Consider the following 55,151-nt stretch of genomic DNA (forward strand, 5'->3'; position numbering starts at 1 on the left):
AGCGAACCGCCGTATACGGACCCGTACGTACGGTGGTGTGGGAGGGGAGGAGCTGCGAGGCTCCCCCCTATCCCGATTCGTGACATCAGCGAGTTAACCATCGTCTTCGAAGCGCACTTGGAAATTCCACCGCCCGGCTTGACTCCCGGAACATAAATAGAACATTGTTCTCTCTATGTTCTGGTGAGGGAGCAAGGCCATGTTCAGGATCTTCGTGGAAGAAGCGGCGGCGCTGGCATCGATCACGCTGTTCGTCGGGATGATCGCGATCTGGGCGCAGGTGATTCCGCAACTGTAGGGATCCGCGTTGAGACTCCCCTTGGGGAAAAGCCGGATGGCGTGGCGAATGAGCGTGTCGGCCGTGGACTCCGGCAGGGCAGGGCTTCACCATCAGTGAGCCGAGTCGGCCGCAGGGCACGCGCATGCCCGTTCCGCCGGCCGTTCCACCCCTGATGCGAGAGGCCTTCGAGCGACCATGGCGAGCGCCGGATTTGTCCATCTTCACGTTCACTCGGCTTATTCGCTGCTCAAGGGCTCGATCAAGATTGCCAAGCTCGCCGAGCTCGCCAAGAAGGACCACCAGCCGGCGCTGGCGCTGACCGACACCGACAATCTGTTCGGCGCGCTGGAGTTCTCCGACAAGATGGCGGGCTCCGGCATCCAGCCGATCGTCGGCTGCGAGCTTGCGATCGACTTCGGCGATCAGGATCCGAACGCGCGCAACGCGATGGGGCCGTCGCGCGTCGTGCTGCTGGCGGCGCAGGAGCGCGGCTATCGCAGCCTGATGCGGCTCAACTCGCGGGCGTTCCTCGAATCGCCTGACAGCCATGCCCCGTTCATCAAATTCGATTGGCTCGACGGCGAGACCGAGGGCCTGATCGCGCTCACCGGCGGGCCGGACGGACCCGTGTCGCTCGCGCTCCAGATCGGCAATGCCGAGCTCGCCGCCGCGCGCTGCGAGCGGCTGGCCGGCCTGTTCGGCGACCGCCTCTACATCGAGTTGCAGCGCCACGGCATCGACAAGGAGCGGCGCGTCGAGTCAGGGCTGATCGACATCGCCTATGCCAAGGGCCTGCCGCTGGTTGCGACCAACGAGCCTTATTTCGCCGCCACCGACGATTACGAGGCGCACGACGCGCTGCTCTGCATCGCCGGTGGCCGGCTGATCGCCGAAACCGATCGCGTGCAGCTCACGCCGGATCACCGCTTCAAGACGCGCGCGGAGATGGCGGTGCTGTTCGCCGACATTCCGGAGGCGCTGGCCTCGACGGTCGAGATCGCCGAGCGCTGCTCATACCGCCCGATGACGCGCAAGCCGATCTTGCCGTTCTTCACCGTCGGCGCCGCGTCGAGCTCGGATGCGGCGGCCGAGGAGGCCGCCGAATTGAAGCGGCAGGCCGAGGAGGGGCTCGCCAACCGCCTGCGGGTGCACGGCCTCTCGCCGGGCATGACGGAGGAGGACTACAGCAAGCGCCTCGCCTTCGAGCTCGACGTCATCATGCGCATGAAGTACGCGGGCTACTTCCTGATCGTGTCCGACTTCATCAAATGGGCGAAGGCGCACGGCATTCCCGTCGGCCCGGGCCGCGGCTCCGGCGCAGGCTCGCTGGTCGCCTGGGCGCTGACCATCACCGATCTCGATCCGATCCGCTTTGGTCTCCTGTTCGAGCGCTTCCTCAATCCCGAGCGCGTCTCGATGCCGGACTTCGACATCGACTTCTGCCAGGACCGCCGCGGCGAAGTGATCCAATATGTGCAGCAGCGCTACGGCCGCGACCAGGTCGCCCAGATCATCACCTTCGGCACGCTGCAGGCGCGCGGCGTGCTGCGCGACGTCGGCCGCGTGCTGCAGATGCCCTATGGTCAGGTCGACAAGCTGACGAAACTCGTGCCGCAGAATCCGGCCGCGCCCGTGACGCTCGCCGCCGCGATCGAGAGCGAGCCAAAGCTGCAGGCGTTCCGCGATGAAGACCCGGTGGTGGCGCGCGCCTTCGACATCGCGCAGCGCCTCGAAGGCCTGACACGGCACGCCTCGACCCACGCCGCCGGCATCGTGATCGGCGATCGCCCCCTGAGCGAGCTGGTGCCGCTCTACCGCGATCCCAAGTCCGACATGCCGGTGACCCAGTTCAACATGAAATGGGTGGAGCCGGCCGGCCTCGTCAAATTCGACTTCCTCGGCCTGAAGACGCTCACCGTGCTCGACGTCGCGGTCAAACTGTTGAAGCCGCGCGGCATCGAGGTCGATCTCGCCACGCTGCCGATCAACGATCCCGACAGCTACCAGATGCTGGCGCGCGGCGACGTGGTCGGCGTGTTCCAGGTTGAAAGCCAGGGCATGCGGCGTGCGCTGATCGACATGCGGCCCGACCGCTTCGAGGACATCATCGCGCTCGTTGCGCTCTACCGCCCGGGTCCGATGGCGAACATCCCGACCTATTGCGCGCGCAAGCACGGCGACGAGGAGCCGGAATATCTGCACCCGATCCTCGAGCCGATCCTGAAAGAGACCTTCGGCGTCATCATCTACCAGGAACAGGTGATGCAGATCGCGCAAGCGATGGCCGGCTATTCGCTCGGCGATGCCGACCTGCTCCGCCGCGCGATGGGCAAGAAGATCCGCGCCGAGATGGACAAGCAGCGCGACATCTTCGTTGCGGGCGCCGTCAAGAACGGCGTGCCGAAGGCGCAGGCCGAGACGATCTTCGAGCTGCTCGCAAAGTTCGCCGACTACGGCTTCAACAAGAGCCACGCGGCGGCCTATGCGCTGGTGTCGTTCCACACCGCCTACATGAAGGCGCATTACCCGGTCGAGTTCATCGCGGCGTCGATGACGCTCGATCTCAACAATACCGACAAGCTGTCCGAATTCCGCTCCGAGGCGCAGCGCCTCGGCATCAAGGTCGAGCCGCCCAACATCAACCGCTCGGGCGCGACCTTCGAGGTCGGCGACAACACGATCTATTACGCGCTGGCGGCGCTCAAGGGCGTCGGCATCCAGGCCGTCGAGCAGATCATCGAGGAGCGCACCAGGAAGGGCGCCTTCACCTCGCTTGCCGATTTCGCGGCCCGCGTCAGCCCGCGCGCCATCAACAAGCGCATCATCGAAAGCCTCGCCGCCGCGGGCGCCTTCGACACGCTCGAGCCCAACCGGGCCAGGGTCTTCGCCGGCGCGGATGCGATCCTCGCGGCCTGCCAGCGCGCCAATGAGGCGGCGACCATCGGCCAGAACGACATGTTCGGCAACGCTGCCGATGCGCCCACCATCATGCTGCCGCAGGTCGAGCCGTGGCTGCCGGCGGAGCGGCTGCGGCGCGAATATGACGCGATCGGCTTCTTCCTGTCGGGCCATCCGCTCGACGACTACGCGACCGTCTTGAAGCGGCTGCGCGTGCAGTCCTGGGCTGAGTTTTCGCGCGCCGTCAAAACCGGCGCGACGGCGGGGAAGGTGGCGGCGACCGTGGTCTCGCGCATGGAGCGGCGCACCAAGACCGGCAACAAGATGGGCATCATGGGACTGTCCGATCCGACCGGGCATTTCGAGGCGGTGCTGTTTTCCGAAGGACTTGCGCAATATCGCGACGTGCTCGAGCCGGGCGCGGCCGTGCTGCTCCAACTCGGCGCGGAGTTGCAGGGCGAGGACGTGCGCGCGCGCGTGCTGCATGCCGAGCCGCTCGACGATGCCGCCGCCAAGACGCAAAAGGGTCTGCGCATCTTCCTGCGCGACACCAAGCCGCTGGAGTCGATCGCACGGCGACTGGCGGGGCCAGAGGGGGCGGCCTCGAACGGCGGTGCGCCAAAAGTCGGCAGCCCCGCCATCGCGCCGCGCAGCAATGGCGACGGCGAAGTCTCGCTGGTGATGATGCTCGACCTCGAAACCGAGGTGGAGATGAAGCTGCCCGGCCGGTTCAAGGTCTCGCCGCAGATCGCAGGTGCGATCAAGGCGGTGGCCGGCGTCGTCGACGTGCAGCAATTGTAGTATCTTCTGCGCGGCGCAAACCGCGCCTTAACTATCGAGCTCGTGCGTGGTTTCGCGACCTGCGAACCGCAGCTATCACTTGCGTCGTATGCGGACCACACCGCAGGCGAGCAGGAGAGGACAGAAGAAACATGTGCGACAAATGCTCCGAAAATTTGTGTCACCCGAATCTCCCCTCGCGGCGGTCCGTGATGCTGTTTGGCGCCTCGGCGCTTGGGCTGGCGCTCGGCGGGACCGCCTTCGCCAAGGAAGCGAAGGCGCCGCCCAAGCCGCAGAACGTGCTGTCGCCGGATGCCGCGCTCAAGCGATTGATGGATGGCAATACGCGCTATGTTGACGGCGTTTCGCGGCGCCACGACTTCAAACATGAGCGCGAGGCATTGGTCGGGGGCCAGAACCCGTTCGCGGCCGTCTTGAGCTGCGCGGATTCGCGGATCGCGCCCGAATATGCCTTCGATAGCGGACGTGGCGATCTCTTCGTGTGCCGCGTCGCGGGAAACTTTGCCGGCACCGAGACCATCGCCAGCATGGAATATACGGTGGCCGTGCTCGGCACGCCCTTGATCCTGGTGCTCGGTCACGACCGCTGCGGCGCCATCGACGCGACGATCAAGGCGTTGAAGGATGACAAGCCGCCGCCGGGACACATCCCCTCGCTTGTTGCAGCGATCGCACCGGCGGTAAAGACTGCGGCGCAGCAGAGCGGGGACGCGCTCGAAAATGCGATCCGGCAGAACGTGATCGACAACGTCGTCAAGCTCAAGTCGGCGGCACCGATCCTCAATGCCGCGGTGGAGCAGGGCAAGCTGAAGGTGATCGGCGGCATCTACCGGCTCGCCACGGGCACCGTCGAATTGTTGGCGCAGGGCTGAGAACCGTTCGGTTCCAGTAGGTATGATGGCGGCGGTCTGGCGCCCGGCTGCCGCCGGAGTTGAAGACGGCGGCGGCCATAATTTTTCGGCTGGATGACGCGACTGCCCGAACAAGACTCGCCGAATTGCAGCTGGTCGACTAGAGCCCGCTCTCGGCCCTTGCCGCGCCATCCCACCGCCGCATTCGGAGCGTTTTCGTTCAAACGCCGTTCATCTGGCCGCGCGCCTAGTGTATGGCAGCGAGCTCAACGACAAAAACGGGCGTGCAATCCATGCGTGGGACATTTCGAGCCTTTTTCTCCGTCCTCCTGCCGATCCTGCTCGTTGCAGCGAGCGGGCTCGTCGCCCCGGCGAGCGCCCAGCAGGAGAAGCGCATCGCGCTCGTGGTCGGCAACGGCGCCTATGCCAAGTCGCCGCTGGCTACCGCAGCCAATGACGCCGGCCTGATCGCACAAACCCTGCAGGCGGCCGGTTTCGACGTCGTCGGCGCGCGCGATCTCGATGGCGATACGCTGCGCAAGAGCTTTCGCGACTTCATCCAGAAGGCGCAGACCTCGGGGCCGGGCACGGTGGCGATGATCTACCTCGCCGGCTATGGCGTGCAACTCGCCGGCGAGAACTATTTCATCCCGGTCGATTCCAACATCGCGCGCGACACCGATATTCCGACCGAGGCGCTGCGCGTCAGCGACTATATCCGCCAGCTCGCCGCTATCAGGGTGAAGGCCAACATCGTCGTGCTCGATGCGGCGCGCCAGCAGCCCTTCATCGAAGGCGGCCAGCCGATCGCGAGCGGCCTCGCCCTGGTCGAGCCGGAAGCGAACATGCTGATCGCCTTCAACGCGGCGCCCGGCACGGTCGCGCCGGCAGAGGCGGGGCCTTACGGCATCTATGCCCAATCGCTCGCCGAGATGATCCGCACCGGCGGATTGTCGCTGACCGACGTGTTCGACCGCTTGCGGCTGCGCGTCAACGACGCCAGCAAGGGGGCGCAGGTGCCGTGGGATGCGCAGAAGCTCTCCGCGCAATTCTCCTTCTTCGAGCGCGGACCCGACGCGCCGCCGCAGGCCGCGCCCGACCAGGTCGCCGCGATCCGTGACAAGCCGATCCGCGATCTCGGTGCGCAGGACGCCTATGCCGCAGCGCTCGCGCGCGACACGCTGCCGGCCTACGAGGATTATCTCGCGGCCTATCCCAACGATCCCATGGCACCGCGGGTGAGGGTGATCGTCGCGGCGCGGCGCGAGGCCGTCACCTGGCGGCGCACCTACCGGACCGACACGCCGGAAGCCTATTGGTCGTATCTGCGCCGCTATCCGCGTGGGCCCCATGCGGCCGATGCGCGCCGACGGCTCGCCATCCTCACCGCGCCGGTCGAGCCGCCGCCGAGCTTTGCGATGATCGACTACGACGTGCCGCCACCGCCGCCGGAGGAGTTCGTCTATGTCGATCGCCCGGTGCTTGCGTTCAGCGATCCCGATTTCGGCTTCGCGCCGCCACCGCCGCCACCGGTGTACTACCTGCCGCCGCCGGAGCCCGATTTCGTCGTGCTGCCGCCGCCGCTGCCCGTGGTCGGCCTGTTCGTGCTGCCGCAGCCGGTGTTCGTGCCGATCCCGGTGTTCTACCGGCCGCCGCTCTATGTCGCGCCGCCGCCGAACAACATCATCTATGCCAACATCCACAACACGACGGTCATCAACACCGTGATCAATCGGCCGCCGCCCGCAGGGGGCGCGGGGCTCGCGCCGAACAGCCTTGCGCCCGCGGTGTCGGGACGCCCGACGCAGGCAGGCCCGGCCGTGCCGGCTGCGGTGGCGCAACGCGCCTCGCTGATTCAGCAGGGCAGGCTGCCGGTGCCACCGAGCGCCTCGATCAATCCGACCGCGAAGCCGGGGACTCCGGCGGCAACGCCCGCGGCGGTGACGCCCACCGCGCCGGCGGCTGGTCCCGCAAAGCTGCCGCAGGCCAACACGCTGCCGGCGCCCGGCCCGCCGCCGGTGCCTCCCGGTGCAGGGCCGACGCCGCCGTCGGCCGCGGGACCTGCCGGCAAGCCCGTTCCGACCGCAACTGCGCCGACGACCAACGCGCCGCCGGCCCAAGCCAACGCGCCCACAGCCGCTCCGGCGCCAGGGCAGCCCAAGCAGCCTGACGCTGCGCACGCACTGCCGGTCCCGGGCGCCCATGGAACGCCGCCGGTGCCAGGCCGGCCCGGTGGTCCGCCGCCGTCCGCCGCGCACACGCCCGCGGGCCAGCCTCCTGCCGGGCCGCCTTCCGGCGGCAAGCCCGCGCCGAATGCGCCGGCGCCGACCGCCGCTGCACCGACTACCGCTGCACCGACCGCCGCAGCGCCGCCTGCCGCTACGCCGCCGGCCCCGGGAAAACCGCCCGGACCGAGCCAGGCGGTCGTGCCGCCTCCGGCGTCCCCGGCGGCCAAGCCAGCCGCCACCTCGGTGAAGCCGGCGGCGGCTCCTCCGCCGCCGGTTGCTCGCCAGCAGGTCAAACCCGAACCGCCACGCGCCGCGGCGCCACCCCCGCCACCGCGACCCCAGGTGACGGCGCGACCCGCGCCGGCCCCGCCGCCGCCGCGGGCGGCTCCCCCGCCACCGCCGCGCGTGGCTGCGCCCCCGCCACCGCGACCTGCACCGCCGCCGGTTGCGGCTGCCCGTCCAGCACCTCCACCGGTAGCAAGACCGGCGCCGCCGCCACCGCCGCCGCCCAGGGTTGCGGTCGCGCCGCCGCCGCCACCGCGTCCGGCCGCGCCGCCTCCGCCTCCGCGCCCGGCACCGCCGCCGCCGGCCGCAGCCAAGAAATGCCCGCCAAACCAGCCAAGATGCTAGGACTTTGACGGGAAACAACGGGAAAGAGGGGCCTGGAGGAGGGCAGTGAAACTGCCCTCAAAAGGCCCTTATTTCCTTGCTTCTGGCCGAAATCGCGCTATACAGCGCGCCATCTCACACGGAAACATGGCTCAAAAGGCCGTCCGGTGGCAGCCGGGGCGAGAACGCTCCGTTTTGCTCACACGTTTCCGGAGGAACCAACCGGAGAATTAGAACGATGGCACTACCCGATTTCACTATGCGTCAGCTCCTTGAAGCTGGCGTGCACTTTGGTCACCAGTCCCACCGCTGGAATCCGAAAATGGCGCCGTTCATTTTCGGGACCCGCAACAACATCCACATCGTCGACCTCGCGCAGACCGTGCCGATGCTGCATCACGCCTTGCAGGCGGTCAGCGACACCGTCGCGAAGGGCGGCCGCATCCTGTTCGTCGGCACCAAGCGCCAGGCCCAGGACGGCGTTGCCGACGCTGCCAAGCGCTGCGCGCAGTACTTCGTCAATTCGCGCTGGCTCGGCGGTACGCTGACCAACTGGAAGACGATTTCCGCGTCGATCAAGCGCCTGCGTCACCTCGACGAGGTGCTGTCCGGCGGCGAAGCCAACTCCTACACCAAGAAGGAGCGCCTGACGCTTCAGCGCGAGCGCGACAAGCTCGACCGCTCGCTCGGCGGCATCAAGGACATGGGCGGTCTGCCCGACCTGATCTTCGTGATCGATACCAACAAGGAAGACATCGCGATCCAGGAGGCCCAGCGGCTCAACATCCCGGTGGCTGCGATCGTCGACACCAATTCCGACCCGAAGGGCATCACCTATGTGGTGCCGGGCAATGACGACGCGGGACGTGCGATCTCGCTGTACTGCGACCTCATCGCGCGCGCTGCGATCGATGGCATCTCGCGCGCCCAGGGCGATGCGGGCATCGACATCGGCGCCTCCGTTCGTCCGGTCGCCGAAGAGCTGCCCACCGCGGCCAGCGGCTTCCAGGGCCTGGCGGGTCCGCGCGGCACCGCCGACGACCTCAAGAAGCTCCCGGGCGTGTCGGGCGCGATCGAGAAGAAGTTCAACGACCTCGGCATCTTCCACTACTGGCAGCTCGCCGAGCTCGACCACGACACCGCGCACAAGATCGGCGAAGAAGTCGGTCTGCCGAGCCGCGCGGACGCTTGGGTGGCCAAGGCCAAGGCGCTGACCGCGGAAGCGGAATAACAGCGAGTTAGGGTTGGCCGGAATAGTTCCGGCCACCATTTCAATGACGCGAATCCTGTGATGGACCGCGGCGAGGCAATCGAGGCCGCGCCGCGGGTCAACTGGCAGGCAAGAAGGATTTTCATCGATGGCAACGATCACTGCTGCAATGGTCAAGGACCTGCGCGAATCGACCGGCGCGGGCATGATGGACTGCAAGGCCGCGCTCACCGAGACCGGTGGCGACATGGAGGCGGCGCAGGACTGGCTGCGCAAGAAGGGCCTGTCGAAGGCCGCCAAGAAGTCGGGCCGCGTCGCGGCCGAGGGCCTGATCGGCGCGCTCACCAAAGGCACCAAGGGCGTCGTGGTCGAGGTCAACTCCGAGACCGACTTCGTCGCGCGCAACGATCAGTTCCAGGGCCTGGTCAAGATGATCGCCCAGGTTGCGTTCGATGCCGGCGCCGATGTCGAGAAGATCAAGGCCGCCAAGGTCGGCTCGGTCACGGTCGAGGCCGCGATCAATGACGCGATCGCCACCATCGGCGAGAACATGTCGCTGCGCCGCGCGGCGTCGCTCGAAGTCAGCCAGGGCGTGGTGTCGAGCTACGTCCACGGCGCCGTCGTGGAAGGCGCGGGCAAGATGGGCGTGATCGTGGCGCTCGAATCGCCCGGCAAGGCCGACGAGCTCGCAACCCTCGGCCGCCAGCTCGCGATGCATGTCGCCGCCGCCAATCCGCTGGCCCTCGATCCGACCGGCCTCGATCCGGCCGTCGTCAAGCGCGAGAAGGACGTGCTCGCCGACAAGTACCGCCAGCAGGGCAAGCCCGAGAACGTGATCGAGAAGATCGTCGAGTCCGGCCTGAAGACCTACTACAAGGAAGTCTGCCTGCTCGAGCAGGCCTTCATCCACGACACCGGCAAGTCGGTGGCGCAGGCGGTGAAGGAAGCTGAGGGCAAGGTCGGCGGCGCTGTGAAGATCGCGGGCTTTGTGCGCTATGCTCTCGGTGAGGGAATCGAGAAGCAGGAATCCGACTTCGCCGCCGAAGTCGCAGCCGCGAGCGGCAAGAAGTAAGCGCCGGACGTTCCCTTCCGGCGGCTTCCGCCGGAAGCGGTGCCCGGACGAGGAAAGTGCTCATGACTGATCCGGTCTACCGTCGCGTTGTGATCAAGCTGTCCGGCGAATATCTCGCGGGGCAGCAGGGTTTTGGTTTCGACCAGCCGACCATCGACCGGATCGCGGACGAGCTGATCGCCGCCCGTCATCTCGGAACCGAGATCGCCGTCGTGATCGGCGGCGGCAACGTCGTGCGCGGGATGGAAGTGTCGTCCCGCGGCGTGTCGCGCCCGACCGGCGACACCATGGGCATGATGGCGACGATGATGAACTGCCTCGCGCTCGAGGCGGCGATCGAGCGCAAGGGTACGCCGGCGCGCGCGCTGTCGGCATTCGTGATGCCCGAGATTTCCGAGCTGTTCACCCGCGCCGCGGCGCACAAATACCTCGCCGAGGGCCGAATCGTGCTGCTCGGCGGTGGAACCGGCAATCCCTTCTTCACGACCGACACCACGGCGGTGCTGCGCGCCGCCGAGATCGGGGCGGAGGCCGTGCTCAAGGCCACCAATGTGGACGGCGTCTACTCGGCCGATCCGAAGAAGGACCCGACCGCCAAGCGCTTCGACCGGCTGACGCATTCGCAGGCGATCGAAGGCGGCTACAAGGTGATGGACGCGACCGCCTTCGCGCTTGCCCGCGAGACGTCACTGCCTATCATCGTATTCTCGATTGCAGAGCCCGGGTCGATCGGCGCCATGCTGCGCGGCATCGGCCACGGGACGATCGTCGCGGGCTGACGGCCCGCCGGGCGCCGGCTGAGGGCGCCCAGAGGACCTTGAAGGGAGAGCATGATGGCTACGGGTAATTTCGACCTCAACGAATTGAAGCGCCGCATGCAGGGCGCCGTCCAGTCGCTCAAGCACGAGCTCGGCGGCTTGCGCACGGGGCGCGCCTCCGCCTCGATGCTCGATCCGGTTCAGGTCGATGCCTATGGCACCCACATGCCGCTCAACCAGCTTGCGACTGTCAGCGTGCCGGAGCCGCGGCTGATCTCGGTGCAGGTCTGGGACAAGGGCATGGTCAAGGCGGTGGAGAAGGCGATCGTCGATTCCAATCTCGGCCTGTCGCCGGCGACCGAAGGCCAGGTGCTGCGCCTGCGCATCCCCGAGCTCAACGAGGAGCGGCGCAAGGAGCTGGTCAAGGTCGCGCACAAATATGCGGAAGCCGCCAAGGTTGCCGCGCGTCACGTCCGCCGCGACGGTCTCGACGTTCTCAAGAAGCTCGAGAAGAATCACGAGATGTCGGAGGACGACCAGAAGCGTCACGCAGACGAAGTGCAAAAGGCCACCGACGGCACGATCACCGAGATCGATCAGCTGCTGGCGGCCAAGGAAAAAGAGATTCTGACGGTCTAGAGGAAAAGCCGAATCGATGCCGAACGCCGCCGCGCCCGCAACCGATGGACCTGACCGGTCCGAGGCGCCTGCGCATGTTGCCATCATCATGGATGGCAATGGACGCTGGGCGGCGGCGCGCGGGCTGCCGCGGGCCGAAGGCCATCGCCGCGGCGTCGAGGCCTTGCGCCGCGTGGTGCGGGCCGCGCATGAGCTCGGCATTCGCTATCTGACGATCTTTTCGTTCAGCTCGGAGAACTGGTCGCGACCGGCGAGCGAGATCGGCGACCTGTTCGGCCTGTTGCGGCGCTTCATCCGCAACGACCTGGCCTCGCTGCATCGCGACGGCGTCAAGGTCCGCATCATCGGCGAGCGCGAGGGTCTCGAGCCCGACATCTGCGCACTGCTCAATGAGGCGGAGGAGCTGACGCGCGACAATACGCGGCTGACACTGGTCGTGGCCTTCAACTACGGCTCGCGGCAAGAAATCGCCAAAGCGGCGCAAAAACTCGCGCGCGAAGTCGCGGACGGCAAGCGCGATCCTGACACGATCGACGCCGAGACCATCGGCCATTATCTCGACGCGCCCGACATTCCCGATCCAGACCTGATCATCCGCACCAGCGGCGAGCAGCGCCTGTCCAATTTCCTGATGTGGCAGGCGGCCTATAGCGAACTCGTGTTCGTGCCGATCCACTGGCCGGATTTCGACAAGGCCGCGCTCGAGAGCGCGATCGCCGAATTCTCCAGGCGCGAACGCCGTTTCGGCGGCCTGGTTGCGAAAACCGCCTCGTGAGCGAACCCGACGCCACGCCGGCGGGCTCGACGCCCGCCTCAAGCAATCTCGTGATGCGTGTCATCGCGGCGCTCGTGCTGGCGCCGCTGGCGATTGCGCTCGCCTATGCCGGCGGCTGGCTGTGGGCGTTTCTCGTCACGCTGGTCTCGATCGGCCTGTTCGTGGAATGGCTTGTCGTTGTGGGAGCAGGGCAGGTTGCCCTGACCGCAGCCGGTACGGTTGCCCTGGCCGCGATGGGGTTCTGCATCGCCTTCGGCGCGCTCAGAACTGCCGTCATCTGCGGCTGCATCGGATTCGTCGTGGTCGTGCTGCTGGCGAAGGGCAAGCGCGGCTGGGCCGCGATGGGCTTCGTCTATGCGGCCGCGGCGCTGCTGGCCTCGATCCTGGTGCGGCAGGATCCGGTCAACGGATTCGTGGCGCTGATGTTCGTGCTGCTCGTGGTCTGGGCGACCGACATCGGCGGCTATTTTGCCGGCCGCGGCATTGGCGGGCCAAAGCTGTGGCCGCGGGTCAGCCCGAAGAAGACCTGGGCCGGCGCGTTCGGCGGCTTTGCGGCGAGCCTTGTGGTGGCCTCGGGCTTTGCCGCCTCCGGGCTCGGCAAGGCGGTTCCGCTAATCGTCCTTAGCGCGGTCCTGTCGGTGGTATCGCAAGCCGGCGACCTCTTCGAGTCGGCCGTGAAGCGCCGGTTCGGCGTCAAGGATTCCAGTCACTTAATTCCCGGCCATGGCGGTCTCATGGACCGCCTGGACGGCTATATCGCGGCCATTGCGGTGGCCTGGATTTTCGGCTTCCTCCGCCATGGTGTGCATAGCGCGGGAAGCGGACTTATGGTTTGGTGAAGATATGAGCGCAGTCCCCTTGCGTAACAACAAAGCTGCGGCCTCCCAGGTGCGCAGCGTGACCATCCTCGGTGCCACCGGCTCGATCGGCGACAGCACGATGGACCTGCTGCGGGCCTCGCCCGATCGCTACCGCGTCGAAGCGCTGACCGCGAACAGCAATGTCGAGGCGCTCGCGAAGCTGGCGAAGGAGTTCTCCGCCCGATTCGTGGCGATTGCCGACACCTCCAAGCTCGCCGAGCTCAAGAGTGCGCTCGCCGGCACGAAGACCGAATGCGGCGCCGGCGAGAGCGCGGTGATCGAGGCGGCCGCGCGACCGGCCGATTGGGTGATGGCGGCCGTCAGCGGCGCCGCCGGCTTGAAGCCGGCGCTGGCCGCGGTCGATCGCGGCGCAGCCGTCGCGCTCGCCAACAAGGAGTGCCTGGTCTGCGCCGGTGATTTCTTCATGCAGCGCGCGGCCAAGGCCAATGCCTGCATTCTGCCGGCCGATTCCGAGCACAATGCGCTGTTCCAGGCGCTGAGCTCCGGCAACCGCGACGAGCTCGTACGCGTCATCATCACGGCGTCAGGCGGCCCGTTCCGGACCTGGAAGAGCGCCGATATCGAACAGGCGACGCTCGCGCAGGCGCTCAAGCATCCGAACTGGAGCATGGGCCAGAAGATCACGATCGATTCCGCGTCGATGATGAACAAGGGCCTCGAGGTGATCGAAGCCTCCTATCTCTTTGCGCTCACGCCCGACGAGATCGACGTGCTGGTTCATCCGCAGTCGATCATCCACGGCATGGTGGAGTTCTCCGACTGCTCCGTGGTGGCCCAGCTCGGCGCGCCCGACATGCGGACGCCGATCGCGCACTGCCTCGGCTGGCCCGATCGTATCAAGGGACCGGCGGCCAAGCTCGACCTCGCCAAGATCGGGCAACTGACCTTCGAGGCGCCGGATTTCGAACGCTTCCCCGGGCTCCGCCTGGCTTACGATTCATTAAGGACCGGACGCGGCGCAACTACGGTATATAATGCCGCGAACGAGGTCGCGGTCGCCGCCTTCATCGCCGGCAAGATCAGATTCGGCGCCATCGCGCGTCTGGTCGAAGCGACGCTGGAGGATTGGATCAGAGGCGGGAATCTTGCGCCCCTGTCGTCGGCCGACGATGCCATTGCCGTTGACCATAATGCGCGAAAAATGGCCGCCGCCCTATTGCCTCAAATTGCCTTAAAGGCAACCTAGAGGGTTCGGGGCCAGGGCCGGCAGGCGCTGGGTGAGGGGATTCGATGTCCGACTTTTTTCTACATAGTTTCAGTGCGTTGGGCCATGGGCTCATCGGCTACGCCGTCCCCTTCCTGTTCGTCCTGACCATCGTCGTCTTCTTCCATGAGCTCGGCCATTTCCTGGTTGCGCGCTGGGCCGGTGTGAAGGTGTTAACCTTTTCTCTCGGCTTTGGACCCGAGCTGATCGGCTTCAACGACCGCCACGGCACGCGCTGGAAGATCTCGGCGATTCCGCTCGGCGGCTACGTCAAGTTCTTTGGCGACGAGAGCGAAGCGTCGACGCCGTCGGCCGAGACGCTTTCGGCCATGACCGCCGAGGAGCGCGCCGGAAGCTTCCATCATAAGAAGGTCGGACCGCGCGCTGCCATCGTCGCTGCGGGGCCGATCGCCAACTTCATCCTCGGCGCGCTGATTTTCGCCTGCATGGCGCTGTACTACGGCAAGCCGAGCACGATCGCGCGGGTGGACGGGCTGGTGGCGGACGGCGCCGCCGCGGCGGCCGGCTTCAAGGTCGGCGACATCGTCGTCCAGATCGACGGAACCCCGATCGAGAGCTTCAACGACATGCAGCGAGTCGTTGTGATGAACGGCGGTTCGCAGCTTGTTTTTCGCGTCAAGCGGGATGGCGAGATCGTTTCGCTGAACGCGACGCCGAAGCTGCAGGAGCGCAAGGATCAGTTCGGCAATCGCCAGAAGGTCGGGGTGCTCGGGGTTGAGCACAAGGCCCAGTTCGGCGAGGCGGCAACCACGCCCGTCGGCGTTGTCGAGGCCCTGAAGATTGGCGTCGACCAGGTCTGGTTCATCATCGCCAGCACCTTCAAGTTCCTGGGATCGCTGTTCGTCGGGCACGGCAATCCGCAGGACGTCAGCGGCGTGCTCGGGATCGCGAAGATGTCCGGGCAGGCGGCCAGCGCCGGGTTCCAGTTCGTCATCAATCTCTGCGCGGTGCTGTCGGTCTCGATCGGCCTTCTGAACCTGTTTCCGATTCCGCTGCTGGATGGCGGTCACCTTATGTTCTATGCGGCGGAGGTGCTCCGCGGCCGCCCGCTTTCGGAGCGGACCCAGGAGATGGGCTTCCGAATCGGGCTCGGACTTGTACTGATGTTGATGGTGTTTGCGACCTATAACGACATCCTTCGGTTCGCGGCATCCTGAAGCTGGCTTTTTTGTGACGTTGCGAATGGGCAACGTCTTGGAATGAAATTGAAAATGCGGCGCGCTCGGCCGTTTGCGGCGTCGGTGAAATTGGCTACAAGCGGCTTGAACTTGGGGAATCTCCCGGACCGGCGTGGGGTTGGGTCTGGCTCTGGAATGACGAGGGCGCGTTGCGCATGAAGTTTGGAATGCGAGTCCGGGGGGGCCTGCTTGCCACCCTGATCCTGTGCGGCGCGCCGGTGGTTGCCCCGGTCGGGGCTATGCTTGTGTCTTCGCCTGCGGTCGCTCAGACCGTGCAGTCGATTGTCGTCGAGGGGAATCGGCGCGTCGAGGTCGAGACCATCCGCTCCTATTTCAAGCCGGGCCCGGGGGGGCATCTTGATCAGGGCGCCATCGACGACGGTCTGAAGGCGCTGATCGAGACCGGCCTGTTCCAGGACGTCAGGATCAACCGCGCCGGCGGCCGCATCGTGGTCACGGTCGTGGAGAACGCCGTGATCGGCCGCGTTGCCTTCGAAGGCAACAAGAAGATCAAGGACGAGCAGCTTTCCGCCGAAGTGCAGTCCAAGCCGCGCGGCACCTTCTCGCGCGCAATGGTGCAGTCGGACACGCTGCGCATCGCCGAGATCTACCGCCGCTCGGGCCGCTATGACGTGCGCGTCACGCCTGAAATCATCGAGCAGCCGAACAACCGTGTCGACCTCATCTTCACGGTTCAGGAGGGTGTCAAGACCGGCGTCAAGTCGATCGAGTTCGTCGGCAACGTCACCTATTCGTCCTACCGGCTGAGGGACGTGATCAAGACGCGCGAGACCAATCTCCTGAGCTTCCTCGGCAGCGCCGACGTTTATGACCCGGATCGCGTCGAAGCCGACCGCGACCTGATTCGCCGCTTCTATCTCAAGCACGGCTTTGCCGACGTGCAGGTCGTTGCCGCGCTCACCGAATACGACCCCGAGCGCAAGGGCTTCCTCGTCACCTTCAAGATCGAGGAAGGCCAGCAGTACCGCGTCGGCTCGGTCGACTTCCGCTCCAGCATTCCCAACTTCGACGCCAACGCGCTGCGCAACAATTCGCGCGTCAATGTCGGCGCGCTCTACAACGTCGAAGCGGTCGAGAAGTCGGTCGAGGAGATGCAGATCGAAGCTTCGCGACGCGGCTATGCTTTCGCAGTGGTGCGTCCGGGCGGCGACCGCAATTTCGAGGCGCACACCGTGTCTGTCGTGTTCAACGTCGACGAAGGCCCGCGCGTCTATATCGAGCGTATCAACATCCGCGGCAACACCCGCACGCGCGACTACGTCATCCGCCGCGAGTTCGACGTCTCCGAGGGCGACGCCTACAACCGCGCGCTGGTCGATCGCGCCGAGCGGCGCCTAAAGAACCTCGACTTCTTCAAGTCGGTCAAGATCGTCACGGAGCCGGGCTCGTCCAGCGACCGCGTGGTCCTCATCGTCGACCTCGAGGAGAAGTCGACCGGCGACTTCTCGGTGTCGGGCGGCTACTCGACCACCGACGGCGCGCTCGCCGAAGTCTCGATCTCGGAGCGCAATCTGCTCGGCCGCGGTCTGTTCGCCAAGGCGTCGGTCACCTACGGCCAGTATGCGCGCGGCTATTCGCTGTCGTTTGTCGAGCCGTATCTCCTGGACTACCGCGTCGCGCTCGGCCTCGACCTCTATCAGCGCCAGCAGCTGTCCAACAGCTACATCTCCTACGGTACCAAGACGCTGGGCTTCAGCCCGCGCCTCGGCTTCAGCCTGCGCGAAGATCTGGCCTTGCAGCTTCGCTACTCGGTCTATCGGCAGGAAATCACGCTGCCGTCGAACCTCGCAAACTGTAACAACGATCCGACCTCGGCGGCCTTCAACCCGAGCCCGGCGTATTCGAATGCGACCGGTACGCCGCTGGCGGCTTCCACCAACGGGTTGGGCTGCTACGTCGATGGCGAAGCCTCGTTGCCGGTGCGCAAGGAGCTTGCGAACGGCAAGACGCTGACTTCGGCGCTGGGTTACTCGCTCACCTACAACACGCTCGACAACAACAAGAACCCGACCGACGGCCTCCTGATCGACTTCAAGCAGGACTTCGCGGGTGTCGGCGGCGACGTCTCCTATCTGAAGTCCGCGGTCGATGCGAAGTACTACCAATCGCTGGTCTCAGACATCGTCGGCCTTGTCCATGTGCAGGGCGGTATCCTCAACAAGTGGGGCAGCACTGACCTGCGCATGCTGGATCACTTCCAGATGGGTCCGAACCTCGTCCGCGGCTTCGCGCCTAACGGCATCGGCCCGCGTGACCTGAACCCGTTCGGCACCCAGGACGCGCTCGGCGGCACCAAGTACTGGGGCGCTTCGCTCGAACTGCAAATGCCGTTCTGGTTCCTGCCGAAGGAAGTGGGTCTGAAGGGTGCAGTCTATGCCGACGCCGGCGGTCTGTACGACTACAAGGGACCGACGAGCTGGACCCTGACCAACGAAGTCAACGTGCCCGGCTGCGTCCCGTCGACTGTCAACCCGGCCTCGGCTGGCACCTGTACCGGTTTGGTGTTTGACGACAGCAAGGTCGTCCGTACGTCGGTGGGTGTCGGTCTGATCTGGCAGTCGCCCTTCGGACCGCTGCGCTTCGACTATGCGGTTCCGCTCACCAAGGGGGCGTACGACCGCGTGCAGCAGTTCAGGTTCGGCGGCGGTACGTCGTTCTAATTGGTTCACCGAGCCTGATGAGATAAGAGCATGATGCGGTTGGCACCATGCTCTGGCCGGACCGCGACGGGGTGGAATGGCGCAGCCGACTTTCTTCAAGAAGCCGCCTGCGTCAGCGCTGGCTGAGATCGCCACGCTGACGAAGGCGGAGTTGGTCGACCCTTCGCGGGCCGGCCACGTCATCACGGGCCTGGCTTCGCTCGACGAAGCCGGCCCGATGCATCTGACGTTCTTCGACAACCTCAAATACGCCGATCAGCTCAAGGCGACCAAGGCAGGGGCCTGCCTGGTGAGCCCGCGCTTTGCCGCCCAGGTGCCCGCGCATGTCGCGATCCTGCGGACGGCGCAGCCATTCCGCGCCTTCGTCAGGATCGCCCGCGAATGGCATGGCGATGCGCTCCGGCCGCAATCCTGGATCGGCAATGACGCCATCGCCCCGTCGGCGATCATCGACCCGACGGCGCGCCTCGAGGATGACGTCATCGTCGATCCCCTGGCCGTGATCGGCCCCGAGGTCGAGATCGGCAGCGGCACCGTGATCGGCGCAGGCGCGGTGATCGGGCCGGGCGTCAAGATCGGCCGCGACTGCAACGTCGGCGCCCGGACGGCGATCCAGTGCGCCCTGATCGGCAACAACGTGCTGATCCATCCCGGCTGCTCGATCGGCCAGGACGGTTATGGATTCATCTTCTTCGGCCCCGAGGGCCATCTGAAGGTGCCCCAGACCGGGCGGGTGCTGATCCAGAACGACGTCGAGGTCGGTGCCGGCACCACCATCGATCGCGGCTCCCTGCGCGACACCGTGATCGGGGAGGGCACCAAAATCGACAATCAGGTCCAGATCGGCCACAATGTGACGATCGGCCGGCATTGCCTGCTGGCAGCCCAGATCGGGCTCGCCGGCAGCCTGACCATCGGCGACAACGTGGCGCTGGGAGCGAAGGTTGGCATCAACAACCACCTCAAGATCGGCGACGGGGCCCAGGTGACCGCCATGAGCGGCGTCAAGGACGACATTCCGCCGGGCGGGCGGTGGGGTGGTCTCTTTGCCAAACCGACCCGGCAGTGGTTCAAGGAGATTTTGGCGGTGGAGCGTCTGGCGCGCGACAGCAAGGCTGATTCGAAGGAAGAGGGGCAGGAGTGATGGAGGAGGCACCGGTCAGGTTCGAACTCGTGGACATCAACGCGATCCTGCGGACGCTTCCGCATCGCTTTCCGATGCTGCTGATCGATCGGGTGATCAACATCCGCACCGATTACAGCGGGATCGGCATCAAGAATGTCACGTACAACGAGCCGGCCTTCCAGGGACATTTTCCGGAGCGTCCGGTGTATCCCGGCGTGATGATGATCGAGGCGATGGCGCAGACCGCGGGCGTGATCGGCATCACCTCGGTCGACGGCACCGAGAAGCCGCGGGCGGTGTATTTCCTCACCATCGACAAGTGCAAATTCCGCAAGCCCGTGCTGCCCGGCGACACCATCGAATATCACATGCGTTCGATCGGGCGCCGCAAGGCCATGTGGTGGTTTCACGGCGACGCCAAGGTCAACGGACAGGTCGTCGCCGAAGCCGACGTCGGCGCCATGCTGACGGATTGACGGCTTAGATCCGTCGCTCCGCCGGGCAATCGTAGCGACCGCCCGAGACGTGCCGCCTGATATTCTGGTTGAAGAATTGCCCCATGGACGGTGCGCCCATCAGGCCGTCGACCGTGCGAGCCGGCACGCCGCAATAGCGGTCATAGGCGCCACCGATCGCGACGACCAGCTCATGCTGTGCGCGGTCGTAGCAGACGCGCTGGAGCACGGTGCTGCGGTTGATGTCGCGGCATTCGAAGCTTGCGAGATCGACCTCGCCACGCCCCCTGATATCCACGGTCTCCGACACGATCGGCGTGGTGAGAAGCTGCGAGAGCAGCAGGGCGATGGTCCTGATCACGGCTCTTAAAGCTCCATGTGAAGTCGTTAATGTATCGCCGGGACAGCTTGCGGCACTGAAACAAGTCGAGATGATACGTCACTGGACAGATCGGGCAAAGACGCGCTAACCACCGGAAAACCAAACGACTTCAACGCACAATCAGATTTTCTTGATGAGCAAGATTGATCCCGCGGCGCGGGTGGCAGACGGCGCCGTGATCGGCGAGGGCACCGAGATCGGGCCCTTTTGCATCATTGGCCCCCATGTTGTGATCGGCAAGAACTGCAAGCTGATCGGGCAGGTCAGCGTGATCGGCCACACCACGATCGGCGACGATTGCGTGATCTCGCCGTTCGCCGTGCTCGGCGGCGCGCCGCAGGATCTCAGCTACAAGGGCGAGCCCACAAGGCTTGTGATCGGCTCCGGCTGTGTCATCCGCGAAGGCGCGACGATGAATGTCGGTACCGTCAAGGGCGGCGGGCAGACGCGCGTCGGCAATGGCGGCTACTTCATGAACAACAGCCATGTCGGCCATGACTGCATGGTTGGCAACAACGTGATCTTCGCGACCTCGGCGACGCTCGGCGGCCACTGCGAGATCGGCGACGCCGTCTATATCGGCGGCCTGTCCGCTGTGCATCAATTCACGCGCATCGGCCCGTATGTGATGGTCGGCGGCGTCTGCGGCGTACGCGACGACGTCATCCCGTATGGGCTCGTCAACGGCCAGTATGCGGTGCTGGAGAGCCTCAATCTCATCGGCATGAAGCGACGCAAGTTCACCAAGCAGCGGCTTGTTACCGTGCGCGCGTTCTACCAGAAACTCTTCCACGGGGCCGGCACCTTCGCCGAGCGGTTAGAGGCGGTGCGGCCGCTCGCCGGCGAAGATCCGGCGATCGCCGAGATCCTCGACTTCATCGGCAAGGGCAAGCGCCCGCTCTGTCTTCCCGCCATTGCCAAGTGATCACGGGATGGCCGCAACCATGACGTCCGCGGCTCCAAATGTTTCCTCGCCGGTCGGCATCATTGCCGGCGGCGGTGCCATGCCGTTCGCGGTCGCCGACTCGCTCGTGGCGCAAGGCATCGAGCCGGTGCTGTTTCCGCTGCGCGGCGCCTGCGATGCGGCGCGGGTGGAGAAATTTCGCCACCGCTGGATTTCGGTCGGCCAGCTCGGCCGCGCGATGCGGCTGTTTCGCGAGGAGGGCTGCCGCGACCTGGTCTTCATCGGAACGCTGGTGCGGCCGTCGCTTTCGGAAGTGCGCCTCGACTTCAAGACGCTCCGTCTGCTCGGCAACGTCATCCGCGCGTTTCGCGGCGGCGACGATCATCTGCTCTCCGGCGTCGGCCGCATGCTCGAGCAGGACGGCTTTCGCATGGTCGGGATCAAGGACGTCGCGCCGGACCTTTTGATGCCGGAAGGCTGCGTTACGCGCGCGGCACCGGGCGATGCTGCCGCTGGCGACATCGAACGCGGCCGCAAGGTGCTCACCGCGCTCGGCCCCTTCGATATCGGCCAGGCCGCCGTCGTGATCGACGGGCACGTGGTCGCGGTCGAGGATATTGAGGGCACCGACGCGCTGCTCGCGCGTGTCGCGCGGCTGCGCGAGGACGGCCGGATCCGGGCGGCCAGCGGACGCGGCGTGCTGGTGAAGATGCCCAAGAGCAGCCAGGATCTGCGCTTCGACCTGCCGACCATCGGCCCGCGCACCATCGAGGGCGTCGCGGCCGCGGGCCTTGCCGGCATTGCCGTGATGGCCGGCAACACGCTCGCAGCCGAGCCGCAGGCGATGATCGAAGCAGCCGATGCGCGCTACCTCTTCGTCATTGGTGTACCCGCGTGATGCAGGCCAGGAGCCCAGCGAAGAAGATCTTCCTGATCGCGACCGAAGAGTCCGGCGATCGGTTGGGCGCGGCGCTGATGAAGGTGCTGCGCCAGCGGCTCGGCGATGGCGTCGCGTTCGAGGGCGTCGGCGGCCTCATGATGGCGCGGGAAGGGCTCGTCCCGCTGTTTCCGATCGAGGAACTGTCGATCGTCGGGTTTGCCGCGGTCGTGCAGCAACTGCCGAAGATATTGCGGCTGATCCGCACGACATCAGACGCAGTCATCGAGGCTGCGCCCGACATGCTCGTCATCATCGACAGTCCCGATTTCACCCACCGCGTCGCCCGCCGGGTCCGCGCGCACAATGCGGAGATACCGATCGTGGACTATGTCTCGCCATCGGTCTGGGCCTGGCGGCCGGGACGGGCGCGCGCCATGCTCGGCTATGTCGACCACGTGCTGGCTCTGCTGCCGTTCGAGCCCGAGGAGTATCGCAAGCTGCGCGGCCCGCCGTGCAGCTATGTCGGCCATCCCCTGATCGAGCAGTTGTCGTCGCTGCGGCCGAACGCGGATGAGCAGGCGCGCCGCGATGCCGCGCCGCCGGTGCTGCTGGTGCTGCCCGGCAGCCGCCGCAGCGAGATTCGCCACCACCTCGGCGTCTTCGGCCAGACGCTCGGCCGACTCAAGGCCGACGGCTGCGACTTCGAACTGATCCTGCCGACCATGCCGCATCTGGAAAAGACCGTGCGCGAGGGTGTCGCCGGCTGGCCGGTGACGCCAAGGATTGCGGTCGGCGAGACCGAGAAGCGCGCGGCGTTCCGCATCGCGCGCGCGGCGCTTGCAAAGAGTGGCACAGTGACGCTGGAACTCGCACTCGCGGGCGTCCCCATGGTGACGGCCTATCGCGTCGGTGCGATGGAGGCCTTCATCCTGCGGCGCGCGATCCAGGTGTCGTCGGTGATCCTCGCCAATCTCGTGATCGGCAAGGAGGCGATCCCGGAGTTTTTGCAGGAGGACTGCACGCCGGAAAAGCTGTCGCAGGCGCTGTCCGAGGTGCTCACGGATACCGACATGCGACGCCGGCAGGTCGAGGCCTTTGCTCAGCTCGACACGATCATGTCGACCGGCAACCAATCGCCCAGTGTTCGCGCCGCCGACATCGTGCTGGCGACGATGCGCAAAGGCAGGCGGTGACCGGGCGAACGCATTGCGTTCAGCGCGATCGCCCTTTGTCGGTTCGGGGGAAGCCCGCTAAGATCGGGCGTTGATCGAGTCCAGCAATCGTCCAAGGGATCGGCATCTTGCGCTATCTCTTCCAGGACTACGTATTCGACACCGATCGCCGCGAATTGCGTCGCGGAGCGGAGGTGGTCAGCATTGCGCCACAGGTGTTCGATCTTCTCGACTATCTGATCCGTAACAGGGAGCGGGTGGTGAGCAAGGGCGACCTGATCAACGCGATATGGAAGGGGCGGAACGTCTCGGATGCCGCGCTGACGACGCGCCTGAACGTTGCGCGGACCGCAATCGGCGATTCCGGCGAGGGGCAGCACCTGATCAAGACGTTGCCGCGGAAGGGATTCCGCTTCGTCGGGCAGGTGCAGGAAGCCGCAGATCCCGCTGATGGAGCTGCAGGCAACGACGTCGAGCAGTGGCCGAAGCAGACTCTGGCGCTCCCCGATAAGCCCTCGATTGCAGTGCTGCCGTTCGAAAACATGTCGGGCGACCGTGAGCAGGATTATTTCGCGGACGGGATGTCGGAGAACATCATCACGGCATTGTCGCGGTTTAGTTCGCTGTTCGTCATAGCCCGCAATTCGAGCTTCACCTACAAGGGCAAGGCCGTCGACGTCAAACAGGTCGGCCGCGAACTGGGGGTGCGCTACGTGGTCGAAGGCAGCGTGCGCAGGGCAGGCCGCCGCGTGCGCGTTACGGGACAATTGATCGAAGCGGCGACCGGCATCCATTTGTGGGCGGACCAGTTTGACGGCGAGCTTGACGACATCTTTGATCTCCAGGATCGCGTCACCGAACGCATCGCCGTAACTGTCGATATGCGGCTCCAATCCGAGCAAGGCCGTCTCGCGCAGCGAAAGCCGACGGACAAGCTCGATGCCTACGACTGCGTCCTGCGGGCCAACGCCGTATGGCGGCATGGTGATCGCGAAGCAAACGAGGAGGCACTACGCCTCGCCTATAAGGCGATTGAGCTCGATCCTCACTATGGGGCCGCCTATGCGCGCGCTGCACTCTGCATCAACGCGAAGAAACACCCTCGCTGGATGATCGATCCTCAGCGGGAAACAGCCGAGGCCATCAGGTTGGCCCGGCTTGCGATCACCTTCGGAAGCGATGACGAAGTGGCGCTTGCAGCGGCGGCACTGGTTCTCGGCTTGCTGGCCGGCGAGCTGGATGCCGCGGCATCATTGGTCGACCAGGCGGTCTCGCTCAATCCGAATTCCGCGTTCGCATGGAGCGTGAGCGGTTGGCTGAGGCTCTACATGGGTTACCACGAACTCGCTATCGAACATCAGAATCGGGCCATGCGGCTCAGCCCGCGCGATCCCAATCGCCGGATCATGATTTCAATGCTGGGCGCTGCGAATTTCTACCTGGGCCGGTTCGAGACGGCTGAGCGGCTCACAAGCGAGGCAGTGCAGCTGACAAATGGCCATTTGGCTACGCTGCGTCTTCTTGCTTGTTGCCTGGCCCACCAGGGCAAGCTCGATCAGGCCGGATCTGTTGCTCGCCGAATGCTCAGCCTTGATCCAGGCTTTCGGCTCCCGGGCGCAGGCGAATTCGTGCCTTTGCGCCGAAAGGAGGATCTGGCTCTCTACATTGAGGGACTGCGGCTCGCGGGCATTCCCGAGTGATGCCGATCGGTTCCAGTCGCACTTACGTCCGCGATGCAAGGACCGTTCGCGCCACCGCAACGAAGGCTTGCGCGGCCGGCGACAGTGTTCGGCCTTGACGCTGGAGCAACGACACCGGTCGTGTGATGGCCGGACGTATCAGGGGTTTTGCAATCAGGGTCGGAAACTGATCGGCCGGCAGCATGGTTGCGGGAAGGATGGCAAGGCCTAATCCCTGCGCCGTCATGGCAAGCGCCGTGTTGATGAGTGTCACTTCATAGGTTGGGGTCAGGCGCTTGCCTTCCAGCCCGAGAGCCAGATCGATCTGCATGCGAATTCGCGTATCGCTCCGCATCGCGATCGTGGGCTGTTGCGCCAACTCGTCCCAAGTCAGCGACCGTCGCGCGGCAAATTCGGCTGTTCGCCGGCCGATAGCGCTCAGGCGGCCGCTGGTCAGCGTTTCCACCGTCATCTCCGAGATTTCACCTTCGACGCTGCCGATCGCGAACTCCGCATCGGTCGCGATCATACGCGGCACGAGGTCGTCGGCGGCTACGTCGCGGATGTCGATCTCGATGGCGGGATGGGCTGCACGGAATTTCGCAAGCACCCGCGGCAGCAGGGCCGATGCGGCACCGGCCGATGCGAGAAACGCGACGCGGCCGGCGCGAGCTTCGGCGAGATCTCGCATGCGACGCGACAGCACCTGCGCGTCGCTCAGCATCCGCTCTGCGGCATGAAAGGCTTCGTCCGCCGCCCGCGTCGGCTGCACCGCGCGTGTGGAGCGGTCGAACAGTCGTACGCCGAGTTGGGCTTCGATCTGCTGGATCAGCAGGCTTGTCGCCGATTGGGTGATCCCCAGTTCGCGCGCGGCGCGCGTGATGCTGCGTGTGCGATAGACGGCCGTGAAAGCCCGGAGTTGCCGCAACGTGACATTCATAGGGAAAGCTCATGAATTGATAAGTTATTTCAGGCTTATCCTATAAACGACCCTGCAATAAAGTGCATCCTGCGCGGGCCGCGAGGTAGCGGCAATGCAAAGGGATGGAAAACAAGCATGAAGACGCAGGTTCTGGTCGTAGGCGCTGGGCCGGTGGGACTCACTGCGGCGATGGATCTTGCGTCGCGCGGGATCAATGTCATCGTCGCCGAGATCCGGCAGGCGGGCGATCCGCCCAGCGTCAAGTGCAATCACGTTTCGGCGCGATCGATGGAGATCTTCCGCAGGCTCGGCGTGGCCGCAAAGCTGCGCGAGGCGGGGTTGCCGGCGGACTTCCCGAACGACTGCGCATATCGCACCACGGCCACGGGCATCGAGCTGTGCCGCATCGACATCCCCGGCCGCTCGACCCGCTACACCGCAACCGGCGGGCCTGATACGTGGTGGCCGACGCCCGAGCCGCCGCATCGCATCAACCAGATCTATCTCGAGCCGATCCTGTTCAGCCATGCTGCCGCGCAGCCCCGGATCAGCATTTTGGCACGCACGGAGATTCTGGCGATCGAACAAGGGGACCGAGAGGTGATTGCCTCGGCCCGCAATCTGGATGACGGCAGCTCGCTCCGCATTGAAGCCGACTTCGTGATCGGCTGCGACGGCAGCCGCTCCCTTGTTCGCAGGTCGATCGGCGCGAGCCTGTCGGGCACGCCGGTCATCCAGCGCGTGCAGTCAACCTACATCGAGGCCCCGCAGCTCAAGGAACTGATGGCGCCGCACAAGCCCGCCTGGATGGTGCTCTCGCTCAATCCGCGCCGCTCGGGAACGACCGTGGCGATCGACGGCCATGACCGGTGGCTGGTGCACAACCATCTCAGGCCCGACGAGCCGGAGTTCGATTCGGTCGATCGGGATTGGGCCATCCGCGCCATCCTCGGCGTGGATGAGCGCTTCGAATACCGTATCCTCAGCAAGGAGGACTGGGTCGGACGCCGGCTGGTCGCCGATCGATTCCGCGACCGGAGAGTCTTCATTTGCGGCGATGCCGCGCATTTGTGGATGCCTTATGCGGGCTACGGCATGAATGCGGGGATCGCCGACGCGGTCGATCTGAGCTGGCAACTGGCCGCGCATCTGAACGGGTGGGCGCCTGCCGCCATTCTCGATGCCTATGAAGCTGAGCGCCAGCCGATCACCGAACAGGTGTCGCGCTTTGCCATGGACCATGCACTGGCCATGATGGCACAGCGCGGCGGCGTCTCGGCAGAAATCGAGGACGACACGCCGCGCGGGCATGCCGCGCGCGCGGCGCTTGCCAAGGCGGCCTATGATCTCAACGTGCAGCAATATTGCTGCGCCGGCTTGAACTTCGGCTATTACTATGATGCCTCACCGATTGTGGCTTACGACGGTGAAACACCGCCGCCCTATACGATGGGCAGTTTCACACCGTCCACGGTGCCCGGCGCGCGTGCGCCGCATCTGTTTCTGGGGGACGGACGATCGCTCTATGATGCACTCGGGTCAGGCTACACGCTGTTGCGGCTCGACCGAACGATTGATGTCGCGCGGCTGCTGACGGCCGCGGAAGGGCGCGGCATGCCGCTCGCACTGGTCGACGTCGCACCGGAGGAGACGAACGGTTCGTATCCCGACAAGCTCGTGCTCGTGCGACCGGACCAGCACATCGCCTGGCGCGGACAGAGCGCGCCCGAGAATCCGGATATCTTGATTGCGCGTCTCACTGGCGCTGCCGGCGGCGTGGCAGCGTAGGCCGCGACAGCCCAAAACAAAAGAACAGCGCTGAGGAGGGAAATACATGCGTCATGTCGGAATGATCGGCGTGCTGGCCGTCGCTGCGCTCGCCCTCTTGCCGCTGCGGGTCTGCAAGGCGGCCTATCCGGAGCAGTTGATCAAGGTCATCGTCACCTTTCCGCCGGGCGGCAGCGCGGACATCGTCATGCGCGCCCTCGAGCCCGTGGTTGCCGCAGAGCTCAAGCAGGGCTTCGTGATCGAGAACAGGGCCGGAGCAGGGGGCAATATCGGCATGGCCGCGGTCGCGCAGGCGAGGCCCGACGGCTATACGCTCGGCGTTGCACCGGCAGGCGCGCTGACCGTGACCCCGCACTTCAATCAAACGATGCCGTTTGATCCGAAAGACCTGGCTCCGATCACGCTGCTTGCTGAAATCCCCTTTGTGCTGGTCGCGTCCGGGAATGTGCCCGCACATTCGGTTGCGGAGACGATTGCGCTTGCCAGGGCAAAGCCGGGCGCGCTGTCCATCGGTCATGGCGGCAATTCGACCGCGATGCATTTGACCGCCGCCCTGTTCACGCAGAAGGCCGGTGTCGCCATGGAGCTGGTTCCATACCGCGGAACGGCGCCGGCGGCGGTGGATGTGCTGGCCGGGCATGTCCCTTTCGCGGTGCTTGATATCCCCGCGTCGAAGCAACTCATTCTCGAGGGCAAGCTCAACGCGATTGGTGTTTCTTCCGCGCGGCGTCTTCCAACGTTGCCGGACGTGCCGACCCTTGCCGAGAGCGGGATCGGGGGATTCGAGTCCGTCGGCTGGTTTGGCCTGGTTGCGCCGGCGGGCACGCCGGGGGAGATCGTGGCGCGTTTGAACGCGGCTTTCGTGAAGGCGCTGGGCGATCCGTCGGTCATCGAGAAGATTCGGACCCTCGGCGCCGAGCCGGCACCGACCTCTCCGGAGCAGTTTGCGCGCTTCATTCAGAGCGAAAGCGCAAAATGGGGCAAGCTCGTCAGTGAGGCCGGCATCAAGCCGAACTAGTCCGGCCATGTGCGGTGCCGTGGCTAGACTAGCCACAAACAAAAGCGGCGCCATCTTTCGATGGCGCCGCTTGATGGGTGTCGAGACCGGAGCTTACTTCCGATTGCCGATCGGCACGTAGTCGCGCTTGGCGACGCCGGTGTAAAGCTGGCGCGGACGGCCGATCTTCTGGTGCGGATCCTCGATCATCTCGCTCCATTGGCTGATCCAGCCGACGGTGCGGGCGACCGCGAACAGCACGGTGAACATCGAGACCGGGAAGCCCATCGCCTTCAGCGTGATGCCCGAATAGAAATCGACGTTCGGGTAGAGCTTGCGGTCGATGAAGTACTGATCGCTGAGCGCGATCTTCTCGAGCTCGAGCGCGACCTTGAGCATCGGATCGTCGCCATGACCGGTCTCCTTGAGCACGGCGTGACACATCTTCTGCATGATCTTGGCGCGCGGATCGTAGTTCTTGTAGACGCGATGACCGAAGCCCATGAGGCGGACTTCGCTGTTCTTGTCCTTCACCTTGGCGATGAAGTCCGGAATCTTGTCCACCGTGCCGATGTCGGCGAGCATGGCGAGCGCGGCTTCGTTGGCGCCGCCATGGGCCGGGCCCCAGAGGCAGGCAATGCCGGCCGCGATGCAGGCGAACGGATTGGCGCCGGAGGAGCCGGCGATGCGCACCGTCGAGGTCGAGGCATTCTGCTCGTGGTCAGCATGCAGGATGAAGATCTTCTCCAGCGCTTCAGCAAGAACCGGGTTGATCTTGTAGTCCTCGCAGGGCACTGCGAAGCACATGTTGAGGAAGTTCTCGGCAAACTTCAGCGAGTTCTTCGGATACACGAAGGGCTGGCCGACGGTGTATTTGAAGGCCATCGCGGCCAGCGTCGGGATCTTGGCGATCATGCGCATGGAGGCGATCATGCGCTGCTTCGGATCGTTGATGTCGGTGGAGTCGTGATAGAACGCGGCGAGCGCGCCGACGGCCGCGACCATGATCGCCATCGGGTGGGCGTCGCGGCGGAAGCCCTGGAAGAAGCGGGCCATCTGCTCGTGCACCATCGTGTGATGGGTCACGCGGTAGTCGAAATCCTTCTTCTGGGCCGCGGTCGGGAGATCCCCGTAGAGCAGGAGATAGCAGGTCTCGAGGAAGTCGCCGTGCTCGGCGAGCTGCTCGATCGGGTAGCCGCGGTATTCCAGCACGCCCGCGTCACCGTCGATATAGGTGATCTTGGACTGGCAGCTCGCGGTCGAGGTGAAGCCGGGATCGTAGGTAAACAGGCCGGACTGGCCGTACAGCTTGCCGATGTCGACGACGTCGGGGCCGATGCTGCCGCTCAGGATCGGGAGATCGTAGTTCTTGTTTCCGACCGTCAGCGTAGCGGTTTTTGTGCTTGGTTTGGCGTCCATCGTAGGTCCCCGATGTGTGGTGAAACGGGCCGGACCCGGAGACCCCAGTGACATGGTGGGGCAGGCCGGAAATTCCAGAAGGTACGGGTGAGATGGGTATATTATTGCTGTGTGCGCTGCAAGATGGCCGCACGCCGGGCTCTACTTACGTCGTAGACTGATCCTGAAGCCGTCCCAGGCTTTCCGCCCGTCCCAGGACGTCCAAAACCTCGAAAATGCCGGGTGACGTGCTCCGCCCGGTCAGCGCCGCCCGCAATGGTTGCGCAACCGCGCCGAGCTTGAGACTATTTTCCTCGGCGTAGCTTCGCAGCGCGGCCTCCGCGCTGGCGGCGCTCCAGGCCTCGACATTCTCCAGCGCGGAATGCAGTCGTCCGATCAGCTTGCGGTTGTCGTCCGTCAGCAGTGCCGCCGCCTTGGGATCGAGCTCCAGCGGGCGGTCGGCGAAGATGAAATAGGCGCCATCGATCAGCTCGATCAGCGTCTTGGCGCGCTCCTTCAGGCTCGGCATCGCCTTGAGCAGTTGCGCGCGCGTGGTGTCGTTGAGTTTTGCCTTGAGCTCGGCGCGGCCGGGCACGTGGTCCAGCACGTCCTCGAACATCTTCACCAGCGACGCATCGTCGGCGTTGCGGATGTAGTGGCCGTTGAGGCTTTCAAGCTTGGCGAAATCGAAGCGCGCCGCCGCCCGGCCGATGCCGGAGAGGTCGAAAGCCGCGATCATCTCCTCGGTCGAAAAAATCTCCTGGTCGCCATGGCTCCAGCCGAGCCGGACGAGGTAGTTGCGCAGCGCCGCCGGCAGATAGCCCATGGCGCGGTAGGCATCGACTCCGAGCGCGCCGTGCCGCTTGGAAAGCTTTGAGCCGTCCGGACCGTGGATCAGCGGGATGTGTGACATGCTCGGCAGCGCCCAGCCCATGGCGTCGTAGATCTGCTTCTGGCGTGCCGCGTTGATCAAATGATCGTCGCCGCGGATGACGTGGGTGACGGCCATGTCGTGATCGTCGACGACCACAGCCAGCATGTAGGTCGGCGTGCCGTCGCCGCGCAAAAGGACGAGGTCGTCGAGGTTCTCGTTCTGCCAGACCACGCGGCCCTGCACCTGGTCCTCGATCACGGTCTCGCCGGTCTGCGGCGCGCGGAGCCGGATCGTCGGCTTCATGCCGGCCGGCGCGGTTGCGGGGTCGCGGTCGCGCCACATGCCGTCATAGAGCCGGGTACGGCCCTCGCTGCGCGCCTTCTCGCGCATCGCGGTGAGCTCCTCGGGCGTGGCGTAGCAGCGATAGGCCTTGCCCTCGGCCAAAAGCTGCTCGGCGACCTCGCGGTGCCGGGCGGCGCGGCTGAACTGGTAGATCACGTCACCGTCCCAGCCGAGCTCCAGCCATTTCAGGCCGTCGAGAATGGCGTCGATCGCCTCCTTGGTGGAGCGCTCCCTGTCGGTGTCCTCGATCCGGAGCAGCATCTTGCCGCCGTGCTTCTTCGCATAGAGCCAGTTGAACAGCGCCGTACGGGCGCCCCCGATATGGAGGAAGCCGGTCGGCGAGGGGGCAAAGCGCGTGACGACGGAATCGGTCATTCTGGGTTAGGCCTATGCTTCGGGAAGCGGTGGTGTATAGCAGGAACGGAGCATAACTAAAGCCTTGCGGCGGACGTCCTGAGCCCTGTCAGCCCCTTGGCTGGGCCTTCCGAATTTGGCAGAAGGACCGCTGATTTCCCTACAGGATTTTCGGATGAGCACAGAACCGGTGGCGACAGAGGTGGGGCGCGATTTCATTCGCGACATCATCCAGGCCGATCTCGACGCAGGCAAATACAAGGAGATCGTGACCCGGTTCCCTCCGGAGCCGAACGGCTACCTGCATATCGGCCATGCCAAGTCGATTGCCCTGAATTTCGGCATCGCCCAGGAGTTTCCGGGCCGCTGCCATCTGCGCTTCGACGACACCAACCCGGTCAAGGAGGAGCAGGAATACATCGATTCCATCCAGGCCGACGTGCGCTGGCTCGGCTTCGACTGGGGCAAGAACCTGTTCTTTGCCTCGGACTATTTCGAGCGCCTGTACGACTGGGCCGAAAAGCTGATCCGCGACGGGCTCGCCTATGTCGACGACCAGACCCAGGAGGAGATCCGTTTCGCCCGGGGCACGCTGACCGAGCCCGGCAAGCACTCGCCGTTCCGGGAACGCTCGGTGGAGGAGAATCTCGACCTGTTCCGCCGAATGAAGGCCGGCGAATTCCCGAACGGCGCGCGTGTGCTGCGCGCCAAGATCGACATGGCCGCGGGCAACATCAATCTGCGCGACCCCGTGCTGTACCGCATCCTGCATGCGCATCATCCCCGCACCGGCGACAAATGGTGCATCTATCCGAGCTACGACTATGCGCATGGTCAGTCGGACGCGATCGAAGGCATCACGCATTCGATCTGCACGCTGGAGTTCGAGGATCACCGTCCGCTCTACGACTGGTTCATCGAAAAGCTGCCGGTGCCGTCGGAGCCGCACCAGTACGAATTCGCGCGGCTGAACCTGACCTACACCGTGCTGTCGAAGCGCGTGCTGACCCAGCTCGTGCGCGACGGCCATGTCGCGGGCTGGGACGATCCGCGCATGCCGACCATGGCGGGACTGCGCCGCCGCGGCGTGCCGCCGGCGGCGTTGCGCGAATTCGTCAAGCGCATCGGCGTTGCGAAAGCCAACAGCGTCGTCGACGTCGGCATGCTCGAATTCTGCATCCGCGAGGAGCTGAACCGCACGTCGCAGCGGCGCATGGCGGTGCTGCGGCCGCTGAAGGTCGTGATCGAGAACTATCCGGAAGGGCAGGTCGAGGAACTCGAGGCGATCAACCACCCCGATGATCCCTCCGCCGGCACGCGCAAGATCGCGTTCGGCCGCGAGCTCTATATCGAGCGCGACGACTTCATGGAGAACCCGCCGAAAAAGTTCTTCCGCCTGTCGCCGGGCAACGAGGTGCGGCTGCGCTACGCCTATTTCGTCAAGTGCACCGGCGTGATCAAGAATGACGCCGGCGAGGTGGTCGAGTTGCGCTGTACCTACGATCCCGCGACCAGGGGCGGCAACGCGCCCGACGGCCGCAAGGTCAAGGCGACCATGCACTGGCTGCCGGCGGCAACGTCGGTGCCGGCCGAGATCCGCATCTACAACCAGCTCTTTGCCAACCCGAACCCGGACGCGTCCAACTTCGCCGCCGATCTCAATCCGCAGTCGCTGGAGATCTTGAGCGATGCGCGGATCGAGCCGTCGGTTGCGGAAAGCAATGCAACCGAGCCGATGCAGTTCGAGCGGCAGGGCTATTTCGTCCGCGACAAGGACTCGACGCCCGGCAAGCCGGTGTTTTCGCGTACGATCGGTCTGCGCGATACGTTTGCGAAGGAAGTCGCCAAGGGGTGAGGGAGCGCATGCAGGCTGAAGCCGACGTCGTCGTTGCTGCCCTTATGACGAAGTGGTCCGCCGGCTTCGGGAAGCTCGATGCCGGTGCTCTCGCTTCGCTCTATTCGAAGAGCGCCTTCTTTTTCGGTTCCAACCCAACGCTATATCGGGGCAGGGACGGAGTAGCGGCCTATTTCAACGGCCTGCCGCGTTGGCGCTCGCGAAGCGTCAGCTTCTCCGAGGTGGCTGCGGCGCAGGTCGCGCCTGATACGATCAACATGGCCGCGATTGCCTCGTTCGACCTTGGCGAGGAGGCCGCTCCGCTGTCGGTCAAGATCACCTGGGTGATCGTGCGTGAGGACGGGGGCTGGAAGATCGCGAGTCATCACGTGTCGTCACGGACGCCGCTGATCGAGCAAGGCTGACCTAGCTCAAGGGCGCCGCCGGTAGGCCATGACACTCGAATAGCTCGAGTGCTCCCTTTCCTTTCAGTTCCACCAGTCCGCAGCTTCGTCCCGTGCAACAGTGCCGGACCGGGGCCCAGGCCGCGGCACTCATAAGGATCGATCCTCCTTCGGCATGCGCGGTGATACGGGCGGCGGTGTTGACAGTATCGCCCCACAGATCGAACAGATACTGACGTCGCCCCATGATGCCGGCGATGACCGGACCGTTGTGAATCCCGACGCGGATCTTCCAGCCGGGCTTGAGCCTCTGCGAGGTTTCGATCATCGCCCTTGCACAGTGGACAGCGGCGAGCACACCGTCCTGCATTGGCCTGAGCAGTCCGGCGGTGGCTAAGAATGCGTCCCCAATGGTTTTGATCTTCTCCATCGCATGCGCATCGACGATGTCTTCAAATGAATCAACGAGACTGCGAAGTTCAGACACGACCTGCTCAGCAGGATGACCGTCGCAGTATTGCGTGAATCCCACGATATCGCCGAACAGGACCGTCACGCCTTCCACGCGACGGGGCTTGACCTCGTTCGTCGCTTTCAGCTCGGCCAAGGCACTTGGCGGCAGGATGGCTTGCAGCAATTGATCAGCGCGGCGTCTCTCGCGTTGGATTTCTTCGAGGTAGTAGGCCTCGCGGTCTCGCAGGCGCTTCTTCTCCAGGCACGCGCCGACCCGCGCTCCGAGAATGACGGGGTTGAACGGCTTCAGAAGATAGTCGTCGGCGCCAAGTTCGATACCGCGGACCACGCTATCTACGTCGTCCACGGCGGAAATCATGATCACGCGCATTTCCCGTAGCGCAGGCCGCGCCTTGATCTGCTCCAGCACTTCATGACCATTCATTCTTGGCATCATGACGTCGAGGAGCACGAGATCCACGGGCTGCTCGGAAAGCATTGACATGGCCTCGACCCCATCCTCGGCAGTCAGGACCGCCCCGTAGCCCAGGTGTCGCAATCGGCGCACGAGCAGATAACGATTATCCTCGTTATCATCGACGATCAGAATCGTCGGCAAAGGGTCGTTCATGTCTTCGCCCTCAGAAGGGCCTTGATCCGATCAAGCAGGTGCGGAAAGTCGGTCGGTTTCGCAATGAAATCGTTGCACCCGGCCGCGAGGGCTCGCTCGCGATCCTCCGGCATGGCGTGGGCGGAAAGCGCGACAATGGGGATGGCCGCGGTCTCCGGCGCCTGACGCAGCTGCCGCGTAACCTCCCAGCCGTCGAGGACCGGTAGCCCGAGATCCATCAGAATAAGGTCCGGGACTTGGGCCTTGGCTTGCGCCAGACCCTCCGTGCCGTCACGTGCAACGAGGACCTCGTAGCCCTTTCGATGCAATCGGCGGGACACCATGTAGATGTTGTCTTCATTGTCTTCAATGTAGAGGATCCTAACCATGGCTCTCGGCTCGCCGCTGCGGTCCATCGATGGGAAGATTGCGCATGAGGAAGTCGCGGATTCTCGTCAGCAACTCGTCGCGGGTGCACCCCGCCTTGGATACGAACTCAATAATTCCGCTATTCAGCCGTTTGCGGTCCGCTTCGCTTAGGTCGGTTGCAGTCATCACGACGACGGGGATATTCTCGAATGCCGCGTTGCTGCGGAGCTCCTCGAGGAACTCGAACCCGTCCATCTCGGGCATCATCAGATCGAGCAGAACGAGACTCGGCCTGCGTTGAGCAAGTCGCTTGAGTCCTTCTCGACCATTTTCGGCTTCGACGATCCACCATCCCTCAGCGGCAAGTCTTGACGCCAAAAGTTGCCGCGTTCGTTGGTCATCCTCGACGAGAAGAATATCTCTACTTGAGGGACTTCCGCTCAAATGATGCAGGACTGTCCGGAGCCGGGTCCAATCGATCGGCTTGGTGATATACTCGCTGGCGCCCAGCGCATAGCCCTTGCGACGCTCATCGACGATGGTCAGCATGATCACGGGAATGTCGGCCAATTCGGGCATCGATTTGAGTTCTCTGAGCACGTACCAGCCGTCGAGCTCCGGCATCAACACATCCAGAGTGATCAGCGAGGGGCGAAGTTCGCGCGCGAGCCTGAGCCCCTCCCGTCCTCCCCGTGCGGTCAGGACGTCAAAACCCTCTTTGCTGAGGAAGCGACGCATGACATCCAGGGCATCGAGATCGTCGTCGATGACGAGTACCCGCGGGAAACCGGCCGTCATCCGCATCGGCGGGCCGCCCTGCGCGACAGGCAGAATCTCGCCGCGTTGTGTTGCCGCATGGACGGCTTGATCGGGCAAGCGAACGGTGAAGACGGCCCCGCGGCCGGGCTTGCTCGCAACGGTGATTTCTCCGCCCATGGCTCGACACAAGCGTTGGCTGATCGCCAGACCAAGCCCCGAGCCGCCATACTTGCGGGTCGTCGAGCTATCGGCCTGAGAGAACTCCTGGAAGAGATGCCCAAGTTGTTCCGCCGTCATCCCGATGCCGGTGTCGGCCACAACAAAGACCGCCCATCCGGTTGATCCGTCCATCTCGCGCGCGGCTGTTAGGCGTATCTCGCCGTTCTCCGTGAATTTGCACGCATTACCAAGCAGATTCAGAAGCACTTGGCGCACCCGGGTCGAGTCCGCCCGTATCACGCCAATATCCGCAGGACATTCGACGATGAGTAGGTTGCGATTCTTGTCGGCGATCGACTGGGTGGTTTTCGTCAGCTCGCCAACGAGGGCGGCGATATCGAGCTCTTCCGGGTACAGATCGAGCTTGCCGGCCTCGATCTTGGACAGGTCGAGAATATCGTTGATCAACATGAGAAGATGCTTGCCGGCCCGTACGATGCGACCGACGGGCTCGGCAAGAGCGTTATCGTTCCCGTCCTGTGTTTCCTCGTAGAGCATCTCGGCAATACCAATGATGGCGTTGAGTGGCGTTCGAAGTTCGTGGCTCATATTTGCCAGGAACTGGCTCTTTGTTCGGTTTGCCGCCTCTGCCTCCTCCCGCGCGTGCTCGAGCTCAATCTGGCGCCGCTTCAGCTCGGTGATGTCGGTGTAGACGAAGACCGTGCCCCCATCATGCGTCTTACGCTGGGTAACTCGCACCCAGAGATCATTCCGGTACGAAATCTCGGCGACACTATACGGTGCGGAATGCTGCCTTAGGCGTTCCTCAATCCACTCCTCCGGGGTGCGTCCATTCAAATCGGCAACAGAACGCGTAACTGCTGCCTCGAGGATCTCGCGAAAGCTTGTCCCCGGCCGGAAGAGGTCTGCCCGGTGAGGGTAGATCTCGCGTACGCGTTCGTTGCACACCACGATGCGGTCATCGGCATCATAGAGGACGAAGCCATCGGAGATGGTTGCGATTGCGGCCGCGAGCGTCTTGCGCTCGTGCTCACGTTCGGCTGTCAGCCGATCCCGCTCCGTCAGGGTGTCGCGGAACATCGCCAATGTCCGTGCCATCGCGCCGATCTCGTCCTGGCCCGCTGCCGGAATCGGGACCGCCACGTTCCCGGCGTTGAGGCCGTCAATCGCCACCACAAGCCGCCGGAGCGGAAGCGTGATCGAGCGCAACAAGAGGAAGGTCAGAAGCGCTCCCAACACCACGACCACTGCTACGGTCCCTTGCGTGATCCGAGTCGCAGTGGCGACAGCCGCAACAGCGCGATCGCGGGCGGCCGCCGCCTCATTGGTCAATTCAGTGACGATCGATCTCAGAAGTTCGTCTACGACGGCACTATGTCGTCGGGCCTGAGCCAGGAGAGAGTTTCCCATCACCCGGCGATCAGCCGTATACTCCTCAACAGCATCAGCAGCGAATTTCTCGAACTGCGCGAGCTCCGCACGAACTGGAGCGATGCGATCGGGCTTCCTCGCTGCGACTTGATCGAGAAGATGATCCATTCGGCGCCGAGCTTCCGCTGCGTTTCTCTCCGAAAGCGTCAGCATGCTAACGGCGAGGTCGGTCAGCCAATAGCGCAACTCTCCGAATGCGATGCGCGCGCCATTCGCCGATTCGATGACATCGATCAAATCGGCGACTTCGGCTACAACCGCCGAGTTGTCCGCCAGCTTGCGCGTTAGATAGATATTGGTCCCCAGGATAACGAGCAGCAGCGCGCTCGACAGAAGAATGACCCGGGTTCGGATATTCAATCGCGCCATCGTCGCGAGCCTCGCATCGTGGTGCTGGGCTATCGGTAGAGAATGATGCTAATGACGCCGCCCAGCTCATTCAGTTGCGCGCCTTCCTTCGGGTAGCCTGTTATGTCGACTTCGCCTTTTGGTGAACCGTGGCAAGCCAGGCAGGTTTGATCGTAGTATTGGGGCACCATGACTCGGAACGCCGGACGCCCGTGCGTTTCGACAGCAGCTGAATAGGCCTGATCGCGCGGCCAGTTCGGCGCGAGCAGCTTTGATTTGATGACATCGGTCTCCCACGCGTCCGGACGTGCCTTTCGGTTGCGGATGCGTTCGAGTGGCCCCGTGGCCTTGATTTCAGCCTCCCCCTTGGCTCTGCGGGCAAAGGCTTCGTTCACCAGGCGCGCGAACACTGCCGGGATGAATCCCTTGAACCCGGTCCCGGTCGCGTTAATCGTTGCCTGATTTGCGTCCATGACCTCGATGATCGCGTCCATTTGAGCGCGCAGCAGTCGGCCGTGTCGGGAGGAGGGGTCGACTGTTGCCGGATCGATGCCGTTTGTTGCGCGATAGATTTCGCGAGCCTGTTCGATCAGCGCACCGCCACCAAGACCCTTGTCGCCGAGCTTTGGATCGTTGATCCGGTCCTGCTCGCGGGAGATGACAGTTTCGCCAGCGACCAGCATATCGGCCAGGCTATTGCCAATTGACAGATCTTCGCTCAGATCCTCTCTTACCGGGGCCGCGCAAATCACCGACGCAGGGATCGTGCCCACGAGCATGAGGGCTATCGTCGCTTTCACCAACGAATGCCTCGACAGGACCATCCCTTTATCTCACAGTTCTGAACGACTACAGGTCAGTGCCCCTCGATCGCAGCCATCACCTTCGCTGGGGTAAACGGTACCGAGCGCAACCGAACGCCGATGGCGTCAAACACTGCGTTCGAGATCGCTGATGGAACGATCGTGGCTGCGGGTTCGCCAGCACCCCAAGGCGGCTCGTTCGGGCGGTCAATGAGTTCGATGACGACGTCCGGTACCTCGGGGAAGGTGAGGATTGGATATGTTGCCCAATGCAGGCTCGTCACCGCGGAGCGATCAAAGAGGACTTCTTCTTTCAGCGTGCGACTGACGGTCTGTATGATGTTTCCCTCGATCTGATTTGTCACGCCGTCGGGGTTAATGATCTGCCCGCAGTCGTGCACGACGAAGAACCGCTGCACGTTGATCTCGCCGGTTCGCCGGTCGACCTCTACCTCGGCGACGGCGCCGACATAGGTGCGGCTCAGCCTATATTTGACGTAGCTGATGCCCCTTCCGGTCACGACATCGCCCTTGACGCCGGTCCGAGGGGTGGGGCGTTTCTCCCATTTCGCGAGAGCGGCCAGACGCAACAGAAGCTCTGCACCGCGCGGATCGTCGAGATGGCCAAGACGAAAATCGAGCGGATCGGCACCGAGAAAGGCAGCAAGCTCGTCGACGAAGCATTCGTTCGCGAAAGTATTTTGCAGGCGACCCGGCGACCGGATCCAGGACCAGCGGAAAGGCGTCTCGGCAAGGAGATGCGCTGCTGTCGTGATATTTGGGAAAGTGTAGGGGATCGCCGCGTTGAAGGCCATGAGATTGGGGAAGTTGAAGCGGTACGGCTCCGGTATCGGTCCGGTGGATAAGCCGGCGAGCGTGGCAGCGATGAGTGGCACTGGCCCGAGACCACCCTCAGGAACGAAGAACTCTGACTCCCAGGCGATGACCCTGCCTTCGCCGTCGACGCCGGCGCGGAGGTCGACCAGGACCGGCGGGCCTTTTGGAGCCCACCCGTGCTCGTCAGCCCGCATCCACTGGACGCGCACAGGTCTTCCTCCAACTGCGCGCGACAGGAGCGCGGCGTCGCCGGCCGCGTCTTCGTGCCCGTTGCGGCCGTAACAGCCCGAACCCTCGATATAGAGACAGTGGATATCGTCGAGTGGCATATCCATCATCGCGGCGAGCTGTCGTCGCAGCCTGTGCGTCGCCTGAGATGCGCTCCAGCTCGTGAGCCTCCCGTCGTTGATCTCGACCACCGCGCAGGACGGGCCGATAGAGCCATGCGTCTGGGCGGCAAAATCGTACGTTGCCGAAATGCGCTTCGGCGCATCGCTCAGCACCTTGGCGCTGTCACCGACATTGGAGGTAACCAGATCGCTATTGATCTTGGTCGCTCGAACGTGCTCCCAGAGGCGCGCCCGCTCCGGCAGTCCTTGCCAATTCGACCAGGTCGCCTTCAGCTTGCGTGCAGCCTGGATGGCTCCCCATTCAGTTGTAGCGACGACGCCAAGGAAATCGCCTTCGCGCACAACTTTTAGGAGGCCCGGAACGCCGTTCACGGAGGATTCGTCCACACTCTCGAGGCGGGCGCCAATTGCCAATGGGCGAACCACGCGGCCGTGCAGCATTCCGGCGACATGGAAATCATGCATGTAGCTGAAGCGTCCGGTCGCCTTTTCCGGAATATCGAGACGCGCCACGGGCTTGCCCACCACCGCGTACGTCGACGGGTTTTTCGTGGGCGCATTGTCGTCGATCTTCAGCGAGAATGTGCCGCTGCCGACAAGCTCGGCATATGACGCGCTTCTGCCGCGACCCGTGACCCTGCCGCTCTCGATGCGGAGCTCCGTCGTCGGCACGCCCAGGCGGTCCGCGGCGATTTCGGCGAGCGCTTTGCGAGCCGTAGCCGCAGCCTGTCGGATCCGCGTCCCGCCGATCTCGATCGAGAAGCTTCCCCAGGTCGGCCCCTGGTCCGGCGTCAGCGCGGTATCACCCTGGATGAGCCTTACTCGGTCGATGGGCACGTCTAGCTCTTCGGCCACGATCTGGGTCAGCGCAGTACGCAATCCGGTCCCGAGGTCTACCTTGCCGGAATAAAGGGCGACCTGTCCGTCGGCATTGATGGACAAAAATCCGTCGACCTCGTCGGATGCGACGGTTTTTTTCTGGGCGCTGCTCTGCGCCACGGCAGAACAAGCCTTTTTCGCGAGCGTGAAGGTAACGACGAGCGCACCACCGACTTTCAATACGTCGCGCCGGGTGGAGACAAAATCCAGCATTTTGCCCTCCATCGTTCAGGCATTCCGCGCCGCACGCTGAACCGCCCGAATAATCCGAAGATGCGTGCCACAACGGCAGAGATTGTCGGCAAGCGCCTTCTTAATCTGCGGAACGGTCGGGTTCTTCGTTGTCGCAAGCAGCGCGGTCGCCTGTATGATCATGCCGTTAAGACAGTAGCCGCACTGTGCCGCCTGTTCGTCGATAAAGGCTTGTTGTACAGGCGAGGGATGCTCCGGGCTGCCCAGTCCCTCGAGCGTCACGACCTTCTTGTTTGCGACCTTGGTGAGGGGCGTTTCGCACGAAAGCACCGGCTCGCCATTCAATAGGACAGCACAGGTGCCGCACTGGCCCAGGCCGCAGCCGAAGCGCGGCCCCTTCAGCTCAAGATGATCTCGCAGCGCATAGAGAAGCGGCATGCCCGGGTCATCGACTTCAATTGTGACCGCGCGGCCGTTTATATCGAGCAAAACCGACGTGGGCATGAGGGGACCTCCCACAATCGTTCTTGGCTATTGCCGGTGACTTATACCGCCTTTGGCGGCCCTTTTGAATGTCCTGAGGATGTCACGTTCAGCGTTGCATTGCTTCGCGACGTCTCGGCGGAACAGCATCTCCTAGATGTCGTAATACAGATGAAACTCGTAGGGATGAGGGCGCAGCCGGATCGGATCGATCTCCTTCTTGCGCTTATAGTCGAGCCAGGTTTCGATCACGTCGGCGGTGAAGACATCGCCGCGTAGCAGGAATGCATGATCGCGCTCGAGCGCGTCAAGCGCCTGGTCCAGCGATCCCGGCGTCGACTTCACCTCCTTCGCCTCGGCAGGCGGGAGGTCGTACAGGTTCTTGTCGATCGGGCTGCCCGGGTCGATCCGTTTGTCGATCCCATCAAGACCGGCCATCAGCATCGCGGCAAAGGCGAGATATGGATTGCAGGACGGATCGGGGGAACGAAACTCGACGCGCTTTGCGCGTGGATTCGGCGAGTACATTGGAATCCGGCAGCAGGCCGAGCGATTGCGCTGGGAGTAGACCAAGTTGATGGGGGCCTCATAGCCCGGCACCAGACGCCGATAGGAGTTCGTCGTCGGGGCGCAAAGCCCGCACAAGGCCCAGGCGTGGCTCAATAGTCCGCCAATATAGTAGCGGCCGAGCTGGCTCAACCCGGCGTAGTCGCCCTTGTCGTAGAACAGGTTGGTCTCGCCCTTCCACAGCGACTGGTGAACGTGCATTCCCGAAGCGTTGTCCTCGAACAGCGGTTTCGGCATGAAAGTCGCGGTCTTGCCGTGCTGATGCGCGGTGTTCTTGACCACGTATTTGTAGATCATCAAATTGTCGGCCATGCGGGTCAGCGTAGTGAAGCGCATGTCGATTTCATTCTGGCCACCGGTTGCGACCTCATGGTGATGGGCTTCGATCTGGATCCCCAGAGACTCCATCGTCAGCACCATTTCGGTGCGTAGCGCCTGCATGCTGTCGGTCGGGGGAACGGGAAAGTATCCCTCCTTCGGGCGCGGCTTGTGCCCCAGATTCGGCGCTTCCTCCGCGCCGGTGTTCCAGCTGCCTTCGCTGGAATCGATCTCGTGCATGGCATAATTGATGCCCTGACCGTAGCGGACGTCGTCGAAGACGAAGAACTCCGCCTCCGGGCCGAAGTAACTCGTGTCAGCGTGCCCAGTGCCCTTGAGACAGGTTTCAGCCTTCTGGGCGATGTAGCGGGCATCCCGGCTATAGGATTGGCCGGTCACGGGGTCGCGGATGTTGCAGATGAGGACCAGCGTCTTTGCCGGACTATAGGGGTCGACGAAGGCTGTCGTCGGATCGGCGACGACCAGCATGTCGCTCTCCTGAATCTCCTGGAAGCCGCGGATTGATGAGCCGTCGAATCCGATACCCTCCTCGAGCGCATCGACGTTCACCGCGCTCGGCGGGACGGAAAAGTGCTGCCACACCCCTGGCAGGTCGGTGAACCGCAAATCGATCATCTGGACCTTCTCGTCCTTGATTGCCTTCACGAGATCTTCGGCTGTCGCACATTTCGCAACCATGGCTTCGCTCCCAGATCAGCGTCCCGAGATCGCGTAGCCGTTCGGCCGCAACCGAGCGGCTTGCGACGGACTGTGGTCCATGTTCAGTTGCCGCCGCGCCAGCCTCGCGGCATGGCGCGGTGCCCGCGGTCAGGCAATTTCACGCATGCCGGCAGCTTCAGCTTTGGTGTGGCCCGCGCATCATCTTCATGGCGTCTTCGATATGCCGCCAGGTTTTTGCCAGCTCGAGCTCGCCCTTCTGCTCGAGATCGATGGCGTTCTGAGCGGCTTCCGCAATGGCCTTGGGGCCATGTGCTTCCAGCAACTGCCGCGCATAGTCGTGGATTTCCATTTCCCGCATGGCGTCATCTCCCTCTTGCTCGGGGCGCGAACCGGGCGGCGCCGAGAACGGTCGACATTGACACCTGTCAAGCGGCGACAGTCTGCATCCTGGTGCGCCGCACTCGCAAGGGCCCTTTCCGGGGCACGGGCGGTCGGGGAAGGACGCCGGCTCCCGGACCGGCAGTCGCGGCAACACAACGCAGGCAGGACGGATGTTTTTTTCATGCTGTGCCCCCAAATGAATATGAGAAGGGAGGTGAGCATCATGCGCATCCAACATTGGCAGGATGCTGCCAGCCTGTTGGTGGGCGTATGGCTGGTCCTGTCGTCCTTCGTCCTGGGTTCATCCGAGGCGGCCCTCTGGTTCACCATCGCGCTCGGGCTCGGCGTCATGCTGTTTGCCATAGAAGCCTTTGTCATCCCGTCCTACCTGGAAGAATGGGGCGAAATGCTGCTGGGCCTGGCTCTGGTGCTGGCGCCTTGGTCCGTCGGCTATGAGTCCGCATCGGCTACGGTCAGCAGCGTAGTGTCGGGCCTATTGGTGATCTTGTTCGCTGTCTGGGAACTGATGATCGATCACGACTTCAGTGCCTGGTGGCACGATCACTGGCCTCACCGGGCCGGCTGAAATGACAGCCAGCTATTCCTCTCCGACCGCCATCGGTTGGCGGTCGGAGGAGGGGTGGCTATGTCACATTGCGGCTCTGGGCTCGATCGGTTGCCAGATGCTGATCTTGCGAGTCTCCGGCATCAGGAAGACGGCAAGCACGAAGCACACCGCGGGGACCACGATCGGGTAAATCAGCGCGTAGCCGATGCTGCCGGTCGCGGCGAAAGCCGCCGAGGTGATGAACGGTACCAACCCGCCACCCCAGCCATTGCCGATGTGATACGGCACGGAGACCGACGTGTACCTGATCCTGCCGGGAAAGAATTCCGCCAGGAAAGCGCCGACCGGCCCGTACACCATCCCGACGTAGCAAACGAGGATGAAGATGATGAAGATCGCGGTCGGATAGTTGATGTTTCCGGGCTGCGTGACCGTTCCCAGCCACAGATACAGCGGATAATAAGTGATCGCGGCGAGCAGCATGCCGCCGAGGATTACCGGCTTGCGGCCGATCTGATCAGACAGCCAGCCGAAGAAGATCAGGCTCGGCGTTGCTATGAGAAGTGCCGCGCCCACGATGTAGGCTGAGGTCAGTGGATCGACCTTGGAGACCTGCTGCAGGAAGTACAGCGCCCAGAACTGACCACTGTACCAGACCACGCCCTGTCCGATCAGGACCACAATGGCGATGCCGATATATTTGACGTTCGAGCTGAGGAAGGCCTCCTTCCACGGATTCGCCGTCATCTGGCCACGGGCTCTGATCTCCTGGAAGATCGGCGTCTCCTGGAGCTGAAGCCGAATGTAGATCGCGACGGCCACCAGTAGGAAGGACAGCAGGAACGGAACGCGCCACGCCCATTCGTCGAAGGCCTGATTGCCGGCGTATGTCCGCGTGAGGACGATGACGGCCAGCGACACCACGATCCCGAGTGTAGGCGAGGTCTGCAGCCAGCCGGTGTAGTAGCCGCGTCGATCGTCCGGCACATGTTCGGCAACGTAGGTGATGGCGCCACCATATTCGCCGCCGAGGCACAAACCCTGGATCATGCGCAAGCCGAAGAGCAGGAACGCGGCCGTGAGCCCGATCGACTGGTAGGTCGGGATCAATCCGATCGCGCCCGTGCCCAATCCCATTCCGCTGAGCGTGATGAGAAAGGTGTATTTGCGGCCAACCCGGTCCCCCATCCACCCGAACAGGAACGCCCCCAGCGGTCGGATCAGAAACCCCGCCGTGAACAGTGCAATCGTGCTGAGCAGGGCCGCAACCGGGTGGGATTGTTCGAAGAACTTGACGGACAGAACGGCGGCCAGGCTGCCAAAGATATAGAAATCGTACCATTCGATGACGTTTCCAACCGATGCAGCGATGATGACGCGGCGAAAGTCGCGCGGGACTTCCATGGGCATGTGCAACTCCTATGGTTCAAGACGTCTCCTCGCATTGTTTCAGCGGTCGATCTTGCCGCGGAGTACGCGCAATGCGCGGCGTTACGGGCGCTGTTAGAAAGTTTGCGTCGGCAACGCCTGACCTCAGGAGATTTCTGGACCACCTGAGGAGAGCTCCAGCGGCTTTCGACCCGCGAGCTACCACTACCTCCCATCTGTCGGGGAGGCGGGGGAGATAGTTTAGTCCCACCGGGCGTTGGCACCTTATGAGACTTTCGGCTCAATCGACCTCGTTGGGGCTGGGCAGGCCGTCCGAGCGATCGCTTCACGACAGGCAGGATCGTCTTTCTCCCGCATTCTACATCTGTTCCGCTATCCCGCCCCCAGCACCTTCCGGTAGCCTTGCGGCGCGTCAGCGTATCGTAAGGTGTCAACCGACATGGCGGAGCCGTCCCGGCCACAGCGCACGCCGCAGGGGATCGCGGGCACATGGCCGACGGGGGCGCGGGCCGGCAGCTTCGCTCCGGTAGGCTCTGGCGCATGGTCCTCGCTGGTCGAAACGGTACGCGGCTGGGCCAAGGCCGAAGCCGGCGCCGGGCGGCTGTTGCCGTGGGTGCCTGTCGCGTTCGGCGGCGGCATTGCGCTGTACTTTGCCGCCGACCATGAGCCGGTGTTGTGGGTTGTCGCCGTCACGGCGATTGCGCTCGCCGTTGCGGCCGGGCTGCTCCGCCGGCACAGGCTGTTTGCACCGGTCGTGATGATCGCAGCGGTCGCCGCCGGCTTTGCCATCGCGACCTGGAAGACCGCGCGCATTGCGCACGTTGTTCTGGCGAAGCCGCTTTACTCCGTTCAGCTCACAGGCTTCGTCGAGACCCGCGACATTCGCGAGCGTACTGATCGCTTCGTGCTGCGCGTCGTCGAGATGCAGGCGCCGCGCGGCGATGTCAGGCTCGAGCGCGTCAGGCTGTCGGTGCGGAAAGGGACCGCGCCGGAGGTCGGCAGCTTCGTGCAGTTGAAAGCAAGGCTGATGCCGCCGCCGTCGCCCTCGCGGCCCGGCAGCTATGATTTCAGCCGCGACATGTTCTTCCAGGGGATCGGCGCCTCCGGCTTCGTGATGGGGACGATCGCGACCACGGCGCCGCCCGATGGCGGCGGCCTGCGCCTGCGCTATGCCGCCCTCATGCAGGGGCTGCGCGACACCATCGATGCGCGCATCCGCAACGTGCTCGAAGGCGACAACCGTGCCATTGCCACCGCGCTCCTGACCGGGCGGCGCGATGCGATCTCGACGCCCGTCAACGACGCCATGTTCATCTCCGGCCTCGGGCACGTGCTGTCGATCTCGGGCTATCACATGGCGGTCGTTGCCGGTGTCGTGTTCTTCGCGGTACGGGCGCTGCTGGCGCTGATCCCGGGATTTGCGGCGGGATTTCCGATCAAGAAATGGTCGGCTGCCGCAGCCCTCGTCGCGGCCGCCTTCTATCTGCTGCTGTCGGGCGCGGAGGTCGCGACGCAACGCTCGTTCCTCATGACGGCGGTCGTTCTCATTGCTGTCATGGTCGACCGTCGCGCCATCACCTTCCGCACGCTGGCCGTCGCTGCGCTGATCGTGCTGGCGATCGCGCCGGAAGCGCTGGTGCATCCGAGCTTCCAGATGTCGTTTGCGGCAACGCTCGGCCTCGTCGCGCTGGTGCAGGTCGGCATGCCGAACCTGTTCGCCTCGCCCGATCATTCGGCGACCGCGCGCATCGCGCTGTGGGGCGGCCGCGAGATCGTGATGCTGCTGCTGGCCTCGCTGATCGCGGGGCTCGCGACCACGCCGTACGCCGCCTTCCATTTCCATCGCGTGACGCCGTTCGGCGTGCTCGCCAATCTCGCGGCGATGCCGGTGGTATCGGCGCTGGTGATGCCGGCCGGATTGCTCGGGCTCCTTGCTGCGCCGTTCGGGCTCGATAGCGTGTTCTGGTGGCTGATGGGGATCGGTAGGTCAGCACAAAGGTCCGGCCGGTGCCGTTCGGATAGGGAATGCCGACGCCGAGATTGATCCCGACCTTGGACGCGTCTTCCCAGCGCAGGAAACTCTTGGTGTCGTGCAGGTCCTTGATGAGCAACGGCATGCCCGCCTTCCAGGTTCGTCCGGGCAGACCGAAGCCGCGCGGAAACCTGGTGTGGCGGGAGTTGAACTCGAACATGTCGGCGGTGCCGTAGTAGCCGTCGACGAGGCCCATCTCGTGCGAGACGTCGGGATCGTTGTGCCAGAGCTCGATTGCGCCGACATGTGTGTCGTCATCGCCGCAGAACAGCACCATGACGGCCTGCAGGAATTCGCCGGCAAACACGGGCACCGCGACGCCACAGGTCAGCCCGGCCTCGATGGCCTGATCCGTCCGCTTGAAGTAGGAGTTGGCGAATTTGGTGAGGATCACCGGGTGGCCGCCGGCCCAGGCCTTGCCGGGAAGCCCCTCGTCATGGGCGAACAGCAGGCCTTCGCTGGCCGCCTTGAACGCCGAAAGGCCTTCGCTGTAGAGGCCGCCGCCAAATTCCAGACGCGTGCGCGTGCGATCCGGTACCCAAAGTTCAACGACGCGAATGAACGTCTTCATCGAGCGTGTCCGCTGCGCAAAGCCTGAATGCCCGAGCCTTGGATCAGCATCGGTCATTTGGCGGCAGAACGGACGTTCAAAGTTCAGGCAGCGCCGCCCAAACTTCGTGCGGACAGGTGCCATCCCGCCGTGCTCGAAGAGAAGCAAAGCCACCTTTTGTCGCCGGCAAATACCGGCGATGGCCATTTCGATGTGAGCCTCGCACCGCGGCCGGCTGCTCCAGGCAACACCGATGTGCCGCCGTCGGAGGCCGACCTGCAGGCCGAGGGAGCGATACGTCAGCCGATTGGCAATCGCGGCATCGTCGCCGGACGTTCGACTTGCTGCTCGGTTGTCGCCGGGTGCTGCTTCTCGTCGCCGATGGGCTGCGTCACCGGCAATTGCAGCACGGTTGCGCGCTGGCCTTCGACCAGCTGTGTCACCAGTACATATTTTCCGTCGGGGAATTCGATCGCATCATGATGGCGATCGGGAATGTGCGGATCGACCTTGCCGAACTTGCCGACGCGCGAGTTGATGGTGCGCGTCCAGATCCAGCGATTGTCGTAGCGGACGTTGTCGGCGAAGGCGAGCTCGGTCCCCGGCAAGAGGCAGACGGCAACCGAGAGATCGCGCTCTGACGCAAATCCGCGCGTCGAGGTACCGCGGAAGGTTGTCGTGACGATCGTCTCGCCCACTGTCGCGGGACGGGTCGCAACGGCATGCAGGCTGTAGTCACACATCGGAGTGCTCCTCATTCGAGATAGCAAGTCCGCGCCCCGCCCCCTAAAGGCGCTGGCCTCTATCAGAGTGGAAACCCCAGCATATTCCAGTTTGAGGGCGAATCTGCGGCCCGCAGTCGCAACGCCCGATCACAAATTCTTTTCTGACGGTTTTGGAACGAAGCCGCGCCGAAACGGTTCTGCGGCCATCCCGTCAATCAGCAATCCCAAGCGATGTGCGCGCTGCCGGGCGCATGTCCAATCCCTGAGCGGACCAGTGGTCCGCTCATTTCATGAGCGCACCAGCCGTCCCTGTACGCGAGCGCCGTCTTTTCAGGCGCCGCCTGCTCAATACTTCCGGTAGAGCCCGATCAGCTTGCCCTGAATCTTCACCCGGTTCGGCGGCAGGATGCGCACCTCATAGGCGGTATTGGCGGGCTCCAGGGCAATCGAGGCGCCGCGGCGGCGGAAGCGCTTCAAGGTCGCTTCCTCGTCGTCGATCAGCGCCACGACGATGTCGCCGGTGTCGGCGGTCTCGTTGCGCTGGATCAGCGCCATGTCGCCATCGAGGATGCCGGCATCGACCATGGAATCGCCGCGCACTTCGAGCGCATAGTGCTCGCCCGAGCCGAGCATGTCGGGCGGTACGCTGATGGTGTGGCTGCGGGTCTGCAACGCCTCGATGGGCGTGCCGGCCGCGATCCGGCCCATCACGGGCACCGCCACCGGACGTTCGCCGTCGTCAGCGGGCGCGCTGGAGCCGCGGACCTTGCCCAGATTGCCCTCGATGACGCTCGGCGTGAAGCCGCGGCGGTTGGCGCCGGCGGCCTGCAGCTCCGGCAGCTTGATCACCTCGATCGCGCGGGCGCGGTTGGGCAGGCGGCGGATGAAGCCGCGCTCCTCCAGCGCCGTGATCAGGCGATGGATCCCCGACTTCGAGCGCAGATCGAGCGCGTCCTTCATCTCGTCGAAGGAGGGCGGCACGCCGCTTTCCTTCAGACGTTCGCTGATGAATCGCAGAAGCTCGTATTGTTTGCGCGTTAACATCTCGACCAAATCCCCCGGTTGATGTCGTTCGATTCCGAGACGCCAAACTCAGCGGCGAGCCGCTACATGCTCGAAACAAATCATGAACGGACACTATATGTTCGATATGTGTTCCGCAACTACTTAATTTACCGTGAACGTCGAGAACTTCGCGCGCAAAGGGTCAACGACGCGTTCAAATCGGCAGCCGCAACACCTCGCACGATGATCCCGCGTCGGCCTTCGGCGCGAATGGGGCGCGTACCAGAAGTGCCTGTGCCGCAGCGAGATTCGCAAGCAGCGACGAATCCTGGTGGTTGACGGGATGGGCGACCAGCGTGCCGTCCTCGCGCTCCTCGAGACGCGTGCGAAGATAGTCCTCGCGCAGATCGTTGGCGCCGATCTCGCATCCGAGCACGGCGCGTTCGCGGCGGTGGTGAATCACGGCGCGGCCCGCGAGCGCGCGAATCAGCGGCACCATGAACAGGAAGCCGCAGACATAGGACGACACGGGATTGCCGGGCAGGCCGATCACGCGCATGGCGCCGAGATGGCCGTGCATCATCGGCTTGCCGGGCCGCATCGCGATCTTCCAGAACGCCATCGAGATGCCTTCGGCATCGAGCGCGGGCTTGACCAGATCGTGGTCGCCGACCGAGGCGCCGCCGCATGTGATGAGGATGTCGGCGCCGCTCTCGCGGCCCCGGCGGATGCCGGCCGTGGTGGCCTCGACGGTGTCGGCGGCGATGCCGAGGTCGACCGTGTCGGCGCCTTCGGCACGCGCGAGCGCATGCAGGGCATAGCCGTTGGAATAGACGATCTGCCCCGCGCCCGGCGTCGCGCCTGGCATCACCAGCTCGTCGCCAGTCGCGAGGATCGCGACCTTGGGGCGGCGGCGGACGGGCAGGCGGGGATAGTTCATGCCGGCCGCGAGCGACAAATGGCGCTCCGTCAGCACGGTGCCCTGCCTGATCAGCACGTCGCCTTCGCGAAAGTCGACGCCGGCGGGACGGATGTGCCGGCCGGGACGGGCGGCTTCCTTGAGGGTGATGCGGCCGCCCGCGGCGACCGTGTCCTCCTGGATCACAACGGCGTCGGCGCCATCGGGCACCACGCCGCCGGTGAAGATGCGTACCGCCTGGCCTGCGCCGACGGCCCCGGCAAACGGCCGGCCTGCCGCGACCTCGCCGATGATGTCGAGCTGGGTGTCGATCCGGCCGGCGTCGGCCGCGCGCACCGCATAGCCGTCCATCGCCGACATCGCCTGCGGCGGCTGCGTGCGCCGTGCCGCCAGGTCGCGCGCGAGCACGCGATGCCAGGCCTCGTCGAGCGCGACCGTCTCCTCCGCCACGGGCTCGGCCCCCGCAAGCACCGCGGCAAGCGCGTCAGAAACCGGCATCAGGGCCACGGCAAAGCTCCCGCATGGCAAATCGAACGAAGGCGACACGCGTTCTAGCCGAGTGCGGGCGGGGAGGCAAAAGGGGCGCTTGCGCTCGCCAAATCCGGCGAGCGATCATCGTTGCCGTCGTGCAGTCCCGTCAATGAAGTGGCGCGACCTATATCCGGGGCGCCATCACCCTAAGCACGAGACACACCGGAAGGATGGTGGCCACTCCCAGCACGAGCACGACAAAGGCCGCGGCGAGCATCAGGGCGCTCCTGTTTGATCCTCCGGATCGACGTCGGGCGCTTTGAGACTTTGATCGGTATCGGGCAACGGATCGGCCTGGGACTTCAGATCTGCCGCCTTCCTGATCAGCTTGGCGGAAAGTTCCGAATCCGAGGTCGACTTGGCGAACTTGAGGAGGGTGGAGGCTTGTCTGGTGAGGTAGGTCTTGCCCAACACGATGATACGTCCGTTGTCGAAATCCCCAACGGATAGATGAGTCCGAACCCGGAGTTCTGTTCCTGGAACTCTGTACAAAAATGCACAGAGTGGATTGGTTCCATACTTGCTCAAAAAGTTCCGGGAACCGCCGCGAAAAAGGGGGTAGGCCGCCTAGATCCCGAGCGCCCTGAGCGCGTTCCCGACATCCTCGGGCGTCGTCACGTGCACGGCCGTCAGTCCGCGCGCACGCGCGCCGTCGACGTTCTCGGCGAGGTCGTCGAAGAATACGATGCGCTCGGCCGGAACGCCGATCGCCTGCACCACGTGATCGAAGGCCTCCGCATCGGGTTTGCGCAGGCCGATGCTGGAGGAGAGATAGAGTTCGCGGAAATGGCCGAGCACACCGGCATATTCCTTCGAAAAATACTCCACATGCGGGCGGTTGGTGTTGGAGAAGGCGTAGAGCGGCATGTGCCTGGCGGCGCGCGGCAGGAGGTGCGCAATGTCGGGCATCTCTCCGGCAAAGATCGCGTTCCAGCCTTCCAGGAACTGGTCATGGGATATCGCGATGCCGAGCGCTGAACGCAGCGTGTCGAAATAAGCCTCGTCGCTGATCTTGCCCACCTCATGCTGCCGATAGGCCTCGCCGCGCTCGAAGCGCGCGACGATCGCCTCCGGCTTGCAGCCCGCGTGTCCCGCCCAGCAAGCGATCGCCTTGGAGAAGTCGATGTCGATCACGACTCGACCGATATCGAACAGGAGCGCGTCCGCGCTGCCGGGGGAGAGACGGGGAGAGGTCATTGCGTCCTTTCAGGTCAGTAGCGACGGAATCAATACCGATAAGGCTCGATGTCGAGCAGCGGAAATGCGGAGAATACCGAGGGCAGGTTCGTCGCGGTTGCCGGATGCAGGCAGGACTTGTCGACCTCCGCAAACGAGGTGGCCCCCAACAGGCCGAGGCAGCGCAGCACCTCGTCTTCCAACAGTTCCAGCATCCGCGTCACACCGGCTTCGCCTGCGGCCGCGAGCGCCCAGCATTGCAGCCGGCCGATGCCGACCATGTCGGCGCCCGCCGCGATTGCCTTGACGATGTCGGTGCCGCGGCAGAAGCCGCCGTCGACCATGATCTTGGCGCGGCCCTTCACGGCGTCGACGATCTCCGGCAGCACATGCATGGCGCCGCGGCCGTGATCGAGCTGGCGGCCGCCATGGTTGGAGACGTAGATCCACTCGACGCCGTGATCGAGCGCGATCCGCGCGTCCTCGGCCGTCGCGATGCCCTTGATGATGAGCGGGATCTTGTACTTGTCCTTGACCAGCTTCACGGTCTTCCAGTTCAGGCCCTTCTGGTAGTCGCCGCCGGTAGCGCGCAGCCGACTCTCGCGAACATAGCGTTTTGCGATGTCACGTTCGCGACGGCTGTAATGGGCGGTATCGACCGTGAGGCAGAAGCCGGCATAGCTGTGCTTGATCGAGCGGCTGACGACATCCTCGACGAAGGCGTCGTCGCCGCGGACATAGAGCTGGTAGAAGCGCAGCGCGTCGGGGGCGGCTTGCGCGACCTTTTCAAGGCCGGGCTCAGACACCGAGCTCAGCATGTGCGCCGCGCCGAATGCCCCGGCGCCGCGCGCGACGCTGGCCGCGCCATGCGGATCAAAAATCTCGAGCGCGCCGACGGGGGCCAGCACCACGGGCAGGCGCATCTTGCGGCCGAACAGCTCGACGGAGCCGTCGACCTTGCTGACGTCGCGCAGCACGCGGGGGCGGAAGGCGATCTCGTCCAGCGCCATGCGGTTGCGGCGCATCGTGGTCTCGGTCTCGGCCGCACCGACGATGTAGTCCCAGGCGTTCTGGTTGAGGTTGGCGCGCGCCTTCCGGATGAACTCGTGCAGGTTCTGGAACGGCTCGTCGCTGGCACCGAGTTCGACGTTTCGGCTGGGCCGGATGCGGGGCGCTTCGTTCATTGTTCTCCTCCCGGTTTCTTTGAGCTTATGCCATCGCCTATCGCGTCCGGCGCTCGGAAACCATCCCAAAATTGCATAGCTTGCGGGCGGGTGGCGCGCTGCAATTCTTGCCTGGTGCGACCGGCCGTCCAACGTTGCCAAAGATTTAGGTCAGGACGAAGAGGTTTTTGTCGAAGGACGGCCACCGCGTTCAACCCGGCCTTGAAGAAACCAGAATGGTATTGTGAGAAACGAACTGGATCGCCATTTGCATGGCGGCTCCCAATCGCCAACGAAAAAGGCTTGCCATTCCATGCGGAAATCCCTGCTGTTCCCCCTCGGTGCGCTTACAGGCGTGTGCCTCACTCTCCTCGTGACCTCTCCGCAAGGCGAGAACTGGGTGGCGGCAGCGAGAGCGGCCGCAGGCGGCGATGACGCCTATGCGCAGCTCAATCTGTTCGGCGAGGTGTTTGAGCGGGTCAAGGCGAGCTATGTCGAGAAGCCCGACAATGCCAAGCTGATCGAGGGCGCCATCAACGGCATGGTGACCTCGCTCGATCCGCATTCGCGCTACATGAACGAGAAATCCTGGAGCGAGATGCAGGAGACGACGTCCGGCGAGTTCGGCGGTCTCGGCATCGAGGTCACGATGGAGGAAGGTCTCGTCAAGGTCGTAGCGCCCATCGACGATACGCCAGCGTCCAAGGCCGGCCTGCTCTCCGGCGATTTGATCAGCAAGATCGACGGCGACAACGTTCAGGGCATGACGCTCGAGCAGGCCGTCAACAAGATGAAGGGGCCGGTCGACACCAAGACCAAGCTCACCATCCTGCGCAAAGGCGCGGACGCGCCGATCGATGTCGCGATCACGCGCGAGATCATCCACGTGCGCCCGGTTCGCTATCACACCGAGAACGGCGATATCGGCTACATCCGCGTCACCTCGTTCAACGAGCAGACTACCGACGGCCTGCGCAAGGCGATATCAGCGATCTCCAAGGAGATTCCGCCGGAGAAGCTCGCCGGCTACGTCGTTGACCTCCGCAACAATCCGGGCGGATTGCTCGACCAGGCGGTCTCGGTGTCGAGTGCATTCCTCGCCCGCGGCGAGGTCGTCTCGACGCGCGGCCGCAACCCGGAAGAGACCCAGCGCTTCACCGCGCATGGCGGCGACCTCACCAAGGGCAAGCCGCTGGTCGTCCTGATCAACGGCGGTTCGGCCTCGGCTTCGGAGATCGTGGCCGGCGCGCTGCATGATCACAAGCGCGCGACCTTGATCGGCACGCGTTCCTTCGGCAAGGGCTCGGTGCAGACAATCATTCCGCTCGGCTCCGGCAGCGGCGCACTGGCGCTGACCACGGCGCGCTACTACACGCCGTCGGGCCGCTCGATCCAGGCCCAGGGCATCGCGCCCGACATCGAGATCCTCCAGGACGTGCCGCCGGAGCTGAAGGGCCGTATCGACACCATGGCCGAGTCCCAGATGCGCGGCCATCTCTCCGCCGCCGACGGCACCGAGCAGACCGGTTCGCAATCCTACGTTCCGCCGGAAGAGAAGGACGACAAGGCCCTGCATGCCGCCTTCGACTTCCTGCATGGAGTGACCGCGAACGCAGCCACGGCCGCGCGACCGACGCCGAAGGCGGCGGTGCCGAACTAGTTGCAGCCGTAAGGGTGGGTTAGCCTTGCGACTGCGCGAAGCGCAGTTCGCTGGGCGTAAAACCCACCTCTTTGTTCTCCGCTCATTTAGAGAAGTGGTGGGTTACGCCTTCGGCTAGCTTTGGTCTCTCAGGAGGTTGTCCATCTGGTCTGAACCGAGGAAGCTGAGGTTGCGAAGCTTCAGTGTTCCAGGGAG

At 64.3% G+C, this 55,151-nt stretch carries 44 protein-coding genes and 1 pseudogene; 26 read left to right on the forward strand and 19 right to left on the reverse strand.

The genetic code is table 11. From position 1 onward, the window contains the following. The first annotated feature begins 475 nt into the window (after positions 1 to 475). The 14 genes from dnaE to fabZ all read left to right on the forward strand — a co-directional run bounded on the left by dnaE (position 476) and on the right by fabZ (position 19,688). A complete protein-coding gene (dnaE, locus tag JQ632_RS27965) occupies positions 476 to 3,979 on the forward strand; it encodes a DNA polymerase III subunit alpha (protein ID WP_212405866.1) in 3,504 nt (1,167 codons plus the stop codon). A 131-nt stretch (positions 3,980 to 4,110) separates the two neighbouring features. Further along, entirely contained in the window at positions 4,111 to 4,851 is a 741-nt protein-coding gene (locus tag JQ632_RS27970) for a carbonic anhydrase (protein ID WP_212405867.1), read from the forward strand. A 272-nt stretch (positions 4,852 to 5,123) separates the two neighbouring features. Continuing rightward, positions 5,124 to 7,688 (forward strand): caspase domain-containing protein, encoded by a 2,565-nt coding sequence (locus JQ632_RS27975; protein WP_212405868.1) that lies wholly within the window; start codon positions 5,124 to 5,126, stop codon positions 7,686 to 7,688. A gap of 217 nt (positions 7,689 to 7,905) precedes the next feature. Beyond that, on the forward strand, positions 7,906 to 8,898 hold the full coding sequence (locus JQ632_RS27980) for a 30S ribosomal protein S2 (protein WP_212405869.1): 993 nt from the start codon (positions 7,906 to 7,908) through the stop codon (positions 8,896 to 8,898). Between the two features lie 127 nt (positions 8,899 to 9,025). Then, the gene (tsf, locus tag JQ632_RS27985; protein ID WP_212405870.1) at positions 9,026 to 9,949 is read left to right on the forward strand and encodes a translation elongation factor Ts; all 924 of its coding nucleotides are present in this window, start codon (positions 9,026 to 9,028) and stop codon (positions 9,947 to 9,949) included. Between the two features lie 62 nt (positions 9,950 to 10,011). Then, entirely contained in the window at positions 10,012 to 10,728 is a 717-nt protein-coding gene (gene pyrH, locus JQ632_RS27990; protein WP_212405871.1) for a UMP kinase, read from the forward strand. A 54-nt stretch (positions 10,729 to 10,782) separates the two neighbouring features. Then, a complete protein-coding gene (frr, locus tag JQ632_RS27995) occupies positions 10,783 to 11,346 on the forward strand; it encodes a ribosome recycling factor (protein WP_212405872.1) in 564 nt (187 codons plus the stop codon). A 16-nt stretch (positions 11,347 to 11,362) separates the two neighbouring features. Then, entirely contained in the window at positions 11,363 to 12,121 is a 759-nt protein-coding gene (locus tag JQ632_RS28000; RefSeq protein ID WP_212405873.1) for an isoprenyl transferase, read from the forward strand. Beyond that, complete coding sequence (locus tag JQ632_RS28005) at positions 12,118 to 12,960, forward strand: phosphatidate cytidylyltransferase (RefSeq protein ID WP_312015670.1); 843 nt, start codon at positions 12,118 to 12,120, stop codon at positions 12,958 to 12,960. The genes JQ632_RS28000 and JQ632_RS28005 overlap by 4 nt, the downstream gene beginning before the upstream one ends. A 4-nt stretch (positions 12,961 to 12,964) precedes the next feature. Continuing rightward, on the forward strand, positions 12,965 to 14,188 hold the full coding sequence (gene dxr / locus JQ632_RS28010) for a 1-deoxy-D-xylulose-5-phosphate reductoisomerase (protein ID WP_212405874.1): 1,224 nt from the start codon (positions 12,965 to 12,967) through the stop codon (positions 14,186 to 14,188). A 44-nt stretch (positions 14,189 to 14,232) separates the two neighbouring features. Continuing rightward, a complete protein-coding gene (gene rseP / locus JQ632_RS28015) occupies positions 14,233 to 15,384 on the forward strand; it encodes an RIP metalloprotease RseP (protein ID WP_212405875.1) in 1,152 nt (383 codons plus the stop codon). 176 nt (positions 15,385 to 15,560) lie between these two features. Further along, complete coding sequence (bamA, locus tag JQ632_RS28020) at positions 15,561 to 18,086, forward strand: outer membrane protein assembly factor BamA (protein WP_212405876.1); 2,526 nt, start codon at positions 15,561 to 15,563, stop codon at positions 18,084 to 18,086. 76 nt (positions 18,087 to 18,162) lie between these two features. Continuing rightward, positions 18,163 to 19,230 carry a UDP-3-O-(3-hydroxymyristoyl)glucosamine N-acyltransferase gene (lpxD, locus tag JQ632_RS28025; protein ID WP_212405877.1) on the forward strand — a complete coding sequence of 356 codons (1,068 nt, stop codon included), beginning with the start codon at positions 18,163 to 18,165 and terminating at the stop codon, positions 19,228 to 19,230. Further along, on the forward strand, positions 19,230 to 19,688 hold the full coding sequence (gene fabZ, locus JQ632_RS28030; RefSeq protein ID WP_212405907.1) for a 3-hydroxyacyl-ACP dehydratase FabZ: 459 nt from the start codon (positions 19,230 to 19,232) through the stop codon (positions 19,686 to 19,688). Before lpxD ends, fabZ begins: the two co-directional genes overlap by 1 nt. A 4-nt stretch (positions 19,689 to 19,692) precedes the next feature. Here fabZ and JQ632_RS28035 read toward each other — a convergent pair whose 3' ends face one another. Then, positions 19,693 to 20,028, reverse strand: coding sequence for a KTSC domain-containing protein (locus tag JQ632_RS28035; protein WP_212405878.1), 336 nt, complete (start codon positions 20,026 to 20,028; stop codon positions 19,693 to 19,695). A 154-nt stretch (positions 20,029 to 20,182) separates the two neighbouring features. Here JQ632_RS28035 and lpxA point away from each other — a divergent pair, with 154 nt between their 5' ends. From lpxA to JQ632_RS28055, 4 genes are all read left to right on the forward strand, one after another. Continuing rightward, positions 20,183 to 20,974: an acyl-ACP--UDP-N-acetylglucosamine O-acyltransferase gene (gene lpxA / locus JQ632_RS28040; RefSeq protein WP_212405879.1), complete on the forward strand. Its 792-nt coding sequence runs from the start codon at positions 20,183 to 20,185 to the stop codon at positions 20,972 to 20,974. A gap of 19 nt (positions 20,975 to 20,993) precedes the next feature. Then, the gene (locus tag JQ632_RS28045; RefSeq protein WP_212405880.1) at positions 20,994 to 21,851 is read left to right on the forward strand and encodes an LpxI family protein; all 858 of its coding nucleotides are present in this window, start codon (positions 20,994 to 20,996) and stop codon (positions 21,849 to 21,851) included. Then, positions 21,848 to 23,026, forward strand: coding sequence for a lipid-A-disaccharide synthase (lpxB, locus tag JQ632_RS28050; RefSeq protein WP_212405881.1), 1,179 nt, complete (start codon positions 21,848 to 21,850; stop codon positions 23,024 to 23,026). The genes JQ632_RS28045 and lpxB overlap by 4 nt, the downstream gene beginning before the upstream one ends. Before the next feature lie 107 nt (positions 23,027 to 23,133). Continuing rightward, positions 23,134 to 24,705: a winged helix-turn-helix domain-containing protein gene (locus JQ632_RS28055; protein WP_212405882.1), complete on the forward strand. Its 1,572-nt coding sequence runs from the start codon at positions 23,134 to 23,136 to the stop codon at positions 24,703 to 24,705. A 22-nt stretch (positions 24,706 to 24,727) separates the two neighbouring features. On the opposite strand, the gene JQ632_RS28060 is transcribed toward JQ632_RS28055, so the two are convergent. Continuing rightward, positions 24,728 to 25,624: a LysR family transcriptional regulator gene (locus JQ632_RS28060; RefSeq protein ID WP_212405883.1), complete on the reverse strand. Its 897-nt coding sequence runs from the start codon at positions 25,622 to 25,624 to the stop codon at positions 24,728 to 24,730. Positions 25,625 to 25,741: 117 nt separating this feature from the next. Here JQ632_RS28060 and JQ632_RS28065 point away from each other — a divergent pair, with 117 nt between their 5' ends. Both JQ632_RS28065 and JQ632_RS28070 read left to right on the forward strand, forming a co-directional pair. Beyond that, positions 25,742 to 27,394: an FAD-dependent oxidoreductase gene (locus JQ632_RS28065; RefSeq protein WP_212405884.1), complete on the forward strand. Its 1,653-nt coding sequence runs from the start codon at positions 25,742 to 25,744 to the stop codon at positions 27,392 to 27,394. 136 nt (positions 27,395 to 27,530) lie between these two features. Then, a complete protein-coding gene (locus JQ632_RS28070) occupies positions 27,531 to 28,412 on the forward strand; it encodes a tripartite tricarboxylate transporter substrate binding protein (protein ID WP_249152580.1) in 882 nt (293 codons plus the stop codon). Positions 28,413 to 28,505: 93 nt separating this feature from the next. Here JQ632_RS28070 and gltA read toward each other — a convergent pair whose 3' ends face one another. Together gltA and gltX are read right to left on the reverse strand one after the other, a co-directional pair. Next, positions 28,506 to 29,810 (reverse strand): citrate synthase, encoded by a 1,305-nt coding sequence (gltA, locus tag JQ632_RS28075; RefSeq protein ID WP_212405886.1) that lies wholly within the window; start codon positions 29,808 to 29,810, stop codon positions 28,506 to 28,508. Positions 29,811 to 29,955: 145 nt separating this feature from the next. Then, positions 29,956 to 31,380, reverse strand: a complete 1,425-nt coding sequence (gene gltX / locus JQ632_RS28080) for a glutamate--tRNA ligase (RefSeq protein ID WP_212405887.1) — start codon at positions 31,378 to 31,380, stop codon at positions 29,956 to 29,958. Between the two features lie 154 nt (positions 31,381 to 31,534). Between gltX and JQ632_RS28085 the strand changes: the two genes are divergently transcribed. Then, positions 31,535 to 33,214 (forward strand): glutamine--tRNA ligase/YqeY domain fusion protein, encoded by a 1,680-nt coding sequence (locus JQ632_RS28085; RefSeq protein WP_212405888.1) that lies wholly within the window; start codon positions 31,535 to 31,537, stop codon positions 33,212 to 33,214. 8 nt (positions 33,215 to 33,222) lie between these two features. Beyond that, positions 33,223 to 33,618 carry an SgcJ/EcaC family oxidoreductase gene (locus JQ632_RS28090; RefSeq protein ID WP_212405889.1) on the forward strand — a complete coding sequence of 132 codons (396 nt, stop codon included), beginning with the start codon at positions 33,223 to 33,225 and terminating at the stop codon, positions 33,616 to 33,618. A gap of 1 nt (position 33,619) precedes the next feature. Here the strand turns inward: JQ632_RS28090 and JQ632_RS28095 are convergent, their stop codons facing one another. The 8 genes from JQ632_RS28095 to JQ632_RS28130 all read right to left on the reverse strand — a co-directional run bounded on the left by JQ632_RS28095 (position 33,620) and on the right by JQ632_RS28130 (position 43,215). Further along, a complete protein-coding gene (locus JQ632_RS28095) occupies positions 33,620 to 34,681 on the reverse strand; it encodes an adenylate/guanylate cyclase domain-containing protein (protein WP_212405890.1) in 1,062 nt (353 codons plus the stop codon). Next, positions 34,678 to 35,049: a response regulator gene (locus JQ632_RS28100; RefSeq protein WP_212405891.1), complete on the reverse strand. Its 372-nt coding sequence runs from the start codon at positions 35,047 to 35,049 to the stop codon at positions 34,678 to 34,680. Before JQ632_RS28100 ends, JQ632_RS28095 begins: the two co-directional genes overlap by 4 nt. Further along, a complete protein-coding gene (locus tag JQ632_RS28105) occupies positions 35,042 to 37,768 on the reverse strand; it encodes a response regulator (RefSeq protein WP_212405892.1) in 2,727 nt (908 codons plus the stop codon). The genes JQ632_RS28100 and JQ632_RS28105 overlap by 8 nt, the downstream gene beginning before the upstream one ends. A 29-nt stretch (positions 37,769 to 37,797) precedes the next feature. Continuing rightward, positions 37,798 to 38,547 carry a DUF3365 domain-containing protein gene (locus JQ632_RS28110; RefSeq protein ID WP_312015671.1) on the reverse strand — a complete coding sequence of 250 codons (750 nt, stop codon included), beginning with the start codon at positions 38,545 to 38,547 and terminating at the stop codon, positions 37,798 to 37,800. Between the two features lie 56 nt (positions 38,548 to 38,603). Then, positions 38,604 to 40,829 (reverse strand): molybdopterin cofactor-binding domain-containing protein, encoded by a 2,226-nt coding sequence (locus JQ632_RS28115; protein WP_212405894.1) that lies wholly within the window; start codon positions 40,827 to 40,829, stop codon positions 38,604 to 38,606. A gap of 15 nt (positions 40,830 to 40,844) precedes the next feature. Then, on the reverse strand, positions 40,845 to 41,312 hold the full coding sequence (locus JQ632_RS28120; protein ID WP_212405895.1) for a (2Fe-2S)-binding protein: 468 nt from the start codon (positions 41,310 to 41,312) through the stop codon (positions 40,845 to 40,847). Between the two features lie 132 nt (positions 41,313 to 41,444). Next, positions 41,445 to 42,875 carry a type I glutamate--ammonia ligase gene (glnA, locus tag JQ632_RS28125; RefSeq protein ID WP_212405896.1) on the reverse strand — a complete coding sequence of 477 codons (1,431 nt, stop codon included), beginning with the start codon at positions 42,873 to 42,875 and terminating at the stop codon, positions 41,445 to 41,447. 157 nt (positions 42,876 to 43,032) lie between these two features. Then, positions 43,033 to 43,215, reverse strand: coding sequence for a hypothetical protein (locus JQ632_RS28130; protein WP_026311880.1), 183 nt, complete (start codon positions 43,213 to 43,215; stop codon positions 43,033 to 43,035). A 246-nt stretch (positions 43,216 to 43,461) separates the two neighbouring features. On the opposite strand from JQ632_RS28130, the gene JQ632_RS28135 reads away from it, so the two are divergent. After that, positions 43,462 to 43,824: an SPW repeat protein gene (locus tag JQ632_RS28135; protein WP_212405908.1), complete on the forward strand. Its 363-nt coding sequence runs from the start codon at positions 43,462 to 43,464 to the stop codon at positions 43,822 to 43,824. Positions 43,825 to 43,887: 63 nt separating this feature from the next. On the opposite strand, the gene JQ632_RS28140 is transcribed toward JQ632_RS28135, so the two are convergent. Next, positions 43,888 to 45,216, reverse strand: a complete 1,329-nt coding sequence (locus tag JQ632_RS28140) for an MFS transporter (protein WP_212405897.1) — start codon at positions 45,214 to 45,216, stop codon at positions 43,888 to 43,890. 418 nt (positions 45,217 to 45,634) lie between these two features. Between JQ632_RS28140 and JQ632_RS28145 the strand changes: the two are divergent. Next, a pseudogene (locus JQ632_RS28145) lies at positions 45,635 to 47,179 on the forward strand (ComEC/Rec2 family competence protein); the annotation flags it as partial. Between the two features lie 106 nt (positions 47,180 to 47,285). Beyond that, entirely contained in the window at positions 47,286 to 47,825 is a 540-nt protein-coding gene (locus JQ632_RS28150; protein WP_212405898.1) for a hypothetical protein, read from the forward strand. A gap of 251 nt (positions 47,826 to 48,076) precedes the next feature. Here JQ632_RS28150 and JQ632_RS28155 read toward each other — a convergent pair whose 3' ends face one another. The 6 genes from JQ632_RS28155 to JQ632_RS28180 form a co-directional block, all read right to left on the reverse strand. Then, positions 48,077 to 48,520, reverse strand: a complete 444-nt coding sequence (locus JQ632_RS28155; RefSeq protein ID WP_212405899.1) for a hypothetical protein — start codon at positions 48,518 to 48,520, stop codon at positions 48,077 to 48,079. Positions 48,521 to 48,847: 327 nt separating this feature from the next. Then, positions 48,848 to 49,546: a transcriptional repressor LexA gene (gene lexA, locus JQ632_RS28160; RefSeq protein ID WP_212405900.1), complete on the reverse strand. Its 699-nt coding sequence runs from the start codon at positions 49,544 to 49,546 to the stop codon at positions 48,848 to 48,850. A 175-nt stretch (positions 49,547 to 49,721) separates the two neighbouring features. Next, a complete protein-coding gene (gene glp / locus JQ632_RS28165; protein WP_212405901.1) occupies positions 49,722 to 50,933 on the reverse strand; it encodes a gephyrin-like molybdotransferase Glp in 1,212 nt (403 codons plus the stop codon). A gap of 240 nt (positions 50,934 to 51,173) precedes the next feature. Continuing rightward, positions 51,174 to 51,371 (reverse strand): hypothetical protein, encoded by a 198-nt coding sequence (locus tag JQ632_RS28170; RefSeq protein WP_212405902.1) that lies wholly within the window; start codon positions 51,369 to 51,371, stop codon positions 51,174 to 51,176. 153 nt (positions 51,372 to 51,524) lie between these two features. Then, the gene (locus JQ632_RS28175; protein ID WP_212405903.1) at positions 51,525 to 52,154 is read right to left on the reverse strand and encodes an HAD-IA family hydrolase; all 630 of its coding nucleotides are present in this window, start codon (positions 52,152 to 52,154) and stop codon (positions 51,525 to 51,527) included. A gap of 29 nt (positions 52,155 to 52,183) precedes the next feature. Further along, positions 52,184 to 53,317, reverse strand: coding sequence for an alpha-hydroxy acid oxidase (locus JQ632_RS28180; RefSeq protein ID WP_212405904.1), 1,134 nt, complete (start codon positions 53,315 to 53,317; stop codon positions 52,184 to 52,186). Positions 53,318 to 53,609: 292 nt separating this feature from the next. Between JQ632_RS28180 and JQ632_RS28185 the strand changes: the two genes are divergently transcribed. Next, on the forward strand, positions 53,610 to 54,956 hold the full coding sequence (locus tag JQ632_RS28185) for a S41 family peptidase (RefSeq protein ID WP_212405905.1): 1,347 nt from the start codon (positions 53,610 to 53,612) through the stop codon (positions 54,954 to 54,956). The last annotated feature ends 195 nt before the right edge of the window (positions 54,957 to 55,151 follow it).

Source organism: Bradyrhizobium liaoningense (genome assembly GCF_018130955.1).
GTDB lineage: Bacteria > Pseudomonadota > Alphaproteobacteria > Rhizobiales > Xanthobacteraceae > Bradyrhizobium > Bradyrhizobium liaoningense_C.

Coding starts and splice junctions, on each gene's coding strand:
- JQ632_RS28180 (WP_212405904.1), bottom strand. CDS start 53,317: ATGAACGAAGCGCCCCGCATCCGGCCCAGCCGAAACGTCGAACTCGGT.
- bamA (WP_212405876.1), top strand. CDS start 15,561: ATGAAGTTTGGAATGCGAGTCCGGGGGGGCCTGCTTGCCACCCTGATC.
- frr (WP_212405872.1), top strand. CDS start 10,783: ATGGCTACGGGTAATTTCGACCTCAACGAATTGAAGCGCCGCATGCAG.
- pyrH (WP_212405871.1), top strand. CDS start 10,012: ATGACTGATCCGGTCTACCGTCGCGTTGTGATCAAGCTGTCCGGCGAA.
- gltX (WP_212405887.1), bottom strand. CDS start 31,380: ATGACCGATTCCGTCGTCACGCGCTTTGCCCCCTCGCCGACCGGCTTC.
- JQ632_RS28090 (WP_212405889.1), top strand. CDS start 33,223: ATGCAGGCTGAAGCCGACGTCGTCGTTGCTGCCCTTATGACGAAGTGG.
- dxr (WP_212405874.1), top strand. CDS start 12,965: ATGAGCGCAGTCCCCTTGCGTAACAACAAAGCTGCGGCCTCCCAGGTG.
- JQ632_RS28060 (WP_212405883.1), bottom strand. CDS start 25,624: ATGAATGTCACGTTGCGGCAACTCCGGGCTTTCACGGCCGTCTATCGC.
- JQ632_RS28095 (WP_212405890.1), bottom strand. CDS start 34,681: ATGAACGACCCTTTGCCGACGATTCTGATCGTCGATGATAACGAGGAT.
- lpxA (WP_212405879.1), top strand. CDS start 20,183: ATGAGCAAGATTGATCCCGCGGCGCGGGTGGCAGACGGCGCCGTGATC.
- JQ632_RS28130 (WP_026311880.1), bottom strand. CDS start 43,215: ATGCGGGAAATGGAAATCCACGACTATGCGCGGCAGTTGCTGGAAGCA.
- JQ632_RS28155 (WP_212405899.1), bottom strand. CDS start 48,520: ATGTGTGACTACAGCCTGCATGCCGTTGCGACCCGTCCCGCGACAGTG.
- lexA (WP_212405900.1), bottom strand. CDS start 49,546: ATGTTAACGCGCAAACAATACGAGCTTCTGCGATTCATCAGCGAACGT.
- dnaE (WP_212405866.1), top strand. CDS start 476: ATGGCGAGCGCCGGATTTGTCCATCTTCACGTTCACTCGGCTTATTCG.
- fabZ (WP_212405907.1), top strand. CDS start 19,230: ATGGAGGAGGCACCGGTCAGGTTCGAACTCGTGGACATCAACGCGATC.
- tsf (WP_212405870.1), top strand. CDS start 9,026: ATGGCAACGATCACTGCTGCAATGGTCAAGGACCTGCGCGAATCGACC.
- JQ632_RS28100 (WP_212405891.1), bottom strand. CDS start 35,049: ATGGTTAGGATCCTCTACATTGAAGACAATGAAGACAACATCTACATG.
- JQ632_RS28140 (WP_212405897.1), bottom strand. CDS start 45,216: ATGCCCATGGAAGTCCCGCGCGACTTTCGCCGCGTCATCATCGCTGCA.
- JQ632_RS28175 (WP_212405903.1), bottom strand. CDS start 52,154: ATGACCTCTCCCCGTCTCTCCCCCGGCAGCGCGGACGCGCTCCTGTTC.
- JQ632_RS28000 (WP_212405873.1), top strand. CDS start 11,363: ATGCCGAACGCCGCCGCGCCCGCAACCGATGGACCTGACCGGTCCGAG.
- JQ632_RS28045 (WP_212405880.1), top strand. CDS start 20,994: ATGACGTCCGCGGCTCCAAATGTTTCCTCGCCGGTCGGCATCATTGCC.
- JQ632_RS27975 (WP_212405868.1), top strand. CDS start 5,124: ATGCGTGGGACATTTCGAGCCTTTTTCTCCGTCCTCCTGCCGATCCTG.
- glnA (WP_212405896.1), bottom strand. CDS start 42,875: ATGGTTGCGAAATGTGCGACAGCCGAAGATCTCGTGAAGGCAATCAAG.
- lpxD (WP_212405877.1), top strand. CDS start 18,163: ATGGCGCAGCCGACTTTCTTCAAGAAGCCGCCTGCGTCAGCGCTGGCT.
- JQ632_RS28115 (WP_212405894.1), bottom strand. CDS start 40,829: ATGCTGGATTTTGTCTCCACCCGGCGCGACGTATTGAAAGTCGGTGGT.
- JQ632_RS28185 (WP_212405905.1), top strand. CDS start 53,610: ATGCGGAAATCCCTGCTGTTCCCCCTCGGTGCGCTTACAGGCGTGTGC.
- JQ632_RS27980 (WP_212405869.1), top strand. CDS start 7,906: ATGGCACTACCCGATTTCACTATGCGTCAGCTCCTTGAAGCTGGCGTG.
- JQ632_RS28135 (WP_212405908.1), top strand. CDS start 43,462: ATGCGCATCCAACATTGGCAGGATGCTGCCAGCCTGTTGGTGGGCGTA.
- JQ632_RS28120 (WP_212405895.1), bottom strand. CDS start 41,312: ATGCCCACGTCGGTTTTGCTCGATATAAACGGCCGCGCGGTCACAATT.
- gltA (WP_212405886.1), bottom strand. CDS start 29,810: ATGGACGCCAAACCAAGCACAAAAACCGCTACGCTGACGGTCGGAAAC.
- JQ632_RS28105 (WP_212405892.1), bottom strand. CDS start 37,768: ATGGCGCGATTGAATATCCGAACCCGGGTCATTCTTCTGTCGAGCGCG.
- JQ632_RS27970 (WP_212405867.1), top strand. CDS start 4,111: ATGTGCGACAAATGCTCCGAAAATTTGTGTCACCCGAATCTCCCCTCG.
- JQ632_RS28065 (WP_212405884.1), top strand. CDS start 25,742: ATGAAGACGCAGGTTCTGGTCGTAGGCGCTGGGCCGGTGGGACTCACT.
- JQ632_RS28085 (WP_212405888.1), top strand. CDS start 31,535: ATGAGCACAGAACCGGTGGCGACAGAGGTGGGGCGCGATTTCATTCGC.
- rseP (WP_212405875.1), top strand. CDS start 14,233: ATGTCCGACTTTTTTCTACATAGTTTCAGTGCGTTGGGCCATGGGCTC.